Origin of the sequence: Oceanisphaera pacifica (genome assembly GCF_017498065.1) — a bacterium.
GTDB lineage: Bacteria > Pseudomonadota > Gammaproteobacteria > Enterobacterales > Aeromonadaceae > Oceanimonas > Oceanimonas pacifica.
In genome coordinates, this window is sequence record NZ_JAGDFX010000010.1 from 1 (window position 1) to 54,405 (window position 54,405).

66 protein-coding genes (1 of these 66 only partly in view) are annotated in these 54,405 nt (G+C 46.9%); 18 read left to right on the plus strand and 48 right to left on the minus strand.

From position 1 onward, the window contains the following. Positions 1–754: 754 nt before the first annotated feature. The 33 genes from rplQ to argC all read right to left on the minus strand — a co-directional run bounded on the left by rplQ (position 755) and on the right by argC (position 20,988). Positions 755–1,141, minus strand: a complete 387-nt coding sequence (gene rplQ, locus J3U76_RS09335; protein WP_208005709.1) for a 50S ribosomal protein L17 — start codon at positions 1,139–1,141, stop codon at positions 755–757. A gap of 44 nt (positions 1,142–1,185) precedes the next feature. Further along, positions 1,186–2,175: a DNA-directed RNA polymerase subunit alpha gene (locus J3U76_RS09340; RefSeq protein ID WP_208005710.1), complete on the minus strand. Its 990-nt coding sequence runs from the start codon at positions 2,173–2,175 to the stop codon at positions 1,186–1,188. Positions 2,176–2,200: 25 nt separating this feature from the next. Beyond that, positions 2,201–2,821 (minus strand): 30S ribosomal protein S4, encoded by a 621-nt coding sequence (gene rpsD, locus J3U76_RS09345; protein WP_208005711.1) that lies wholly within the window; start codon positions 2,819–2,821, stop codon positions 2,201–2,203. A gap of 30 nt (positions 2,822–2,851) precedes the next feature. Beyond that, positions 2,852–3,244, minus strand: a complete 393-nt coding sequence (gene rpsK, locus J3U76_RS09350; protein ID WP_208005712.1) for a 30S ribosomal protein S11 — start codon at positions 3,242–3,244, stop codon at positions 2,852–2,854. A 14-nt stretch (positions 3,245–3,258) separates the two neighbouring features. Then, positions 3,259–3,615: a 30S ribosomal protein S13 gene (rpsM, locus tag J3U76_RS09355; protein ID WP_208005713.1), complete on the minus strand. Its 357-nt coding sequence runs from the start codon at positions 3,613–3,615 to the stop codon at positions 3,259–3,261. A gap of 140 nt (positions 3,616–3,755) precedes the next feature. Next, positions 3,756–3,869, minus strand: coding sequence for a 50S ribosomal protein L36 (gene rpmJ / locus J3U76_RS09360; RefSeq protein WP_208005714.1), 114 nt, complete (start codon positions 3,867–3,869; stop codon positions 3,756–3,758). 26 nt (positions 3,870–3,895) lie between these two features. Then, a complete protein-coding gene (gene secY / locus J3U76_RS09365) occupies positions 3,896–5,227 on the minus strand; it encodes a preprotein translocase subunit SecY (protein ID WP_208005715.1) in 1,332 nt (443 codons plus the stop codon). An 8-nt stretch (positions 5,228–5,235) separates the two neighbouring features. Beyond that, positions 5,236–5,670, minus strand: a complete 435-nt coding sequence (gene rplO / locus J3U76_RS09370; RefSeq protein WP_208005716.1) for a 50S ribosomal protein L15 — start codon at positions 5,668–5,670, stop codon at positions 5,236–5,238. Between the two features lie 4 nt (positions 5,671–5,674). Continuing rightward, a complete protein-coding gene (gene rpmD / locus J3U76_RS09375; protein WP_208005717.1) occupies positions 5,675–5,857 on the minus strand; it encodes a 50S ribosomal protein L30 in 183 nt (60 codons plus the stop codon). 7 nt (positions 5,858–5,864) lie between these two features. Continuing rightward, positions 5,865–6,365, minus strand: a complete 501-nt coding sequence (gene rpsE / locus J3U76_RS09380) for a 30S ribosomal protein S5 (RefSeq protein ID WP_208005718.1) — start codon at positions 6,363–6,365, stop codon at positions 5,865–5,867. A 14-nt stretch (positions 6,366–6,379) separates the two neighbouring features. Further along, positions 6,380–6,733, minus strand: coding sequence for a 50S ribosomal protein L18 (gene rplR, locus J3U76_RS09385; RefSeq protein ID WP_208005719.1), 354 nt, complete (start codon positions 6,731–6,733; stop codon positions 6,380–6,382). A gap of 9 nt (positions 6,734–6,742) precedes the next feature. Continuing rightward, positions 6,743–7,276 (minus strand): 50S ribosomal protein L6, encoded by a 534-nt coding sequence (rplF, locus tag J3U76_RS09390; protein WP_208005720.1) that lies wholly within the window; start codon positions 7,274–7,276, stop codon positions 6,743–6,745. Positions 7,277–7,285: 9 nt separating this feature from the next. Next, entirely contained in the window at positions 7,286–7,678 is a 393-nt protein-coding gene (gene rpsH, locus J3U76_RS09395; RefSeq protein ID WP_208005721.1) for a 30S ribosomal protein S8, read from the minus strand. Positions 7,679–7,700: 22 nt separating this feature from the next. Further along, on the minus strand, positions 7,701–8,006 hold the full coding sequence (rpsN, locus tag J3U76_RS09400) for a 30S ribosomal protein S14 (protein WP_208005722.1): 306 nt from the start codon (positions 8,004–8,006) through the stop codon (positions 7,701–7,703). 10 nt (positions 8,007–8,016) lie between these two features. Next, positions 8,017–8,556: a 50S ribosomal protein L5 gene (gene rplE, locus J3U76_RS09405; protein ID WP_208005723.1), complete on the minus strand. Its 540-nt coding sequence runs from the start codon at positions 8,554–8,556 to the stop codon at positions 8,017–8,019. A 14-nt stretch (positions 8,557–8,570) separates the two neighbouring features. Then, on the minus strand, positions 8,571–8,888 hold the full coding sequence (gene rplX / locus J3U76_RS09410) for a 50S ribosomal protein L24 (protein ID WP_208005724.1): 318 nt from the start codon (positions 8,886–8,888) through the stop codon (positions 8,571–8,573). 10 nt (positions 8,889–8,898) lie between these two features. After that, entirely contained in the window at positions 8,899–9,267 is a 369-nt protein-coding gene (rplN, locus tag J3U76_RS09415) for a 50S ribosomal protein L14 (RefSeq protein WP_208005725.1), read from the minus strand. A 163-nt stretch (positions 9,268–9,430) separates the two neighbouring features. Beyond that, positions 9,431–9,691 carry a 30S ribosomal protein S17 gene (rpsQ, locus tag J3U76_RS09420; RefSeq protein ID WP_208005726.1) on the minus strand — a complete coding sequence of 87 codons (261 nt, stop codon included), beginning with the start codon at positions 9,689–9,691 and terminating at the stop codon, positions 9,431–9,433. A gap of 1 nt (position 9,692) precedes the next feature. Then, complete coding sequence (gene rpmC, locus J3U76_RS09425) at positions 9,693–9,884, minus strand: 50S ribosomal protein L29 (protein ID WP_208005727.1); 192 nt, start codon at positions 9,882–9,884, stop codon at positions 9,693–9,695. Continuing rightward, a complete protein-coding gene (rplP, locus tag J3U76_RS09430; protein WP_208005728.1) occupies positions 9,884–10,297 on the minus strand; it encodes a 50S ribosomal protein L16 in 414 nt (137 codons plus the stop codon). Before rplP ends, rpmC begins: the two co-directional genes overlap by 1 nt. A 12-nt stretch (positions 10,298–10,309) precedes the next feature. Continuing rightward, entirely contained in the window at positions 10,310–10,999 is a 690-nt protein-coding gene (rpsC, locus tag J3U76_RS09435) for a 30S ribosomal protein S3 (RefSeq protein ID WP_208005729.1), read from the minus strand. A gap of 18 nt (positions 11,000–11,017) precedes the next feature. Continuing rightward, a complete protein-coding gene (gene rplV, locus J3U76_RS09440) occupies positions 11,018–11,350 on the minus strand; it encodes a 50S ribosomal protein L22 (RefSeq protein WP_208005730.1) in 333 nt (110 codons plus the stop codon). A gap of 10 nt (positions 11,351–11,360) precedes the next feature. Beyond that, positions 11,361–11,639 carry a 30S ribosomal protein S19 gene (gene rpsS, locus J3U76_RS09445; RefSeq protein ID WP_086964532.1) on the minus strand — a complete coding sequence of 93 codons (279 nt, stop codon included), beginning with the start codon at positions 11,637–11,639 and terminating at the stop codon, positions 11,361–11,363. A gap of 21 nt (positions 11,640–11,660) precedes the next feature. Then, positions 11,661–12,485 (minus strand): 50S ribosomal protein L2, encoded by an 825-nt coding sequence (gene rplB / locus J3U76_RS09450; RefSeq protein ID WP_208005731.1) that lies wholly within the window; start codon positions 12,483–12,485, stop codon positions 11,661–11,663. Positions 12,486–12,503: 18 nt separating this feature from the next. Beyond that, positions 12,504–12,806, minus strand: coding sequence for a 50S ribosomal protein L23 (rplW, locus tag J3U76_RS09455; RefSeq protein ID WP_208005732.1), 303 nt, complete (start codon positions 12,804–12,806; stop codon positions 12,504–12,506). Next, positions 12,803–13,408, minus strand: coding sequence for a 50S ribosomal protein L4 (rplD, locus tag J3U76_RS09460; RefSeq protein WP_208005733.1), 606 nt, complete (start codon positions 13,406–13,408; stop codon positions 12,803–12,805). The genes rplW and rplD overlap by 4 nt, the downstream gene beginning before the upstream one ends. 17 nt (positions 13,409–13,425) lie before the next feature. Continuing rightward, complete coding sequence (gene rplC, locus J3U76_RS09465; RefSeq protein ID WP_208005734.1) at positions 13,426–14,064, minus strand: 50S ribosomal protein L3; 639 nt, start codon at positions 14,062–14,064, stop codon at positions 13,426–13,428. A gap of 18 nt (positions 14,065–14,082) precedes the next feature. Further along, positions 14,083–14,394, minus strand: a complete 312-nt coding sequence (gene rpsJ, locus J3U76_RS09470) for a 30S ribosomal protein S10 (RefSeq protein ID WP_208005735.1) — start codon at positions 14,392–14,394, stop codon at positions 14,083–14,085. A 446-nt stretch (positions 14,395–14,840) separates the two neighbouring features. Continuing rightward, positions 14,841–16,706 carry an argininosuccinate lyase gene (argH, locus tag J3U76_RS09475; RefSeq protein WP_208005736.1) on the minus strand — a complete coding sequence of 622 codons (1,866 nt, stop codon included), beginning with the start codon at positions 16,704–16,706 and terminating at the stop codon, positions 14,841–14,843. A 321-nt stretch (positions 16,707–17,027) separates the two neighbouring features. Continuing rightward, positions 17,028–18,239 carry an argininosuccinate synthase gene (locus tag J3U76_RS09480; protein ID WP_208005737.1) on the minus strand — a complete coding sequence of 404 codons (1,212 nt, stop codon included), beginning with the start codon at positions 18,237–18,239 and terminating at the stop codon, positions 17,028–17,030. After that, the gene (locus J3U76_RS09485) at positions 18,239–19,156 is read right to left on the minus strand and encodes an ornithine carbamoyltransferase (RefSeq protein ID WP_208005738.1); all 918 of its coding nucleotides are present in this window, start codon (positions 19,154–19,156) and stop codon (positions 18,239–18,241) included. The genes J3U76_RS09480 and J3U76_RS09485 overlap by 1 nt, the downstream gene beginning before the upstream one ends. 26 nt (positions 19,157–19,182) lie before the next feature. Beyond that, positions 19,183–19,968 carry an acetylglutamate kinase gene (gene argB, locus J3U76_RS09490; RefSeq protein ID WP_208005739.1) on the minus strand — a complete coding sequence of 262 codons (786 nt, stop codon included), beginning with the start codon at positions 19,966–19,968 and terminating at the stop codon, positions 19,183–19,185. A 6-nt stretch (positions 19,969–19,974) separates the two neighbouring features. After that, positions 19,975–20,988 carry an N-acetyl-gamma-glutamyl-phosphate reductase gene (gene argC, locus J3U76_RS09495; RefSeq protein WP_208005740.1) on the minus strand — a complete coding sequence of 338 codons (1,014 nt, stop codon included), beginning with the start codon at positions 20,986–20,988 and terminating at the stop codon, positions 19,975–19,977. A 293-nt stretch (positions 20,989–21,281) separates the two neighbouring features. Between argC and argE the strand changes: the two genes are divergently transcribed. Beyond that, the gene (gene argE / locus J3U76_RS09500) at positions 21,282–22,445 is read left to right on the plus strand and encodes an acetylornithine deacetylase (RefSeq protein WP_208005741.1); all 1,164 of its coding nucleotides are present in this window, start codon (positions 21,282–21,284) and stop codon (positions 22,443–22,445) included. Between the two features lie 448 nt (positions 22,446–22,893). Further along, complete coding sequence (gene ppc / locus J3U76_RS09505) at positions 22,894–25,554, plus strand: phosphoenolpyruvate carboxylase (RefSeq protein ID WP_208005742.1); 2,661 nt, start codon at positions 22,894–22,896, stop codon at positions 25,552–25,554. 257 nt (positions 25,555–25,811) lie between these two features. Here ppc and J3U76_RS09510 read toward each other — a convergent pair whose 3' ends face one another. Then, positions 25,812–26,771, minus strand: a complete 960-nt coding sequence (locus J3U76_RS09510; protein ID WP_208005743.1) for a bile acid:sodium symporter family protein — start codon at positions 26,769–26,771, stop codon at positions 25,812–25,814. A gap of 133 nt (positions 26,772–26,904) precedes the next feature. Here J3U76_RS09510 and ybaK point away from each other — a divergent pair, with 133 nt between their 5' ends. The 4 genes from ybaK to J3U76_RS09530 all read left to right on the plus strand — a co-directional run bounded on the left by ybaK (position 26,905) and on the right by J3U76_RS09530 (position 29,840). Beyond that, complete coding sequence (gene ybaK / locus J3U76_RS09515; protein WP_208005744.1) at positions 26,905–27,363, plus strand: Cys-tRNA(Pro) deacylase; 459 nt, start codon at positions 26,905–26,907, stop codon at positions 27,361–27,363. A 247-nt stretch (positions 27,364–27,610) separates the two neighbouring features. After that, complete coding sequence (locus tag J3U76_RS09520) at positions 27,611–28,384, plus strand: transporter substrate-binding domain-containing protein (RefSeq protein ID WP_208005745.1); 774 nt, start codon at positions 27,611–27,613, stop codon at positions 28,382–28,384. A gap of 86 nt (positions 28,385–28,470) precedes the next feature. Next, the gene (locus J3U76_RS09525; protein WP_208005746.1) at positions 28,471–29,115 is read left to right on the plus strand and encodes an amino acid ABC transporter permease; all 645 of its coding nucleotides are present in this window, start codon (positions 28,471–28,473) and stop codon (positions 29,113–29,115) included. A 2-nt stretch (positions 29,116–29,117) separates the two neighbouring features. Next, positions 29,118–29,840 carry an amino acid ABC transporter ATP-binding protein gene (locus J3U76_RS09530; protein WP_208005831.1) on the plus strand — a complete coding sequence of 241 codons (723 nt, stop codon included), beginning with the start codon at positions 29,118–29,120 and terminating at the stop codon, positions 29,838–29,840. 13 nt (positions 29,841–29,853) lie between these two features. On the opposite strand, the gene dinF is transcribed toward J3U76_RS09530, so the two are convergent. The 3 genes from dinF to lexA all read right to left on the minus strand — a co-directional run bounded on the left by dinF (position 29,854) and on the right by lexA (position 32,695). Next, positions 29,854–31,221, minus strand: coding sequence for an MATE family efflux transporter DinF (dinF, locus tag J3U76_RS09535; RefSeq protein WP_208005832.1), 1,368 nt, complete (start codon positions 31,219–31,221; stop codon positions 29,854–29,856). 7 nt (positions 31,222–31,228) lie between these two features. After that, a complete protein-coding gene (locus J3U76_RS09540; protein ID WP_243454182.1) occupies positions 31,229–31,879 on the minus strand; it encodes an SCO family protein in 651 nt (216 codons plus the stop codon). 201 nt (positions 31,880–32,080) lie between these two features. Beyond that, positions 32,081–32,695 (minus strand): transcriptional repressor LexA, encoded by a 615-nt coding sequence (gene lexA, locus J3U76_RS09545; protein WP_208005747.1) that lies wholly within the window; start codon positions 32,693–32,695, stop codon positions 32,081–32,083. 148 nt (positions 32,696–32,843) lie between these two features. Between lexA and plsB the strand changes: the two genes are divergently transcribed. Beyond that, positions 32,844–35,267, plus strand: coding sequence for a glycerol-3-phosphate 1-O-acyltransferase PlsB (plsB, locus tag J3U76_RS09550; protein WP_208005748.1), 2,424 nt, complete (start codon positions 32,844–32,846; stop codon positions 35,265–35,267). 131 nt (positions 35,268–35,398) lie between these two features. Here the strand turns inward: plsB and ubiA are convergent, their stop codons facing one another. Next, positions 35,399–36,271 carry a 4-hydroxybenzoate octaprenyltransferase gene (gene ubiA, locus J3U76_RS09555; RefSeq protein ID WP_208005749.1) on the minus strand — a complete coding sequence of 291 codons (873 nt, stop codon included), beginning with the start codon at positions 36,269–36,271 and terminating at the stop codon, positions 35,399–35,401. Between the two features lie 12 nt (positions 36,272–36,283). Continuing rightward, positions 36,284–36,913: a chorismate--pyruvate lyase family protein gene (locus J3U76_RS09560; RefSeq protein WP_243454183.1), complete on the minus strand. Its 630-nt coding sequence runs from the start codon at positions 36,911–36,913 to the stop codon at positions 36,284–36,286. Between the two features lie 135 nt (positions 36,914–37,048). On the opposite strand from J3U76_RS09560, the gene J3U76_RS09565 reads away from it, so the two are divergent. Next, the gene (locus J3U76_RS09565) at positions 37,049–37,441 is read left to right on the plus strand and encodes a flagellar basal body-associated FliL family protein (RefSeq protein WP_208005750.1); all 393 of its coding nucleotides are present in this window, start codon (positions 37,049–37,051) and stop codon (positions 37,439–37,441) included. A 25-nt stretch (positions 37,442–37,466) separates the two neighbouring features. Here J3U76_RS09565 and glpG read toward each other — a convergent pair whose 3' ends face one another. From glpG to J3U76_RS09590, 5 genes are all read right to left on the minus strand, one after another. Further along, complete coding sequence (gene glpG / locus J3U76_RS09570; RefSeq protein ID WP_208005751.1) at positions 37,467–38,300, minus strand: rhomboid family intramembrane serine protease GlpG; 834 nt, start codon at positions 38,298–38,300, stop codon at positions 37,467–37,469. Further along, positions 38,300–38,617 (minus strand): thiosulfate sulfurtransferase GlpE, encoded by a 318-nt coding sequence (glpE, locus tag J3U76_RS09575; protein ID WP_208005752.1) that lies wholly within the window; start codon positions 38,615–38,617, stop codon positions 38,300–38,302. The genes glpG and glpE overlap by 1 nt, the downstream gene beginning before the upstream one ends. A gap of 242 nt (positions 38,618–38,859) precedes the next feature. Continuing rightward, positions 38,860–39,885, minus strand: coding sequence for an L-threonine 3-dehydrogenase (tdh, locus tag J3U76_RS09580; RefSeq protein ID WP_208005753.1), 1,026 nt, complete (start codon positions 39,883–39,885; stop codon positions 38,860–38,862). An 11-nt stretch (positions 39,886–39,896) separates the two neighbouring features. After that, positions 39,897–41,087, minus strand: coding sequence for a glycine C-acetyltransferase (locus tag J3U76_RS09585; RefSeq protein WP_208005754.1), 1,191 nt, complete (start codon positions 41,085–41,087; stop codon positions 39,897–39,899). A 96-nt stretch (positions 41,088–41,183) separates the two neighbouring features. Further along, entirely contained in the window at positions 41,184–41,840 is a 657-nt protein-coding gene (locus J3U76_RS09590; protein ID WP_208005755.1) for a TetR/AcrR family transcriptional regulator, read from the minus strand. Between the two features lie 134 nt (positions 41,841–41,974). Between J3U76_RS09590 and rfaD the strand changes: the two genes are divergently transcribed. From rfaD to waaA, 5 genes are read left to right on the plus strand one after another with little or no spacing between them, the layout of a single operon-like run. After that, positions 41,975–42,931, plus strand: coding sequence for an ADP-glyceromanno-heptose 6-epimerase (rfaD, locus tag J3U76_RS09595; protein WP_208005756.1), 957 nt, complete (start codon positions 41,975–41,977; stop codon positions 42,929–42,931). A gap of 8 nt (positions 42,932–42,939) precedes the next feature. Then, on the plus strand, positions 42,940–44,061 hold the full coding sequence (locus J3U76_RS09600) for a glycosyltransferase family 4 protein (protein ID WP_208005757.1): 1,122 nt from the start codon (positions 42,940–42,942) through the stop codon (positions 44,059–44,061). 60 nt (positions 44,062–44,121) lie between these two features. After that, the gene (locus J3U76_RS09605; RefSeq protein WP_208005758.1) at positions 44,122–45,198 is read left to right on the plus strand and encodes a glycosyltransferase family 4 protein; all 1,077 of its coding nucleotides are present in this window, start codon (positions 44,122–44,124) and stop codon (positions 45,196–45,198) included. 50 nt (positions 45,199–45,248) lie between these two features. Continuing rightward, on the plus strand, positions 45,249–46,304 hold the full coding sequence (gene waaF / locus J3U76_RS09610) for a lipopolysaccharide heptosyltransferase II (protein WP_208005759.1): 1,056 nt from the start codon (positions 45,249–45,251) through the stop codon (positions 46,302–46,304). Between the two features lie 3 nt (positions 46,305–46,307). Next, complete coding sequence (gene waaA / locus J3U76_RS09615; RefSeq protein ID WP_208005760.1) at positions 46,308–47,576, plus strand: lipid IV(A) 3-deoxy-D-manno-octulosonic acid transferase; 1,269 nt, start codon at positions 46,308–46,310, stop codon at positions 47,574–47,576. A gap of 247 nt (positions 47,577–47,823) precedes the next feature. On the opposite strand, the gene J3U76_RS09620 is transcribed toward waaA, so the two are convergent. Then, positions 47,824–48,531, minus strand: coding sequence for a 3-deoxy-D-manno-octulosonic acid kinase (locus J3U76_RS09620; protein WP_208005761.1), 708 nt, complete (start codon positions 48,529–48,531; stop codon positions 47,824–47,826). Positions 48,532–48,620: 89 nt separating this feature from the next. Between J3U76_RS09620 and J3U76_RS09625 the strand changes: the two genes are divergently transcribed. Both J3U76_RS09625 and J3U76_RS09630 read left to right on the plus strand, forming a co-directional pair. After that, positions 48,621–49,685, plus strand: coding sequence for a glycosyltransferase family 9 protein (locus J3U76_RS09625; protein ID WP_208005762.1), 1,065 nt, complete (start codon positions 48,621–48,623; stop codon positions 49,683–49,685). Next, positions 49,682–50,461, plus strand: a complete 780-nt coding sequence (locus J3U76_RS09630; RefSeq protein WP_208005763.1) for a glycosyltransferase family 2 protein — start codon at positions 49,682–49,684, stop codon at positions 50,459–50,461. The genes J3U76_RS09625 and J3U76_RS09630 overlap by 4 nt, the downstream gene beginning before the upstream one ends. Here J3U76_RS09630 and J3U76_RS09635 read toward each other — a convergent pair. Next, the gene (locus tag J3U76_RS09635) at positions 50,430–51,449 is read right to left on the minus strand and encodes a glycosyltransferase family 9 protein (protein WP_208005835.1); all 1,020 of its coding nucleotides are present in this window, start codon (positions 51,447–51,449) and stop codon (positions 50,430–50,432) included. The genes J3U76_RS09630 and J3U76_RS09635 overlap by 32 nt on opposite strands. Before the next feature lie 80 nt (positions 51,450–51,529). Between J3U76_RS09635 and coaD the strand changes: the two genes are divergently transcribed. Further along, entirely contained in the window at positions 51,530–52,015 is a 486-nt protein-coding gene (gene coaD / locus J3U76_RS09640; RefSeq protein ID WP_208005764.1) for a pantetheine-phosphate adenylyltransferase, read from the plus strand. Positions 52,016–52,385: 370 nt separating this feature from the next. Here coaD and mutM read toward each other — a convergent pair whose 3' ends face one another. Then, entirely contained in the window at positions 52,386–53,210 is an 825-nt protein-coding gene (mutM, locus tag J3U76_RS09645) for a bifunctional DNA-formamidopyrimidine glycosylase/DNA-(apurinic or apyrimidinic site) lyase (protein WP_208005765.1), read from the minus strand. Positions 53,211–53,445: 235 nt separating this feature from the next. Here mutM and J3U76_RS14495 point away from each other — a divergent pair, with 235 nt between their 5' ends. Together J3U76_RS14495 and J3U76_RS14500 are read left to right on the plus strand one after the other, a co-directional pair. After that, complete coding sequence (locus J3U76_RS14495) at positions 53,446–53,733, plus strand: hypothetical protein (protein ID WP_243454184.1); 288 nt, start codon at positions 53,446–53,448, stop codon at positions 53,731–53,733. Beyond that, positions 53,699–53,998, plus strand: coding sequence for a rhodanese-like domain-containing protein (locus J3U76_RS14500; RefSeq protein WP_243454185.1), 300 nt, complete (start codon positions 53,699–53,701; stop codon positions 53,996–53,998). Before J3U76_RS14495 ends, J3U76_RS14500 begins: the two co-directional genes overlap by 35 nt. Positions 53,999–54,275: 277 nt before the next feature. On the opposite strand, the gene rpmG is transcribed toward J3U76_RS14500, so the two are convergent. After that, on the minus strand, positions 54,276–54,405 hold the 3' portion of the coding sequence (gene rpmG / locus J3U76_RS09655) for a 50S ribosomal protein L33 (RefSeq protein WP_208005766.1). Its footprint extends 38 nt past the window's final position; the window shows 130 of its 168 coding nt (coding positions 39–168); the start codon falls outside the window, past its right edge; its stop codon occupies positions 54,276–54,278.

The window sequence follows — 54,405 nt, forward strand, 5'->3', positions numbered from 1 at the left end:
GGCCTGCCGCCAGCGTTCAATCTGAGCCATGATCAAACTCTTCAATTAAAAGTTCTAGCTCAATGAATTACTGATGTACTGCTATTTCTAGTTGCACTTCACAAGACATTGAAAAACAATATTTTTTTGTTCTCAACGCTCTGCGAGTGCCCACACAGTTTGCTTGATAAATTGTTAAAGAGCATTTAATTCTTCCGAATCAGGAAGGCGCATTCTACGCATTCCTCAGTGTTCGTCAAGTGTTTGTTTCAAACTTTATTTTGTTGTCTGCAAACCCTTGTGACCGTGAGCGACTTGCCCCGTGTCAGTGGATGCGCATTATAGGGAAGCCGCGTTTAAGCGCAACCCCTAAAGTGACAAAAATAGGCATTTAGTGACTGAGTGGTCAAAATGCAGCCAAACGACATAGTTTATGTACAAAAACAGCGCCGAGCTAACAAAAAGCCATACGCTTTACGCAGACCGCCATGCCGGACTTGCTCCGCTATCTCGGTTTTATGTTTAACAACTAAAGACACACCAAGATCCTGAAAGTTCGTCATCCAGATCTGCGGTCAGTTTTTTGTTTGTCTGATAGCTTAAAGCTGATCGCTGCCCAGAGGGAGCTTTCGCAAGACTATATAAGGGTGAGGTTGGTCTTAACTTGAGGGGTACAACTTAAGGGAGAATTTAAGGTATACAGGATACAGTACAAAACTGCTTGTATATTGAATTCTGGACAAGAAAAAGCCGGGCGAACCCGGCTTTTGTATGCTTACTCTTCAGTAGCTGCTTCTGCTTCAAGATCACGTCCTACCAGCTCAATATAAGCCATAGGTGCGTTATCTCCAGCACGGAAACCACACTTCAGGATGCGGGTGTATCCACCCGGACGCTCCTGGTAGCGAGGTCCCAAATCGTTAAACAATATACCTACTACTTCGCTATCGCGAGTACGGGCAAATGCTAAACGACGGTTGGCAACTGTGTCGCTTTTAGCCAATGTAATTAAAGGCTCAACTACGCGACGTAGTTCTTTGGCCTTGGGTAAAGTCGTCTTAATAACTGCATGACGAACCAAGGAGCTAGCCATGTTGCGGAACATTGCCTGACGGTGGCTACTGTTCCGGTTAAGTTGACGACCACTCTTGCGATGGCGCATGACCTAATCCTTCCTAACTAAATCTGTAAAACCCGTGACCCGGCTTATTCATCAGCGATGCTGGCTGGCGGCCAATTCTCTAAGCGCATGCCTAAAGATAAACCACGAGACGCCAACACGTCTTTAATCTCGGTTAGAGATTTCTTACCTAGGTTAGGAGTCTTCAACAACTCCACCTCGGTACGCTGTACCAGATCACCAATGTAGTGGATCGCTTCAGCCTTTAGACAGTTCGCTGAACGAACTGTCAGTTCCAGATCGTCGACAGGACGCAGCAGTATCGGATCGAACTCAGGCTTGTCTTCTTTCTCTTCTGGTTCACTTACGTCACGTAAATCAACGAAGGCTTCTAGCTGCTCAGCCATAATAGTGGCTGCGCGGCGGATTGCTTCTTCGGGATCTAACGTACCGTTAGTCTCCATGTCGATAACCAGCTTATCCAAATCGGTACGCTGTTCAACACGGGCCGCATCAACATTGTAGGCGATACGAACCACTGGGCTATAAGCTGCATCTAGCAATAAACGACCAATTGGACGTTCGTCGTCTTCAGTGTGAGCGCGAGCAGAAGCTGGAATATAGCCTCGGCCACGTTGCACTTTTAGACGCATGCTGATGTCAGAGTCATCGCCCGTCAAATGACAGATAACATGCTCTGGGTTAACAATCTCAACGTCATCACCATGGGTGATGTCGCCTGCTGTTACGGGACCTGCACCAGTTTTGGTCAAGGTAAGGGTGACTTCATCCTTGCCTTCCAGTTTTACAGCAACTTCTTTTAAATTAAGTAAGATTTCCAGAATATCTTCCTGAACACCTTCTTTGCTGCTGTACTCGTGCAGAACACCGTCGACTTCGACTTCGGTAATAGCACAACCCGGCATAGATGAAAGCAAAATACGACGTAGCGTATTACCCAATGTATGACCAAAGCCACGCTCTAGCGGCTCGAGAGTCACCTTGGCATGAGTCGGGCTGAGTTGTTCAATATCAACCAGACGCGGCTTAAGAAAATCTGTTACAGAACCCTGCATTGTGTCCTCTCTCTAGAAGCTAGCTTTACTTAGAGTAAAGCTCGACGATCAGCTGTTCGTTGATTTCGGCAGACAGGTCGCTACGCTCAGGCAGACGCTTGTATACGCCTTGCATGTTAGTAACGTCAACTTCTACCCAAGTCGGCTTTTCACGTTGACCGGAAACCTCAAGAGCGGCTTTAATCCGGGCTTGTTTCTTCGCCTTCTCGCGAATGCTGATAACATCCTCGGGAGAAACTTGGAAGGAAGGAATGTTCACAACCTTACCGTTAACCAGAATCGCCTTGTGGCTGATCAACTGGCGTGCTTCAGCGCGTGTTGCACCAAAACCAATGCGGTAAACAACGTTGTCCAGACGACCTTCCAGCAGCTGCAACAGGTTCGCACCGGTATTGCCTTTCAAGCGAGCAGCTTCTTTATAATAATTACGGAATTGCTTTTCTAGTACGCCATACATACGACGAACTTTTTGCTTTTCACGTAGCTGTACACCGTAGTCTGACAAACGGCTCTTACGAGCGCCATGTTGACCAGGTGCAGTATCAATTTTACATTTAGAATCTATCGCACGAACACCTGACTTTAAGAAAAGGTCAGTTCCCTCGCGACGACTCAGTTTGAGCTTGGGGCCCAGATATCTTGCCATGTTCTTTCTCCAACTATCCTACAAGAAGTGTTATACGCGACGCTTCTTAGGAGGACGACAACCGTTGTGCGGAATCGGAGTCACATCCGTAATGTTGGTGATGCGGAATCCCGCAGCATTCAACGAACGAATTGATGACTCACGGCCCGGACCCGGACCTTTCACCATTACTTCTAGGTTTTTAACACCGTATTCTTTCGCAACTTCACCTGCGCGTTCTGCAGCTACCTGAGCGGCAAACGGGGTTGATTTGCGCGAACCACGGAAACCCGAACCACCAGCAGTTGCCCAAGAAAGAGCATTACCCTGACGGTCAGTAATCGTTACTATGGTGTTGTTGAAAGATGCATGAACGTGGGCAATCCCATCGCTCACCTGCTTTTTAACGCGCTTACGCGTGCTACGAGCCGGAGTTTTAGCCATAATCTACCTTCCCGTTATCTCTTGATCGGTTTACGAGGACCCTTGCGCGTACGCGCATTGGTCTTAGTGCGCTGACCACGGAGGGGTAGGCTGCGACGATGGCGCAATCCTCGGTTACAACCCAGGTCCATCAGACGCTTGATGTTCATGGAGATTTCACGACGCAAGTCGCCTTCTACAATGAACTTGGCTACTTGCTCACGCAGGGTTTCTACCTGAGCTTCATCCAATTCTTTAATCTTCACATTCTCAGCGATACCGGCTTGTGCACAAATAATTTGTGAGCGGGTACGGCCTATGCCATAAATCGCAGTTAACGCAATAACTGCATGTTTATGGTCAGGAATGTTAATGCCAGCGATACGGGCCACTATGCACTCCTACAAAGTAATTAATATTTTAGCCGTTGCAAAGCCCGTAAAGGATACGCAACGACTGTACAGACACCCTACAAGGGAGGGTGGCTACTTTAGCCACCTCGCCTTTAAATTACAAGTTAAACCGTAACTTTTTAGCCTTGACGCTGTTTATGTCTTGGCTCAGAGCAAAGAACACGTACTACGCCGTGGCGTTTAACGATTTTGCAGTTACGGCAAATTGCCTTAACGGAAGCGCGAACTTTCATTGCTTAACTCCGTAAATAACCGAATCTTAGCGGTTGTAACCTTTCAGATTCGCTTTTTTCATTACATCGCCATACTGATGAGACATCATGTGGGTTTGCACCTGAGCCATGAAATCCATGATGACGACCACAATAATCAACAGCGAAGTACCACCAAAATAGAACTGGACGTTCCACGCTGTCATCAAGAACTGTGGCACTAAACAAACAAAGGTAATATACAAAGCACCCACTAAAGTGAGGCGAGTCATTATCTTATCTATATAGCGCGCTGTTTGCTCACCCGGGCGTATGCCTGGAATGAAAGCACCGCTCTTCTTCAAGTTATCTGCTGTTTCGCGCGGGTTAAATACCAACGCAGTATAGAAGAAACAGAAGAAGATAATAGCAGCTGCATACAGTAATACATAGAGTGGTTGGCCAGGTTGCAAGGCAAGAGAAACCTCTTGTAATGCATTGGCAAACCATCCTTCACCTTGACCAAACCAAGAGGCTACGGTACCAGGAAAAAGAATAATACTGGATGCGAAAATTGCCGGAATAACCCCCGCCATATTCACTTTCAAGGGCAGGTGTGTACTTTGTGCTGCAAATACCTGACGGCCTTGTTGACGCTTGGCATAGTTCACCACAATGCGGCGCTGACCACGCTCAACAAACACCACGAAGTAAGTTACTGCAAACACAATCACGGCCAGTAGCAACAGCAACAGTACGTGCAGTTCCCCCTGACGCGCCTGCTCTGCCGTGGCACCAATGGCCGATGGCAGACCAGCAACAATACCCACGAAGATGATCAACGAGATACCGTTGCCAATGCCTCGTTCGGTCACTTGCTCACCTAACCACATTAAAAACATGGTACCGGTAACCAAGCTCACCACTGCTGTAAAATAGAAAGCCAAACCTGCGTTAACCACAAGTCCGGGCATCATATTTGGTAAGCCAGTAGCAATACCGATGGCCTGGATGGTGCCGAGCACGAGTGTTCCATACCGGGTGTACTGACTGATCTTTCGACGGCCAGATTCACCTTCTTTCTTTAGCTCAGCTAAAGCCGGATGAACCACAGTCAGTAACTGGATAATAATGGACGCAGAAATATACGGCATTATCCCCAGCGCCAATATGGACGCTCGTTCCAGAGCACCACCACTGAACATGTTAAACATCTCAATTATGGTGCCCTGCTGTTGTTTAAACAACTCGGCAAGTACGGCGGCGTCAATTCCAGGAATCGGCACATAGGAGCCGGCGCGAAAGACAACAATCGCGATAAGAACGAAGAGTAAACGACTCTTCAGTTCACCCAGCCCACCCTGTGCGCTTTTAGTTTCTGATCCTGGTTTCTTGGCCATAGTACTTTTTATTCCTCGATTTTACCGCCAGCAGTCTCGATGGCTGCGCGTGCACCTTTGGTGACGCCCAAACCAACCACAGTCACTTCACGGTCAATGCTGCCAGACAGAACAACTTTGGCAAACTGGATATTCTTGGTAACCAAGCCAGCTTGTTTTAGTGTATTCAAATCCACTACATTGCCTTCAACTTTAGCCAGTTCGCTCAAACGGATTTCAGCAGTAACTAGACCTTTGCGCGAAGTAAAACCAAACTTCGGCAAACGCTGTTTCAAAGGCATTTGACCGCCTTCAAAACCGTTACGAACCTTACCGCCAGAACGCGATTTCTGACCTTTGTGGCCGCGGCCACCGGTTTTGCCCACGCCTGAGCCGATACCACGACCAATACGCTTAGCGCTTGGCTTGGAACCGGCAGCTGGGGATAGAGTATTCAAACGCATGCGATTACTCCTCAACCTTAACCATGTAGTAAACCTGGTTGATCATACCACGTACACAGGCTGTATCTTCCAGCTCTACGGTGTGACCAATGCGACGTAACCCTAAGCCACGCAACGTTGCCTTATGCTTAGGCAAACGACCGATAGCGCTGCGAGTCTGTGTTACTTGTACAGTCTTGTTAGCCATTGGTGAATTACCCCAGAATTTCGTCAACGCTTAGACCACGCTTAGCGGCGATTTGTTCTGGCGACTTCATTTGAGCCAGAGCACCGATAGTAGCGCGAACTACGTTGTTTGGGTTGGTAGAACCGTACGTTTTAGCCAGTACGTTATGAACACCAGCAACTTCTAACACGGCGCGCATAGCACCACCGGCAATAATACCGGTACCGTCAGAAGCAGGCATCATAAATACGTTTGAACCAGAGTGACGACCTTTTACCGGATGGAATAAGGTGCCATTGTTCAGGCCAACTGTACGCATGTTACGACGAGCCTGTTCCATTGCTTTTTGAATAGCAGCAGGAACTTCACGGGCTTTACCGTAACCAAATCCGATGCGACCGTTACCATCGCCTACCACTGTCAATGCAGTGAAGGAGAAGATACGACCACCTTTTACAACTTTTGAAACACGGTTTACTGCAATAAGCTTTTCTTGCAGATCGCCGGCTTGAGCTTCGACTTTTGCCATTTTCGACTCCACCTTTAGAACTGAAGACCAGCTTCACGTGCAGCGCTTGCTAATGCAGCAACGCGACCGTGATATTGGAAACCGGAACGGTCAAAAGCAACTGCTGTTACGCCTTTTTCAAGAGCGCGCTCAGCAATAGTTTTACCAATGACTGCTGCGGCATCTTTATTGCCGGTTGATTTCACCTGTTCACGCAGTGATTTTTCTACGGTAGACGCAGAAGCCAACACGGCTGAACTACCTGGTGCAATAACCTGGGCATAAATGTGACGCGGAGTACGGTGAACAACAAGGCGTGTCGCACCCAGTTCCAGCATCTTAGCACGTGCTTTAGTAGCACGGCGGATACGAGCTGATTTTTTGAGCATAGTGTTACCTTACTTCTTCTTGGCCTCTTTACTGCGCACTTGCTCGCCGAAATAGCGAACGCCTTTACCTTTGTAAGGCTCTGGCTTGCGGTACGCACGAATATTGGCAGCGACCTGACCGATCTGCTGTTTGTCGGCTGACTTAAGAACAATCTCAGTAGCAGTCGGACATTCAGCTGATACGCCTTCAGGAAGCGCATACTCAACCGGGTGAGAGAAACCCAGAGATAAAGCAATAGTATTGCCTTTGATCTGGGCGCGATAGCCAACACCAACCAGCTGAAGCTTACGCTCAAAGCCTTCGGTAACACCGACAACCATGTTATTGACCAAAGAACGGGCAGTACCCGCTTGGGCATCAGCATTTGCCATATCTTCACGAGGGGCAAATGTCAGCACGTTATCATTCTGGCTGATTTCAACAGCGGCGTTTACAGTACGGTTTAAGGTACCTTTGCCACCCTTGACAGTAACTTCCTGACCATTCAACGTCACTTCTACGCCAGCAGGAATGTTGATAGGTGCCTTTGCAATACGGGACATATCGACTCCTTAAGCTACGTAACAGATGATCTCACCGCCCATACCGGCTTTACGCGCGGCACGGTCAGTCATCACACCTTTAGACGTGGAAATGATAGCTACACCCATACCTGCCATTACTTTAGGCAGTGCGTCATGCTTCTTATAGATGCGTAGACTTGGGCGGCTAACACGTTGGATTAGTTCAACTACAGCTTCACCTTGGAAGTACTTTAACGTTACTTCTAGCTCAGGCTTAGTGTCACCAACCACATTATAGTCAGCAATATAACCTTCTTCTTTCAGTACTTGGGCAATTGCCTTTTTTACTTTAGAAGAAGGCATGGTCACAGCCACTTTATTGGCTGCTTGACCGTTGCGGATGCGGGTTAGCATATCCGCGATCGGATCTTGCATGCTCATTCTGTATTACTCCCGTGTTCGCTTACCAAGAAGCCTTCTTCAGGCCTGGAATTTCACCCTTCATCATCAGTTCACGCACTTTAATGCGGCTCAGACCAAATTTACGCAAGAAACCATGCGGACGGCCTGTGATGTTACAGCGGTTACGCTGACGAGAGGGACTTGCGTCACGGGGCAATTGCTGCAGCTTAAGCACGGCATCCCAACGTTCTTCATCAGAAGATTTAACGTCAGAGATGATTGTTTTCAGTGCTTGGCGCTTAGCTGAGTATTTGTCAGCAAGCTTTGCGCGCTTGACTTCGCGAGCTTTCATTGATTTTTTTGCCATAACCCTACCCTTACTTACGGAATGGGAAGTTAAAGGCAGCCAATAAAGCACGCCCTTCTTCGTCTGAGTCAGCAGATGTAGTAATGGTAATATCCATACCACGTACACGATCTACTTTGTCATAGTCGATTTCAGGAAAGATGATTTGCTCTTTCACACCCATCGAGTAGTTACCACGACCGTCGAACGATTTGTTGTTCAGGCCACGGAAATCTCGAATACGAGGGATTGAAATAGAAATCAAACGCTCCAGAAACTCCCACATACGCTCGCCGCGTAGAGTTACTTTACAACCAATTGGGTAGCCTTCACGGATCTTAAAGCCAGCAACGGATTTGCGAGCTAGTGTTACTAATGGCTTTTGACCAGAAATGGCGGCCATATCGGCAGCAGCATTATCTAGGATCTTTTTATCGGCCAGAGCTTCACCTACACCCATGTTCAGGGTGATTTTCTCAATCCGAGGGACTTGCATGATAGACTTATACCCGAACTGACTTGTCAGCTCTTTTACTACAGTTTCTTTGTAGTAACCATGCAGTTTCGCCATCGTATAAACTCCAATTACTTCACAAGTTCGCCGGTAGACTTGAAGAAACGAACTTTTTTGTCGTCTTCAAACCGGAAACCAACGCGATCAGCTTTGCCAGTGGCAGAGTTGAACAGCGCTACATTTGATACGTCGAGAGGTGCTTCCTGCTCAATAATACCGCCAGCTTGGCCCAGTTGTGGGTTTGGCTTTTGGTGTTTCTTGTTCAGGTTAATACCTGCGACTACTACTTTACCAGCTTCAACTAGGACTTTGGTGACTTTGCCACGCTTGCCTTTGTCTTTACCGGTAAGAATGATGACTTCATCATCACGACGGATTTTAGCTGCCATCGTTGACTCCTTACAGTACTTCAGGTGCCAGTGAAACAATCTTCATGAACTTGTCATTACGAAGCTCACGCGTCACAGGCCCAAAAATACGAGTTCCGATCGGCTGTTGATTGCTATTTAAAATCACGGCCGCGTTGCGGTCGAAACGGATGACAGAGCCGTCCGGACGACGAACGCCTTTCCGAGTGCGTACGACCACCGCGTCAATTACATCACCTTTTTTTACTTTACCGCGAGGAATTGCTTCCTTAACAGTAACTTTGATGATGTCGCCGATTCCGGCGTAGCGGCGGTGCGAGCCACCCAGGACCTTAATACACATTACGCTACGCGCGCCAGAGTTGTCGGCCACGTCCAGCATACTTTGCATTTGGATCATGTTAGTGCTCCGCTAAAGTGATTACTTTATTAAAACCCTTTCGGGATATTGGCTGCCCTTTGAAGGCGCGGCATTATAGCACTGCCAAATCTCAAAAAGAAAGCATAAAAAACAAACGGCCCTAAATAAGAGCCGTTTGACCAGTAAAACTATCTAAACAACCTTAGGCTTTAACCGGGCGCTCGATAATTTTAACTAACGTCCAAGACTTAGTCTTAGACAGTGGACGGCATTCGCGAACAGTCACGACGTCGCCACTTTTACATTCATTATTCTCATCATGCACGTGCAGCTTAGTAGTGCGCTTCATGTATTTCCCATAGATTGGGTGTTTTACGAAACGGTTAATAGCTACTGTGATGGACTTGTCCATCTTGTCGCTAACTACACTGCCCTGCAGAGTTCGAACGTTAGTTTCGCTCATCTTACGCCCCTGCCTTTTCATTCAAAACAGTTTTTACACGTGCGATATCGCGACGTACAACTTTGATGTTGTGAGTCTGTTCCAGCTGTCCTGTGCTTGCTTGAATGCGCATTTTAAATTGCGCCTGTAGCAAGTCCAGCAGTTCTTGGTTCAGTTCCTCAACACTTTTTTCACGCAGATCTTTAGCTTTCATCACATCACCGTCCGAGTTACGAAAGTGGTCCTAACTGGCAATTTAGCAGCTGCCAGTGCAAAGGCTTCACGAGCCAGAGCCTCAGGTACACCGTCCATCTCATACAGAACACGACCTGGCTGGATCTGGGCTACCCAATATTCCACGTTACCTTTACCTTTACCCATACGAACTTCTAAGGGCTTTTCAGTAATAGGTTTGTCTGGGAAAATTCGGATCCAGATTTTACCTTGACGCTTAACGTGACGAGTCATAGCACGTCGTGCCGCTTCAATCTGGCGAGCAGTAATACGTCCGCGCGTAGTCGCCTTAAGACCAAAGGTACCAAAAGAAATCAGGTTACCAGTGGTTGCCACGCCGCGGTTGCGGCCTTTGTGGACTTTGCGGAATTTCGTACGTTTTGGTTGCAACATTTCCGAGTCTCCTTACTTACCGCGGCCTTTGCGCTTTGGCTTGGATGGAGCTGGTTCTTCAACGACTGGTAGGCCGCCTAGAACTTCACCTTTAAATATCCAAACCTTTACGCCGATGATGCCGTAAGTGGTGGCTGCTTCAGAAGTTGCATAATCGATGTCGGCACGCAGGGTGTGCAATGGCACACGACCTTCACGGTACCATTCGGTACGCGCGATTTCTGCGCCGCCTAGACGACCGCTAACTTCTACCTTGATGCCCTTAGAGCCGATACGCATAGCGTTTTGTACGGCGCGCTTCATAGCACGACGGAACATAACACGGCGCTCTAACTGAGAAGCGATTGAATCCGCAACCAGCTTGGCATCTAGCTCAGGTTTACGCACTTCGGAAATATTGATCTGTGCAGGTACGCCAGCCAATTTGGCTACGTGCTTGCGCAGTTTTTCAACGTCTTCGCCTTTCTTACCAATAACAACGCCTGGGCGTGCAGTGTGAATCGTCACGCGAACACTTTTCGCAGGACGTTCGATCACAATGCGTGATACCGACGCGTTCTTCAGTTCCTCATTGAGGTACTGACGCACTTGGAAATCGCTGTGTAAAAAGTCAGCAAAATCTTCGGCACTCGCAAACCAGGTCGAGTTAAAAGGCTTGGTAATCCCTAAGCGGATACCATTCGGGTGTACTTTCTGGCCCATTGCTTATCTCCTAGCCTCTTAGCGGTCGGACACAACCACAGTAATGTGGCTGGTACGCTTCATGATACGGTCCGCGCTGCCTTTGGCTCGTGGACGAATACGCTTCATGGTAGGACCTTCGTCAACGAAGATCTTAGCCACTTTAAGCTCATCTATATCCGCACCTTCATTGTGCTCGGCATTGGCAATGGCAGACTCAAGTACTTTCTTAACCAAAACGGCAGATTTCTTTGGGCTGAACGTTAAAATGTTCAGTGCTTTGTCTACGCTTAGACCTCGAACTTGATCGGCTACCAAGCGCGCCTTCTGGGCAGAAGAGCGAGCAAAGCGGTGTTTAGCTATAGCTTCCATCTGTTACCCCTTAACGCTTCTTGGCCTTCTTATCAGCGACATGGCCGCGATAAGTACGAGTCGGTGCAAATTCGCCTAACTTGTGGCCGATCATTTCTTCAGAAACGAATACAGGCACATGTTGGCGACCATTATGGACAGCGATGGTCAAACCGATCATGTTCGGAATGATCATTGAACGACGGGACCAAGTCTTAATTGGTTTCTTTTCCCCGCTTTCCACCGCTTTCTCTACCTTCTTCAGCAAGTGCAGGTCAATAAATGGACCTTTCTTGAGAGAACGTGGCATGGCGATACCTCTAAAAAACGATTACTTGTTACGATGACGTACTATTAATGCTTCAGTACGCTTGTTTTTACGCGTCTTACCACCCTTAGTCGGCTTACCCCAAGGAGTAACCGGATGACGACCGCCAGAACTGCGACCTTCACCACCACCGTGCGGGTGATCAATTGGGTTCATCGCCACACCACGGGTCTGAGGACGAACACCACGCCAGCGCGAAGCACCAGCTTTACCCAGTTGACGCAGCATATGCTCTGAGTTACCTACTTCACCCAAGGTTGCACGGCACTCAGACAGTACTTTACGTACTTCACCTGAACGCAGACGCAGGGTAACGTAGTTGCCTTCACGCGCCAAAATTTGGGCGTAGGCACCAGCAGAACGTGCAATTTGCGCGCCCTTACCTGGCTTCATTTCAATCGCATGCACTGTGCTACCTACTGGGATGTTACGCATCGGCAAGCAGTTACCTGCTTTAATTGGTGCGGCATCGCCAGACAGGATTTGATCGCCTGCATGAACACCCTTAGGTGCCAAGATGTAACGACGCTCACCATCGGCAAACAACAATAGGGCAATGTTAGCAGAACGGTTAGGATCATACTCTAAACGTTCAACTTTAGCCGGAATACCGTCTTTGTTGCGTTTAAAGTCAACTAAACGATAGTGCTGCTTGTGACCACCGCCGATATGACGAGAGGTCGTACGACCGTGGTTATTCCGTCCACCTGACTTGGATTTTTTCTCCAATAGGGCTTCGAACGGCTTACCTTTGTACAGTTCCGGGTTGCTGATCTGAACTACATGACGGCGACCCGGAGAAGTAGGCTTACATTTTACAATTGCCATTTAGAATTGCTCCTCTTCTTACTCGGCACCGCCGATGAAGTCGATGTCTTGACCTTCTTTCAAGGTCACGTAGGCTTTCTTCCAATCGGAACGACGGCCATTGCGGTTACCGGTGCGCTTGGTTTTACCCTTCACCACTAACGTGCAAACATCTTTAACTTCAACTTCGAACAGCTTCTCGACCGCAGCTTTAACTTCAGCTTTTGTAGCGTCCGTAGCTACTTTAAAAACGATAGTGTTCGTTTTTTCGGCAACCATGGTGCTTTTTTCAGAGACATGCGGCGCCTTCAGAACTTTTAAAATACGCTCTTCACGGATCATGCCAGCATCTCCTCGATTTGCTTAACTGCGTCGGCAGTTACCAATACTTTGTCAAACGCGATCAAAGAAACTGGGTCGATACCGTTCACGTCACGCACGTCTACCTTGTATAGGTTACGCGCAGCAAGGAACAAGTTCTCGTCTACTTCAGCAGTCACGATCAGAACGTCGTTCAGATCCCATTGCTTCAGCTTGGTCAGCAGTTCTTTAGTCTTAGGTGCTTCCACACCAAACTTCTCAACCACGATCAAACGCTCTTGACGTACCAGCTCAGACAGAATGCTTCTGATTGCGCCGCGGTACATCTTTTTGTTAACTTTTTGGCTGTGATCTTGCGGCTTAGCAGCAAAAGTCACACCACCACCGCGCCATATTGGCGAACGGATGGTACCGGCACGGGCGCGGCCAGTGCCTTTTTGACGCCACGGCTTTTTGCCGCCGCCAGACACTTCGGAACGTGTCTTCTGAGCACGAGTACCTTGACGAGCACCAGCGGCATAGGCTACAACAACCTGATGCACTAGCGCTTCGTTGAACTCACGCCCGAAGGTAGTTTCGGAAACTTCAAGAGCGGCTTGCGCGTCTTTCATTACCAATTCCATTACTATCTCCTCAGACGTTACGCTTTAACGGCAGGTTTAACGATCACATTGCCGTTAGTCGCACCCGGTACTGCACCTTTAATGAGCAGCAGGTTACGATCAACATCAACACGAACCACTTCTAGGTTTTGCGTAGTAACACGCTCTGCACCCATGTGTCCGGCCATTTTCTTGCCTTTGAACACTTTACCTGGTGATTGGTTTTGACCAATTGAACCAGGCACACGGTGTGACAGCGAGTTACCATGAGTAGCGTCCTGCATGCTGAAGTTCCAGCGCTTAACAGTACCTGCAAAACCCTTACCTTTAGAAGTACCGGTAACGTCTACTTTTTTAACATCATTGAAGATGTCAACATTCAGCTGAGCACCTACTTCGATGCCTTCGCCTTCACCTGAACCCAGGCGGAATTCCCACAGACCGCGGCCCGCTTCAACGCCAGCTTTAGCGAAAATACCCGCTTGAGCTTTATTGGTGCGAATCGCTTTCTTAGTGCCAGTTGTCACCTGAACAGCTTGATAGCCGTCCGTTTCCAGTGTTTTCACCTGGGTAACACGGTTGGCATCTACTTCGATAACGGTGACTGGGATTGATACCCCATCTTCGGTGAAGACACGGGTCATACCCAGCTTACGACCTACTAGACCGATTGCCATTGATATACCTCTCCGTTATTAGCCCAAGCTGATCTGGACATCGACACCAGCAGCCAAATCAAGACGCATTAGAGCATCAACTGTTTTATCAGTTGGCTCAACAATGTCGACTAGGCGCTTGTGAGTACGAATTTCATACTGATCACGTGCATCTTTGTTCACGTGTGGAGATGTCAGTACAGTGTAACGCTCTTTGCGTGTTGGCAGTGGAATAGGACCACGAACCTGTGCGCCAGTGCGTTTGGCAGTTTCTACGATTTCCGCAGTAGACAAATCGATCAGACGGTGATCGAACGCCTTCAGGCGGATACGAATTCTTTGGTTCTGCATTACCAGAGCTCCAATTGGATAAAGAACATAAATTACACCGCCTACTCTTCCTTATGAAAGAGGGAGTGCAATTTAACAACGGTGCCACCCAAATCGGGGGCCTGTGTGATTAAATGCCTTAGTGCGCATTTAACTGAGCCTTATCGGCTCGCTTAAATCTATCAAGCGAGCGCTATTATACGTATTTGCAGAGCAGGCACAAGAGACAATGAGCTTTTTTTCACCAGTATCTTTAGGGCAGTGAAGACTGAGACGGTAATAAACTGTAGGGTCGAATTTATTCGACCGTTTTTAAGGGCGTCATGGTTTTTGGTCGAATAAATTCGACCCTACGCTCAAGGCGTATCTTTAGTTTTTTGTAGTCATATTTCAGGCAAAAAAATACCAGGCAAGCCCGGTATTTTCACTGTTTATCTTTAGCTGATAGCTTACGGCTGCCCGAAAGACTATTTGCGTAAGCTCGCTTTATCTTTTAGCACAATTTCTAATGCCACTTCATCACAGGCGTGTTGACGTGGACAAAGGTCACAGTCTTTCATCACTTTTTCTGGCAGTAATGACTTGCTGGTTAAGCTAAAGCCTTGCTTAATAAAGAACTCAGGCACGCGCGTTAATACAAACACTTTATCAATCGACATATCTTCGGCTTTTTGTAGCACTTTATCGACTAATGCACTGCCCTGACCTTGATTTTGAAAGCCGGGCTCTACGCCCAAAGAGCGTACTTCGGCAAGACCGGTATCATACACATAAAGTGACGCACAACCACTGACTTGGCCTTGCACTTCAGTAACCGCAAACTCCCCTACCGCTTTCACTAAGTCTTTGCGGTCACGAGGCAGGTTTTCACCAATATTGGCCCAGTAGTTCACTAAGCGCTCAATGGCGTCTAAATCGGTTAAACGCGCACTGCGCACCGCAATGCCTGAACTATCACGCTTGGTTAAGCGACGCTCGGCACTGGTAAGGGCAAATTCCACCTGATCCGGTGCCACGCCCCCTAATGCACAGCGGCTCGCTAAGCTCGACTCCAGTGACAACTTCTCAAATACATCATCTTCAATTAATGGGCTGAACTCTTTAAAGTCTGCCAGCGGTAAGTCTTCCATAGGGAGCTTTTTACTGATGGCATGTACCACAATCGCACCCACAATATGGTGCGCCTCGCGGAAAGGAACACCTTTATTAACCAAATAATCCGCCATTTCGGTGGCGTTAGAATAACCGCCCTGCGCCGCTTCACGAGTTTTATCTTCGTTAAGCTTAATGTCGTGCAGCACCATTTCGGCCATTTCTAAACAATCATGCCAAGTATCAAGGGCGTCAAATAAGCCTTCTTTATCTTCTTGCATGTCTTTGTTATACGCCAAGGGCAGCGCTTTAAGGGTCATCATCATGCCGGCATAGGCACCAAATACACGGCCGGTCTTACCACGAATAAGCTCTAATGCATCGGGATTTTTCTTTTGCGGCATTAATGAAGAGCCAGAGGTGACCTTGTCTGATAACTCCAAAAAGCCCGATTCGCCTGAGTTATAGAAGATTAAATCTTCAGCAAAGCGCGATAAGTGCATCATGGAGTTAACCGCACAGTTCATCAGCTCTAACACATGGTCACGATCCGATACTGAGTCTAGGCTGTTGCGCGTGGGAGATGAAAAACCCAATGAGTGAGCCAATTCATGACGGTTAACAGGAAACCCCGTACCCGCCAGCGCGCCACTGCCTAGCGGGCAAGTATCCATACGCTTTTGTGCATCTTGCAAGCGCGTAAAGTCTCGCTCTAGCATTTCAACATACGCGAGGCACCAATGGGCAAAGGTGACAGGCTGAGCACGTTGCAAGTGAGTGTAACCAGGCAAAACGGTCGCTTGTTGTTGGCGGGCTACCATAGCTAATTGTTTCTGTAGCTCATCTATTCTTTGTAGCAAAGGTGGCACTTGCTGCTTGCACCACAATTTAAGATCGGTGGCCACTTGGTCGTTACGGCTACGGCCTGTGTGTAGCTTTTTACCTAAATCGCCCACTACACTAATTAACTGCCCTTCTACCCAAGAGTGAATATCTTCGGCATCAGATTGTAAAATTTGGCTCGGATCTTCCATGACCTTTAATTTAAGGTCATTCAGTGCCGACTCAATTTTTTGCTGCTCATCGGTCGTTAATACACCGGCTTTGCATAAGGCATTAGACCAGGCGATTGAGCCGACTATATCTTGCTCTGCCAAGCGGTAATCGAAACGCAGTGAATCATTAAACTGCTGAAATTTGGCATCCGCCGCCTGACTAAAACGCCCACCCCAAAGTGCCATAACTGCTGTACTCCTAAACGACATTGCTAAAATGTTATGAAAGCCAAACCTCATAAACGGGCAGGCTGAAAATTATATTTTAAGCTGAAAATACAGCTTAAAATATAGCTGTAAGCGATCAGCTTTAAGCTGTCAGTTAAAGATAAATACGAAAACCAAGCGTAAAGACTCTATTGCACGTCAATATGTTGCTTCCGTCATTGCGAGCGTAGCGCGGCAATCCATGATGTTTAGCTTTTTAACTTACGGCTGACAGCTTAAAGCTGCACTGTACGGCTGATGGCTTAAAAAAGGGGCTTTAAGCCCCTTTTGTTGCGACGCTTATTTTTTAAGGCTGTTCAGCGCTTTAATGCGGCTGGCCAATGAATATAAGCGAATAAAGCCTTCGGCGTGGCTTTGGTCGTAAACTTCGTCTTCACCAAAGGTGGCAAACTCTTCTGAGTATAAGCTGTTAGGTGATGACTTTTGAATCGCCGTCACTTGGCCTTTGTACATCTTCAGTACCACTTCACCGGATACGTCTTCGGCAATGGCATCCGCAGAAGCAATCAGCGCTTTGCACAAAGGTGTAAACCAGCGGCCGTCGTATACTAAGTGAGAGAACTCAGCACCCACTTGCTCACGCCACGCGCGCGTTGGTTTGTCTAATACTAGCTCTTCAATAGCACGCAACCCGGCCATCATCACGGTACCACCTGGGGTTTCGTAGCAACCGCGAGACTTCATGCCCACCAAACGGTTCTCTACTATATCTACTCGACCCACGCCGTGCTTGGCAGCACGCTCGTTAAGGTTAGTGAGCACCTCAAATGGGCTTAACTGCTTACCATCAACGGCAACAATGCGACCTTGCTCTATGGTCAAAGACAAAGTTTCTGCTTTATCTGGGGCTTGCTCAGGAGAAACAGTCCAAGTCCAAGCTTGCTCAGATGGCTCATTCCAAGTGCTTTCTAGCTCACCGCCTTCGGTCGAGATATGCCAAGCGTTGGCATCACGAGAATAAATCTTAGTGGCGCTGGCTGTGGTCTCAATTTTACGCTCAGCCAAGTAATCCAGTAAGTCTTCGCGGCTGCGCATATCCCAAATGCGCCACGGGGCAATAATGGCAATTTGTGGGGCAATGGCGGCAATGGCACCTTCAAAGCGCACTTGGTCGTTACCTTTACCAGTACAACCATGAGCAATCGCCTCGGCACCTTCGGCTAGTGCAGCTTCAGCCATGGCTTTAGCAATAATCGGACGCGCCATAGAAGTACCTAGCAAATAAGTACCTTCGTAAATCGCGCCAGTTTTTAAGGTTGGATAAACGTAGTCATTAACAAACTCGTCTTTTAAATCTGCAACAATGCACTTAACGGCGCCAGATGCTAACGCTTTTTCTTCAATGCCTTCTAGCTCTTCGTCGCCTTGGCCTACATCACCCACAAAGGCGATAATTTCGCAGCCTTCGTAGTTTTCTTTTAGCCATGGAATAATGGCAGAAGTGTCTAAACCGCCAGAGTAGGCCAGTAGAATTTTTTTAAATTGGCTCATTAGTGCATGTCCCTGTTAATCAATGTCAGCAGCACGGCGTTTTGCACATGCATGCGATTTTCAGCTTGGTCGAGAATAAAGGAGGACGGACCATCCATTACCTCAGAAGTAATTTCCAGCTCTCGGTGGGCTGGTTGGCAATGTAATACCTGTTTAGCACCGGTATTGTCGAGCATTTTTTGATTGATTTGATACGGCATAAACAACTCAGTCACTTGCTCCATTGGGGTATTATCACCCATAGAGACCCAAGTGTCAGTGTAAAGTACGTCGACATCGGTCAATCCATCTAAGCTATCCGCCACCTGCACTTTACCACCACTCATGGCCGCCAGCGCTTCAGCTTCTTTTAATATTTGCGCATCAACGTTACGGCCACGAGGGCAAACTGAGGTCACGGTGGCACCTAAAATGGCACCCGCTAGCAAAAGTGAGTTAGTCACATTATTGCCATCGCCCACATAGGCCAAGTGTACCTTGCTCAAATCATCATGTTGCTCGGCAATGGTCATATAATCGGCCAGCGCCTGACACGGATGATACAGGTTACACAAAGAGTTGATCACCGGCACTGTGGCATGCTCGGTTAATTCTACCAAGGTTTTATGCTCAAACACGCGCGCCACTATGGCATCGGACCAACGAGATAAGTTAGCGGCAAAGTCTTGTACAGTTTCGCGACTGCCCATGGCACCATTTTGGCTATCGAGATAAACCGCATGCCCGCCTAAACGATTAATGCCAATATCGAAGGTGACGCGGGTGCGCAATGACGGCTTTTCATAAAGCGTAATCACACTTTTGCCTTTTAGCGCATCAGCGTATTTAGCAGGGTTGGCTTTAAGATCCATCGCCAACTTCAGAATTTGTTCAATTTGCTGCTTGCTGTAATCTTTTAAGCTTAATAAATGCTGCATCTTCTCTCCTTAGTATGGATAGCTCCTTAGTGTGAAATCCGAGTCCCAAACTCAGACTCACCCGCCAGCAGCGATAATAACTGTTCAGGGTTACGCCAGCTTCCTACCGCCACCGGCTTGCCCAGTTTTTTGGTCGCTTGTAGCGCCGCTTTTACCTTAACGGCCATGCCATCAGTGATCACCCCTTGCTCCATAAGCGTTAGGGCGCGATCTTCGGTTAACTCATTAATTAACGCACGCTCACCGTCAAGAATACCGCTCACATCCGACAACATGACTAAGTCTGCATTCAGCACTTCTGCAATCGCGGTGCCAGCTTGGTCGGCATTCACGTTCATTAACTGGCCGTCAAAGGTAATACCAATGGAGCTAACAATCGGCATAAAGCCGCCGCTTAATAAGCTGCTAATTAAGGTTGCATCGCCACCTTCAATTTGCCCCACTGAACCCAGTTCTGGATCCAGCTGACTCACGCGGCACAAACCGCCATCGCCAAGGCATAAACCAACCGAGCTAACACCATGAGTAATGGCTTGCGCCAGCAACAGCTTATTAGCAGTACCAGCCAGTGCGCCTGTGATCACGCCAATATGCTCGGGTGGCGTAACACGCAAGCCGTCTTTTTTAGTTGAGGTTAACCCCATGGCCTTAAGCTGATTATCCACCAAAACGCCACCACCGTGTACTAATACCAGTGGCCGCTTAACCTCGTTAATAAAGGTATTGAGGGTGGTAAACAAAGCGGCTAAATCTTGATTGCTTTCTAATAAAGCGCCGCCCAACTTAATCACCAGCGGTGTGTGCTGCGTCATCCTTGCTTACTCCTGAACCAAGCCCGCTAATGGCGAGAATCCTTGGTTAATATTAATACATTGAATGGCTTGGCTGGCCGCGCCTTTTAATAGGTTGTCGATGGCCGACACTATAATAAGCTGGTTGCCGTCTCGCGCCCAATGCAGGTCGCAAAAAGGGGTGCCCGCCACATCATTTATCTGTGGCCACTGACCGGTTAAACGTACAATTTTTTGACCGTCATAAGCCTGATGATACGCTTGGGCAATCTGCTCATCGGTAACATCGTCATTAAGCTGTACATAGATAGTGGCCAAAATGCCGCGAATAAAATTACCTAAGTGCGGCTGAAACACCACTTGATTATCAAGGTGGTGGCTAATTTCTGGCTGGTGACGATGATTAAGCACCCCATAAGGCTTAAAGCTAATTTCGCTAAAGCTGGTGGCCAGGCTGGCTTTACGCCCCGCCCCCGTCACACCCGATACCGCACTAATAATCGGCTTATTATTATCAGCAATGAAACCGGCGTTTTGCAATGGTTTTAAGGCCGTTAATGCTGCTGTGGGGTAACAACCGGCCACAGCAATCAGTTTGGCTTTTTGAATGGCAGCTTGATTCCATTCTGCCAAGCCATAGGCCGCTTGAGCTAACCAGTCGCTATGCTGATGCGCAAAGCCATAAAAACGCTCATAAAAGCCTTCACCCGGCACCCTAAAGGCACCAGATAAATCAAACACTTTAATACCCTTAGCCAAAAAGCCAGGGGCTAAGTCGTGGCTCACTTCATGGGCGGTGGCCAGCAGCACAATATCTGCCTCGGTATGAATGCGGCTTAATGCTTCATCGTCTAAGGGTAAAAGTGGCTCGTCAATCAATCCGCGCCAGCGTGGGTGTAAACTAGAAAATGCTTTATGGCCGTCTAAACTTCCTTCTGACACATACAGGCCAGCTAAAGAGAGTTCGGGGTGGACTTTAACTAAGCCAGCCAGCTCGGCTCCGGTGTAACCACTGGCACCAATAATTGCAGCTTTTAACATGGGCGTATCCGTTAATTTGAAGTTAGCTTGGTGAAGATGCAGGCATCAGCCTAGCGTGTTTTCTGGGCTTATGTCACCCTAGAGCCTAATGCAATGGCCCTTAAACATAATGGCTAAGCGAGCGGTCGTCGTCGCAGTAATAAAGAAAGGAAAATCATGGCCATTTGCTACGCTAGTTACCCGAATAATAATGAGGGTTTAGACTAGCAATGTACAAATAGTTATGCAACATTATTGAATATAAATTTAAGCTTTTTACGGATAATGTCTGTTCTCAATTCTACGGAGAGTCTATGTCAGCTACCCCTTTTAAATTGATGGATATGTATCGCGATTTAATCGCCATTCCTTCTATTAGCAGCACAGAGCCAAGCTGGGATCAAAGTAACGAAAAAATCATTCGTCTATTGGCCGATTGGTTTAGCCAACTGGGCTTTGCGGTTGAGGTTACAGAGTTAGAAGATGCTCCGGGTAAGTTTAATATGGTGGCCACTCATGGTGAGGGCGATGGTGGCCTACTGTTAGCCGGTCACACCGATACCGTGCCTTATGACGAAGGCCGCTGGACCAAAGACCCCTTTACACTGACCGAAGAAGATGGTCGCCTCTATGGCTTAGGTGTTATTGATATGAAAGGTTTTTTTGCCTTTATTATTGAAGCACTTAAAGATATGGACTTAAGTAAGTTCACTAAGCCGATCCGCATTTTGGCCACCGCCGATGAAGAAACCAGCATGGCCGGTGCTCGTGCCATTGCCAGCGCCATGGCCATTAAACCCGATTATGCTGTTATTGGTGAACCCACCGGATTAGTGCCGGTGATGATGCATAAAGGTCATATGTCTGAGGGGATCCGCATTACCGGTAAAAGTGGTCACAGCTCTGATCCAGCCAACGGCGTGAATGCGCTAGAGATCATGCATAAAGTCATGGGCCGCTTGTTAGACTTACAAGGCCAACTCAAAAAGAAATATCATAACCCTCACTTTAATGTGCCATATCCGACATTAAACCTAGGTCATATTAGCGGTGGTGATAGCCCTAACCGTATTTGTGCCTGCTGCGAGTTAAGCTTTGATATGCGCCCCATTCCTGGCGTACCGCCTGAAGAGCTAATGGGTCTATTACATCACGCGCTCGAGCCCATTAAGCAAGAACATCCAAACACCATGAATATTTTTCATTTGCATGAGCCTAACCCGCCGTTTAGCACAGACACAGACGGTGAGTTAGTTAAGGCCGCAGCAGATATTTCGGGCAACCCTGCGCAAGCTGTCAACTACAGTACAGAAGCGCCCTACATTAACCAGCTTGGTTGCCAAACCATAGTGCTAGGCCCAGGCAGCATTGCCCAAGCTCACCAACCCGACGAGTACTTAGATTTATCCTTTGTAAAACCTACTTTGGATATCATACAAGGTCTAGTTAGTCGCTTTTGTTTGGCTGAGACAAAGTAAAGCGCCCGGCGCCCAGCGCACAACTAAAGACAGACAACCCACACCACCATCGTCATACCGGGCTAGCCCCGGTATCTCGCTGTTAGCCCTAGAACTAACCCCTATTTGCCACGGAACAACACTGAACAATAGTGATAAGGCCTGAAAGTGACGATTAATAGTAGGGGTCAAGTATTAGATCATCAGGAACCGAGCTCTTACAATTAAAGTTCTCTTATCACTTTTTGCTCTTATCCCATGTTAATTTTTCCGTGGATTCCGTGGGTTCCGTGGCAAAAAGTCTTTAGCTCTTTGTTTTGCCTGGTGCTTGACGCTCGGCGCTGCCCTTAATATTCGAACTCGATCGCAAATCCTTTGTTTACTCGGCCTGCAAAATTGACCGCTCAGCAACAAGCTGGCTATATAAGTACTCGCAGACATAACAATAACGTAAACAGACGAGGCTAATATGGATAATCATGCACCACTCAGGGCCAATGTAGGTCTGCTGGGGCAATTGCTCGGGGACACCATTAAGGATCACCACGGTCAGGCATTTCTCGACAAAGTAGAAACCATACGTCAATTAGCCAAGTCGGCGCGTCAAGGTAACGGTGACGACCAACAACGCCTAATCGACACCTTAAAACAACTGAGTGACGACGAACTCTTGCCAGTGGCGCGGGCTTTTAATCAGTTTTTAAACTTGGCCAACGTTGCCGAACAGTTTCACACAGTGTCACGCCATACCCAGCAAGCAGCCGGTGCGGGCCCTATTCATCAAGTGTTTGAGCATTTAAAAGATGCCCAAGTGTGCGAGGAGCAAATCAAAGCCGCCGTGGCTGACCTCGATATCGACTTGGTGTTAACCGCGCACCCCACCGAAGTCACCCGCCGTACCTTTATTCATAAGCATGTGCAGCTTAACGACTGCTTAGCGGCCCTAGAACTGGACTTACCTGACGCTGAAAAAGCCAACTTACTCACCCGCGTTGAGCAACTCATTACCCAGGCCTGGCACAGTAATGAAATTCGCACCCAGCGCCCTACTCCGGTCGACGAAGCACGCTGGGGGTTTGCGGTCATCGAAAATAGCCTCTGGCCCGCATTACCGCAATTTATGCGCCAGTTCGATCAACAATTACAAGCACAACTCGGTGTCAATCTGCCCCTAGATGCGGCTCCGGTGCGTTTTACTTCTTGGATGGGCGGCGATCGTGACGGCAACCCTTTTGTTACCGCTAAAGTGACCCAAGAAGTGTTACTTTTGGGCCGTTGGATGGCCAGTTCGCTGTTTTTGACCGATATTCAAGAGCTAGTATCTGAGCTGTCGATGTCACAAGCTACCGACGAATTACACCAAGCCATTCAAAACTTGCCCAAGATGCGCGGCGAAAGCAATGAACCTTATCGCGCCATATTACGTAAGCTACGCGAAGACCTACGCGAAACCCTGACCCATCTCAATGCCCAAGTACAAGGCCAACGTACCGACGCCCAAGACTTAATTACCACCACGGAACAATTACGCCAACCTCTCGAATTGTGCTACCGCTCATTACAAGCCTGCGGTTTAACAAAAATTGCCGACGGCTTATTGCTGGATGTGATCCGTAAAGTCGCCTGCTTTGGTATTCATTTACTCAAGCTCGATATCCGCCAAGATGGCGAGCGCCACACACAAGCGTTAAGCGAAATAACAGACTACCTAGGCTTGGGCCATTACGGCGATTGGAGTGAAGCTGATAAGCAGCAATTTTTGCTTAATGAACTGCAATCACGCCGCCCGCTCTTACCCAGACACAGCGCCATCAGCCACTGGCAACCCAGCGCCGACACCCAAGAAGTATTAGATACCTGCTGCGTGATTGCCAAGCACCCCGCTGATGCCTTCGGTATTTATACCATTTCGATGGCCGGCGCCCCCTCAGATGTATTGGCAGTACAGCTATTACTCAAAGAGTGTGGCGTTAACTTCCCCATGCCAGTAGCACCGCTATTTGAAACCTTAGAAGATCTTAATAACGGGGCCGAGGTTATAGAGCAGTTGTATGCCCTACCCTGGTATCGTAATTATATGCAGGGTCGCCAGTATGTGATGATTGGCTATTCTGACTCCTCCAAAGATGCCGGTATGATGGCCGCAGGCTGGGCGCAATACAGCGCTATGGAAAAATTAGTCGCTATTAGTGACCGAGAGCACATCAAGCTCACCTTATTTCATGGCCGAGGCGGTAGCTTAGGTCGCGGTGGCGGCCCTGCTCGCGAGGCAATTTTAGCACAACCCCCAGGCTCAACCCTTGGCGGCTTACGGGTAACAGAGCAAGGCGAGATGATCCGCTTTAAATTTGGCCTACCTAAAGTCGCCATCGACAGCTTAGCGCTGTATGCCAGTGCCGTATTAGAAGCCAACTTATTACCACCACCCGAGCCTGAGCCCGAGTGGCGCGCCTTAATGGATACCATGAGTGATGTTTCCTGTACCCACTATCGCTCACTTATTCGCGAAGAGCCGGATTTTGTTCCCTACTTTAGGGCCGCCACTCCCGAGCTTGAGCTGGGTAAGTTGCCACTGGGTTCACGCCCTGCGAAACGCAACCCCAATGGCGGCGTTGAAAGCTTGCGTGCTATTCCATGGATTTTTGCCTGGACACAAAACCGCTTAATGCTGCCTGCTTGGCTAGGGGCACATAAGGGATTAGAGGCAGTCATTAACGCAGGCGACAAAGAAACGCTTATGGCCATGAATGAAGGCTGGCCGTTTTTTAGAGCCCGGCTCGATATGCTAGAAATGGTGTTTTTAAAAGCCGACATTAGTCTTGCCGCCTATTACGACAGCTTGTTAGTGAGCAATGAACTTAAGCCTTTAGGCAAGCGCTTGCGTGATGAGTTGCGCGATAGCATGACGCTAATCTTACAACTCAAAGAAGAAGCCGAACTGCTCTCTAATGAACCTTGGATCAAAGAGTCAATTAAGTTGCGCAACCCTTATACAGACCCACTCAACGTATTACAGGCTGAACTACTCAACCGCTCACGCCAACATGAAGGCGAGCTACACCCGCTATTAGACCAAGCACTAATGGTGACCATAGCCGGTATTGCTGCCGGCATGCGTAATACGGGTTAACCCCTAGCGGTCAGCTGTCAGCTGTCAGAAAACACATAAAAAAGCCCCTAAGCCTGACGGCACTGGGGCTTTTTGGCGCTTTGCTATTGGGCTAATCCAAGATCCTGACATTCGTCAGGAAGACGGCTGAGACATCGATATACGCTCTACGCCGTAAGTTAACGACAAACACCGGTAGCAAGCTAACAGCTTACGGCTCTGTGTTAAACCACACCTTACCGGGCTTGCCCCGGCATCTCGCATTGATGTTTCACCGCCTATCCATTACTTGCCACTTCATTTTCTCCTTCGGCCGAAGTAGCTGGCTCGTCGAGGGGCTTTTTCGCCCAATAGCCGGCCAACAACGATCCAGAAATGTTATGCCATACGCTGAACAGTGTGCCGGGTAACGCAGCAGCGGGAGTAAAGAATTTCATAGCCAAGGCGGTGGCTAGCCCAGAGTTTTGTAACCCCACTTCAAAGGCAATGGTGCGGCAGATTTTTTTGTCGAATCCCATCAAGGCAGTAATACCGTATCCCAGCAGTAAGCCACAGCTGTTATGTAGCACCACGGCCAAAGCGACTACTCCACCAATATGAACGATATTATCGGCATTTAAGGCCACAACAATGGCGATAATCAAAACGATAGCAGCCATAGAGAATAGCGGTAATACTGGCTCTAGTCGTTTCACAAAACTACTCAGCGCATAATTTAATACCACGCCTAGCAACACTGGAGCCACAACGACCTGCAATAAGCTAATTAGCATCGACTGCACCGGCACATCGATATTTCTCCCCACTAGCATTGCTACTAGTAATGGTGTTAACAATACACCTAGTAAAGTAGAAATCGCTGTCATCGAGATAGATAAAGCGGTATCTCCTTTGGCCAGGTAGCACATCACATTAGACGAAGTACCACCCGCCACACTGCCTACTAACAACATGCCCACCGTTAGCTCGGTATCAAAACCAAATAACATGGCGATCAATAAGGCGACTACTGGCATCACGCTAAACTGCAGTATTACTCCTACAACTAAGGCTTTTTTGCTGGCCATAACATTGCGAAAGTCATTGAAGCTCAGCGTTAAACCCATGCACAGCATGGTAATGGTCAGTAGAGGTATAATTTGGCTTTTGATGCCGATAAATAGCTCAGGCTGAAAAAAAGCCAGCGCCGATAATAACAAAGCCCACAACGGGAATAACTGAGTGATCAGGGCTAACATGGTGTTTCTCTCTAATTAAAGGTGATGTCACCCTGTACGGATAACGAAAGCATAATTGTTAGCACAGATTACAAGTAAAAAGCGAGTCTATATAATAAAGCTTGTTTGTACTCTCTTTACTTTGGACATAGCTATGACCCCTGCCATTTTGTTTTTAGAAAAACAAAAAGCGGCTTTTACGCTGCATCAGTATGACTGTACCGCCCATGATGATTTTGGTGCTCATGCTGCTACCCAATTACAAATACCCTTAGAGCAGGTGTTTAAAACGCTGCTCACCGAAGGCGAACAAGGTGCTGTCGTCGCATTAGTGCCGTCGTCTAGCAAAGTAAACTTAAAACGCTTAGCCAAGGCCGCAGGTGTAAAGAAGCTAGAGATGATGCCGCCCACCAAAGCCGAGCGCTTAACGGGTTATAAGATAGGTGGCATTAGTCCGTTTGCGCAAAAGAAACGGCTCACCACTGTCGTAGATGCCTCGGCGCAATTACATGCTGAGATCTTGGTTTCTGGGGGTAAACGTGGTTTATCTTTAGGGGTAACGGCTGACTTGCTACACAGCTTACTCAATGCGGCAATAGCTGATATCACTTAACACAGTCAGCAAGCACAGCCTAACAGCCCTACTTTGTTACTCAGCTCAATCGTGGGTGCTAACCCCCACTTTCAGCCTATATTGTTAACAATAAATTGACAGTTATCAGCTTTTCTAATAGCTTGAAATGGTGAAATAAAACGTTTATTTACCGTTACTTACATAGTAACTTCGTATAAAAGCAACACTTCTTTGGCCTCGAGTGTAAGAGAGGTGTTAACTAACCTTATGGAAGGGGTAAGTCAGTATGAAAAAGAATATGGCCTTATTAAGCTTGGTTGCGGCTCTGGGTTTAACTGCTTGTGACAAGCCAGAGAACCAAACGGCTGGCAGCACGGCAGATGCAGAAAATAAAGTATATAACGTAGGGGTAGATAATACCTATCCACCGTTTGAATTTACCCAAGAAGGGCAGCTGGTCGGTATCGACGTTGACTTGATTAACGCCATTGCTAAAGACCAAGGCTTTAATATTAATATCGAGCAAATGGACTTTTCTGGCATCATTCCTGCTATGCAGGCCGGTATGTTAGATATAGGTATGGGTGGTATGAGTATTACGGATAAACGTAAAGAAACCGTAGATTTCTCAGATCCTTACTTTGCAGCTGGCGTGTCACTCGTAGTCGCAGATGATAACCAAAACATTACAAGTTTGAGCGATCTATCAGATAAAAAAGTCGTCGTTAAAAACGGGACTGTCGGTGCCTCTTTTGCCGATAAAAATACCGAAGAGTACGGTTATAGTATTATTCAGGTAAGCGATAGTGCTTCTATGTTTCAGGAAGTCACTAATGGTACCGCCGATGCGCTAATGGAAGATTACCCAGTGATCAGTTACGCCATTGCCACTGGTGGACTAGAGCTTAAAACCGTAGGTGAGCGACTCACGGGTGATGACTACGGCATTTCAGTATTAAAAGATAAAAATGACGAACTGTTAAACATGATTAATGATGGCTTAGCCAACTTAAAAGAAAGTGGCGAATACGATAAAATCATGAATACTTATTTAGATTAAGCAGTCACTAGAAGTCGTTAACTATTAAGTGAAATTTATACTTCTAGTTAACGACTTTTTATAAAAATCTTTTTAAGGACTTAAATATGGATGTCGTCATTGAAGCTCTGCCCTACCTATGGCAAGGGCTACTTGTTACTCTTAAAGTGTTCCTTATTGCTATTATTCTTGGGTTTGGCATTGGACTCATACTCGCTTTATTGCGCCTCTCCCCATTAAAACCTTTAACTTGGATTGCTAAAATATTTGTCGACATCATCCGTGGTACGCCTATTTTAGTACAATTATTCTTTATTTATTTTGGTTTAAACTCATTAGATTTTATCAACCTCAATCGTGAAGCTGCGGGTATTTTTACCGTTGCTATTAATGCCGGAGCTTATTATTCTGAAATAATTAGGGCTGGTATCCAATCTCTAGATAAAGGTCAAAATGAAGCGGGCCGATCACTTGGCTTAACCAGTGGTCAAAGTATGCGCTATATCATTTTGCCTCAGTCTTTTCGCCGTATGCTGCCTGCGTTTACCAATCAGGCTATTATTAGTTTAAAAGATACTTCTTTGTTATCCGTTATTGGTATCGCCGACCTTACTCAAAAAGGGCAAGTACAAATTGCAGCCTCCTTTAAAGCGTTTGAGATTTGGATTGCGGTGGGAGCCATATATTTTATAATTATTTACTTACTCTCTTTATTATCTAGCTACCTAGAGCGGAGATGTCAGCTGCCATGAGCATGATTAAAGTTAACAATTTAAGAAAGTCCTTTGGAGATAACAAAGTCCTAAAGGGCATATCAATTGATATTTCTGAAAAAGAAGTCGTCTGTGTTATTGGTGCATCAGGCTCAGGGAAAAGTACCTTTTTACGCTGTTTGAACAACCTAGATGAGATCACTTCTGGCCAAGTTATTATTGATGGAAAAAACATTACCGACAAAGACACTGACATCAACAAAGTACGTCAAGAAGTGGGTATGGTATTTCAGCACTTTAATTTATTTCCTCATAAAACCGTACTGGGTAATATTACCTTGGCTCCTATTAAAGCGAGAGGGACTTCTAAAGCCGCGGCTAAAAAAGTAGCACTCGCGTTATTAGCCAAGGTCGGTCTTTCTGACAAAGCCAATTCGTACCCAGGAGAGTTGTCTGGTGGGCAAAAACAACGGGTAGCGATTGCTCGCGCCTTAGCTATGAGTCCAAAAATTATGCTATTTGATGAGCCCACCTCGGCACTAGATCCAGAGATGGTGGGTGAGGTGTTAGCTGTTATGAAACAACTTGCACAAGAAGGGATGACCATGGTGGTGGTCACTCATGAAATGGGGTTTGCGCGTGAAGTGAGCGATCGTGTTGTGTTTATCCATCAAGGTCACATCCTCGAAGAAAATACGCCAGATGCCTTATTCAATCACCCTGCAGAGCCCAGAACTCAGGAATTTTTAAGCAAAGTACTCTAAGGTAAGGTGGCTATCACATGACAATATCGTGATGGCTGCTACCTGCAACAAACCCTTGGCGACTTTCTATACGCCACCACGCCCAAGCCAGCGTAATACCTCGCGCTAACATAAAGCAGCTCATGGCTAGCCACAGACCATGGTTACCCAGAGATTGAGCAATAAACCACACCGGAAAAAACACGCCAAAGGTCGAGGCCAACATCATATCGCGCATATCAGCCCCTCGGGTAGTGCCGATAAAAATACCGTCTAAAATAAAGCACCAGCAAGCCGCCACTGGCATCAGCATAAGCCAAGGAAGATACAGCAGAGCCTGTTCTTGCACCTCGGGAATACTGGTAATAAGCTGGATCAGTGTCGAGCCAAATACGCTAAAGATCAGCACAAACACCAGCGCCACTATCAAGCCCCAAAACACGTTAAGGGCACAGGCGAGGCGAAACTCTGCGCGATTACGCGCTCCCACCGCTTTACCTACCATGGCTTCTACCGCATAGGCAAAGCCATCTAGGCCAAACGAAATAAACATTAAAAAGTTCATTAGTACCGCATTCGCCGCTAGCACTTCATCCCCTAGGCGTGCGCCCTGAAAGGTTATAAACGCAAAGGTCAGCTGCAAGCAGAGTGCCCGAATAAAAATATCTCGATTAAGGCCTAACAACTTTTTAAAAGCGGAGAGCTGTAAAGTTCGCTGCCAAAAACCTGCTTGGGGCCAACACGCTCGTTGTTGTAAGGTGCGCCATACTAACCAAGCTCCCAGTGCCGTGGCTAAGTAATCCGCCAACACAGAGGCCGCCGCAGCGCCTTGTACCTGCCAGCCAAGCCCCAATACAAACCAGATATCGAGTAAGATATTGGCGCCATTGCCTAAAATAAGCAGCAACATAGGGGCACGGGCATTTTGATTACCCAACAACCAGCCAAGCAACACTAAATTAGTTAACGCCGCCGGTGCACTCCAAATTCTGACCGAAACATATTCACGACCATATATTTGCACTTCATTACTGCCCCCCACTAGCCAAAAGGCCAAGTCGGTGATGGGTGTTTGCAGTAATAAAATGGCCAACGCCAGTATCGCGGCTAGTAAGCAGCCGCGCACCAGCACTTGCAATAATCGCTCATTATCTTTTGCGCCTACTGCTTGGGCAGCAAGACCGGTAGTCGACATTCGCAAAAAGCCCAATAACCAAAAGATAAGGCTAATAATGGTGGCCCCAACGGCGACCCCCCCTAAATAATAGGCATGTTCTAAGTGACCAATAACAACCGTATCAACCAAGCCAAGCAAGGGCACGGTAATATTAGACAACACCATAGGCATGGCCAGTGCAAACACCTGACGGTGGCGACTGGCATTAAAAAAGGAGGACCACATCATGAGTTTAATCGCGCCAGCGCGCCACTATGGCGGAGAAATTTTTGACCAACTCAGGGCCATTTACTAATGGCATTTCACTGGCTTCATCAAAATCGGGCCTAAAAGAAGCATGTAGCTGCCCTTTCGGGTTAACCAAAGCGATAGAGGCTGAGTGGTCTACTAAATAATTAGTCGCCTCACGGTCGAAAATACCGTAGATCAGTCCTAACTGTTGTACTGCCGGCATAAGCTGTTCATGCTCTGCAGTAACCGCAATAAAATTAGGGTTAAAATATTCAGTATAGGTTTTAAGCCGCTCGGGCGTATCTCGGGCAGGATCGGCAGACACAAACACCACCTGTGTTTTATCGCTGATGGCAATAAGCTCAGGATAAATCTGTGCTAGATCTGACAAGGTGGTAGGACAAATATCTGGGCAAAAAGTATAGCCAACAAACACTAGGCTCCATTTATCTTTAAAGTCTTGCTCGCTAAAGGGCTGTTTACTCGCGTTAACAAGTGTAAACCCTTCAAGCCCTTGAGGCTCGGCATACACCACCACCGCATCGGTTAGATTATTCTTTTTATCTGAATACCAAAAACCACCACTCACCGAGCCTAGCACCACCAAGGCAATGGCCAGCCCCCAAATCCATTTGCTTGTTTTCGTCATCATTTACCTCAACTATCACAAATAGCAATACCCGCTGCTATATACAGTGCGCTAACTTACAGTAACCGCATTGTAGAGTGCTTTATGCAGAAGATCTAAACTTACCGTGACAGTACGGGTGGTGGATAGCCATATTAACGATGTAGGCAATTGATTAAGATAAACCAACAGGCAGCTGTGCCACCGCCTTTAACTGCAGGCAGCTTAAAAATCGGCGTTGCGGATCACGCCCACCGCCAAACCTTCAATAATCAATTCTTGATGGCGCAAGTCAACTTCAATAGGCGATAACTCTTCGTTTTCTGGCAACAGGCTGACTTTGCTACCTTTGCGCTGAAAACGCTTAACCGTGACTTCATCGTCTAAACGAGCAATCACCACTTGGCCATTACGCACTTCTTGGGTTTTATGTACCGCCAATAAGTCGCCATCCATAATGCCAATATTTTTCATACTCATACCCTGCACGCGCAGCAAAAAGTCGGCCGCAGGATGAAACAAGCTAGGATCAAGCTGATAGTGACTTTCTATATGCTGCTGCGCCAAAATAGGCTCGCCCGCAGCAACACGGCCAATTAGGGGTAAGCCGTCTTCTTCTTGCTCTACTTCTTCAACTAATCGAATACCGCGAGACGTGCCTGGCATAATAGTGATCACGCCCTTTTTAGCTAAGGCTTTTAAGTGCTCTTCAGCGGCATTGGCCGATTTGAAACCTAGAGTACGCGCAATTTCAGCTCGAGTGGGGGGCATACCGGTTTGCTGGATATGCTCTTTCACAATATCCAAAACCTGTGACTGACGTGGAGTAAGGGCTTTCATAACACACCTGTTTATTTATACAGCTAACTGTCAGTATATCCAGTAAATTCAACAGAGCAAGCACAAAATGTGGCGTTAAGGTGGGTCAAGACAGCAGAGGTCGGATCTGATAATCTTGCCGCCGCATTAATATTGGGGTTTTCGCTGTATGATTTTCGGTTCTTCTTTTGCTCGCCGCCTACTGCGGCCAATGATGTCTGTGTTAGTCAACCATAAAAGCTTGCCTGCGGATCCTGTAGCAGAGTTGACGATAAACCTTGACCAACCCATGGTTTATATCTTAAAAACCGCTTCTATTTCAGACTTACTCACTTTAGAGCTTTGTTGTGCAAAGTTAAAGCTGCCTAGCCCCTTTTCGCCTTTAATCATCAACAACACCGCACAACCTAGAGTGATCTGTTTAGATAAGCCAGCAAGCTTAGCTCGCCGAACGCGCAGCGCCACGCCTTATTTAGCTGAATTTAATCAGTTATTAGCTGCCCAAGAGCAAAGCACACCCCCCATTCAGCTGATACCCGTAAGCTTGTTCTGGGGCCGAGCGCCGGGTCGGGAAGGCGACGCTGCTTCATCACTCAGCATTACCCGCAGTCGCTCCCCTAACGCCTTGCGCAAAGCATGCATTGTGCTGTTAAAAGGCCGAGAAAACCGAGTTCGTTTTAGTGCGCCCCTATTACTGCCCGAACTAAAAGAGCGCTCGGCGACCGATCCTAAACTTGCCCATAAACTGGCTCGCATTGCCCGCATTCATTTTAGCCGCCAACGACTCGCGGCAACGGGCCCTAAATTGCCCAATAGAGAATTATTGCTCAAGCAATTATTAGCAACCGAGGGAGTCGTGAATGCCATTGCCCAACATAGCGAGCAGCAACAACAAGATATAGCCCTGTCGCGACGCAAGGCACAGGCATATATGAACGAAATTGCCTCTAATTTCTCTTATCCACTGATTCGTTTTGGCGACCGACTGTTGGGCTGGCTATGGAACAAGTTATATCGGGGCTTATCAGTGACCGGTGCCGAGCGCGTGCGCCAGCTGGCACAAGATGGTCATGAATTAGTTTACTTACCTTGTCACCGTAGCCACATGGACTATTTGCTATTGTCTTATGTGATTTATCATCAAGGTATGGTGCCCCCCCATATTGCTGCTGGCATCAATTTAAACTTTTTTCCAGCAGGTCCTATATTTCGCCGTGGTGGGGCGTTTTTTATTCGCCGCACCTTTAAAGACAACAAGCTGTATGCCACCGTTTTTAAAGAGTACCTCAATTTATTATTTCAACGGGGCTATGCACTGGAGTATTTTGCCGAAGGCGGCCGTTCGCGTTCGGGGCGCTTATTACCGGCCAAGCCCGGCATGCTCTCTATGACACTAGATGCTGCCATGCACCATACCAAGCGCCCGATCACACTTATTCCGGTGTATTTAGGTTATGAGCATGTAATGGAAGTGAGCAGCTATCATAAAGAGCTGCAAGGGGGCAGTAAGCAAAAAGAAAACGCTTGGCAGTTATTCGGCATTATTCGTAAGTTACGTAATTTTGGCCGAGGCTTTGTTAACTTTGGCGAGCCTTTGCCCCTAGCCGACTGGCTAACCCAAGAAGACAATGCAAATCGTAGTGCTCGCGAATTAACGCCAACTCTTGCGCGAGAAGTCATGACCCGCATTAATGCCGCCGCCGCTGTTAATGGTTTAACACTCAGTGCAACCGCCCTGCTGACTTCAGACCGACAAGCACTAACGCGCCAGCAGCTACAACAACAAATACAGCTGTATTTAGATTACCTGCGCCGGTGCCCTTATAGCGCGCAGGTTATTATTCCGAGCCAAAACAGTGAGCAATTACTAGAGCAAGCACTAGAGTTAGGAAAATTTGAACAAGAAACCAATTCGTTAAGTGAAATCATTTACCTTAATCGACGACAATCTGTGCTGTTAAGCTATTATCGCAACAATATACTGCATTTATTTGCACTCCCTGCGCTAATTGCAACCTTAATAGAGCGCCACGAAGGCATAGTGAGCAGCGAGTTATTACGCCGCCTACAGCGTTTATACCCACTATTAAAAGCCGAGCTGTTTTTAAATGTGTCTATCGCAGAGCTACCTGCACAACTAGACACCCAACTGGCGGCTTTGTCGCAGTTAGGGTTAATTCAATTTCATCAGCAAGGCTGGTGGCTGGTGCCACAACAACAACTGCAACTGCTGTTATTAGCCCGCATTATTCGGCCCTCGCTACAGCGTTACAGTGTGGTGGTGGCATGTTTGGCCAATACAGAACAGACGGCATTAAGCTCACCAGAAACCTCAGACCAAGAGCCCGAGGTGCAAAGCTCTCGCCAGCAATTACAAACGCGCAGTCAGCAGCTGGCCGAGCACTTAGCCATGTTACATGGCATTCAAGCGCCCGAGCTATTTGATAAGACCTTGTTTAATATGTTAGCCAACGCATTGGCAGATGCCGGTTATGGGTATGAAACTCAAACTGAACAAGAGGAGCTAGCACAGCTTGGCTGCGCCCTATATCCGCTACTTCCCAGCGCCGTCCGCCGAAGTTTGCAGGGCTAAGAGAATGGCACCGGCCGGTGTTTAGCTTTCTCTTAACGCAAAAAAGGGGTCGGAGTCATTTTCCCGTAGAGAAAATGACTCCGACCCCTTTTTACAATCTTAAGCTGGGCGCTTGGCGCTGTTCCTCAGCCTTACAATAAAGTCAGCACTATGCCGATAAATACCAACATGCCAACGAAGTTGTTATTTAAAAAAGCGCTAAAGCATGGCATGCGCTCTCGGTCACGAATAAGGCGTTGCTGATAAACAAACAAGCCCGCACACGCCAGCAAGCTCCAGTAAAACAAAGAGCCCAATGCAAAGGTTACTCCTGCAGCCACTAATAATACTAACGTGGCTAACTGCAACAACCCCACCACTAATTTATCTCGCTGACCAAATAAAATGGCAGTCGACTTCACGCCAATACGCAAATCATCATCACGATCGACCATGGCATACATAGTATCGTAAGCAATGGTCCAGGTTAAATTGGCGGCAAATAACAGCCATAATCCTGGTGGCAAACTATTACTTTGTGCAGCAAACGCCATAGGAATCGCCCAAGAAAAGGCAATCCCTAAAAATAATTGCGGCAAGTGGGTGTAACGCTTCATAAATGGATATAAGGCCGCCCAACCTAATCCCGCCACAGATAACTTAATAGTCAGACTGTTCGTTGTTAATACCAATAAAAAAGAGATAAGTACTAATAGCGCAAAAAAGCCCAGCGCTTGACGCTCGGTAAGCTCCCCTGTAGGTAAAGGGCGTGCCACAGTACGCTTAACGTGACCATCAATATGGCGGTCAGCATAGTCATTAATCACACAACCAGCGGAGCGCATCGCAAAGACACCCACCACAAACACCAGCAATATCCATAGCGATGGCTGGCCATTACCCGCTATCCATACTGCCCATAAGGTTGGCCATAATAACAATAAGGTACCAATAGGTTTGTCGAGTCTGGCTAGCGCCATATACGCACGCCAACGTGGGCGAGTTACAGTCGGTGTACTGGTCATAAGAATCTCTACTTATTCTTTATTGAGTGATGTATATAAAGCGTGGTTGGGGTTAGCTGAAGGCAAAAATAATTCACTCACAAGCACAGCCGCCTCAGGCGTCGCTAATACTGAGCGCCTGGCCCAAGGTAAGCCAGTCACATTGCCGGCTAATAACTGAGATAACAATACGTGTAGCTCGGCTGTGGGCTGTGCGCCTGATGTAAGACGCTGGTTGAGTTGTTGGCACTGCCCTACAGTCAGCCTGGCAAACTCAAACTCACTACGCGTAAGCAAAGGATGCTCAAACAGTAACTCCCCTAAGGCGCTATCTCCAAGCCCCCCCAAGGCGGGCACGGCACTAAGGGCTGCCGGTGAATATAAAGAGTTGGCGTATACCCAAGGCTGCTCATCACAAAGTAATAACACTTCTCTACAATACGCACGCTCAACACCTAACCAAGCCGCTTGATCTGCGGTTAACTTAACTTGTGCTGTATTAAGTAGCTGCACGCGAAAATGCTGGCAGTATTGACGTAAACGCTCGGTTAATGAGCCTCTATCTTGCAACCAATGATATAAGTGGGTTTTGGATTGTGCTTCCCCCTCCAAATCTGGCAAGCTAGTAGCCCAGCTCCAGTGAGCATCAGCTGGATAACTCATAGGGATGGCACACTATCAATCTGGATATATTGACCGTTTAATTGCCAGTTTGCTCTAAAAAAACACATATTCACTTGACCAACCCGCTGTTTGTTTAAACAATACCCACTCTTATTTTGCTAGCAAGGCTTATTCATGTTTCGCTTACTCGCTCTGTGCCTCTTATTGGCTGTTGGAACGCTCCATGCACAAGAAGAAGAGCCCCAAGGGCCTTTATATTACACCATAGAGCCAGACATTATTACCAACTATCAAAACTCAGGGCAATCCTTAGGGTATGTTCGGGTATCTATCGATTTAATGCTAGAAAGTGCTGATAAAATGCCTCTGGTCGAGCAACATATTCCACTGCTGCGTGATGCGATAAACAACTTATTAGCAGAGCAAAATAGACAGGAAATTCGTTCACTAGCGGTGCGTAACCAAATAGCAAAATTAGGGCTAGAAAGGTTGAATGACTTATTACTCAAAGAAACCGGTGACACACCCATTCGCCGTTTAATGTTCACCAAGTTTCTGTATCAATAAGCATTATATTATCGGGTAAATGCTGTTAGCGAACCGCTTTAGTGCGGTCTAACCACGCCTGTATTAAGCCAATCACACCCCCACCTAAATGGGCCAAGTTAGCCACAGGCCCTAATACACCCGCAAAGCCTAACACTAGCCATACCACCATGATCACCGCCATGCCGTCGGGTAAGCTAATACCGCCCGCAGGATTCAGCCGGCCAGATAACCACACATAGGCCAGCAGGGCATATACCACGCCAGACAAGCCGCCAAAGTAAGGCCCACTAACTAAAAACTGCATAATATTGGGCAGTAATGACGCCACTAAAAGCAACAAGAGCAATTTACCATGCCCTCGCTGACGCTCCACCATGCTGGCCAAGTACCACCACCAAAACAGATTAAAGACCAAGTGCATCAGCGAAAAATGCAATAAGGCAGGCGTAAAGCCGCGCCAAATATCAGCGCCTAATAACAAAGAAAGCTGTGGTACAAACGACAACCACTGAACTACCGGAAGATCGACTTGGCTTAAGCCATAAATCAGCAAACAGGCCACCAATATCAGCATATTGACGGGGCCCGTGCGCGCCAGAAAATTACTCAGCAAGCCTGATGGTGAGGCCCCCTTAGTAAACTGCACATCAGTATTACCTTGTCGCCATGCAGCGGCTTGATAGCGAGGGTGCAAAGGCTCGGCAATAAAGCGCTTTATCTCGGGCTCGGCCTTTGGCCACTGCGCCTCATCCACCAGCCAAACCGTCACATTGTGTTGGTCATCTAAGGTTAGCTCACACTTTAACCCCAGATCCGTCAGGTAGTCGACCAACGACTGAGCACGGCGCGGATCATCGAGCACCAGCAGCCGTTTCATTACTGACTCACCACAGGCTGAGTACGACGCCAAGCTTCAAAGCCACCGTCTAGGCTATACACTTCTTCAAAGCCCTGATTAATCAGATATTGGGCCGCACCTTGGCTACTTACCCCGTGATAGCACATCACAATAATCGGCGTGTCGTATTCCACCTCATTGGTAAACTCAACTAGGGTGTCGTTGGTTAAGTGAAATGAGTGCTCAACGCGCGCTTGGGCAAAAGATTGTGGGTCTCGAGTATCCACTAACCGAGCCTGACCTTCAGCCAACAAAGCATCGGCATCGGCCACAGAAATATGGGCAAACTGTTCCATGAGTGACTCCTTACATATATTTAGGGCAGTTTAAACATAAAAGGGGTCGGAGTCATTTAACGTAAAGCACAAAAATGGCTCCGACCCCATTTTATGGGTACTGCGCTCGGTGACTCTCCACAAAGCCAGTAATAGCGCCATTACCCCCTTACTGCACACCGGCGTGCACTGCGCAAAGCAGAAAGGGGTCGGAGACATTTAATGTAAAGTGCTAAAATGACTCCGACCCCTTTTTATATATGTTAGGTCCAATCGAGGATGACTTTGCCCGATTGGCCCGAGCGCATGGTGTCGAAACCTTGTTGAAAGTCATCTACCTTGAAGTGATGCGTCACCATGGGGCTTAAGTCGAGGCCAGATTGAATTAGGCTGGCCATTTTGTACCAGGTTTCAAACATTTCTCGACCATACACGCCCTTGATTACCAAGCCTTTAAAGATCACCTGCGTCCAATCCATCGCCATATCTGCCGGCGGAATACCCAACATCGCCACTTTACCGCCGTGATTCATATTAATCAGCATGTCATTAAAGGCCGCGGGTACACCAGACATCTCTAGCCCCACATCAAAGCCCTCTGTCATGCCAAGCTCAGTCATCACCTCAGTCAGTGACTGTTCAGCCACATTAACTGCACGCGTAACCCCCATTTGCCGTGCCAGATCGAGGCGGTATTCGTTTACATCGGTGATCACCACGTGGCGTGCCCCCACATGGCGAGCCACGGCGGCGGCCATAATACCAATCGGACCCGCCCCCGTTATAAGTACATCTTCGCCCACTAAATCAAACGACAGTGCGGTGTGCACCGCATTACCAAAGGGGTCAAAAATAGCCGCTAAATCGTCGGTGACTTCATCGGGCAACTTAAAAGCATTAAAAGCGGGGATCACCAAATACTCGGCAAAAGCACCAGCGCGATTTACACCCACGCCCACAGTATTACGGCATAAATGGGTACGACCCGCGCGACAGTTACGACAATGACCACAGGTAATATGCCCCTCGCCCGAAACGCGATCGCCAATGGTAAAGCCACGCACTTCTTGGCCTACGGCAACCACTTCCCCCACATATTCGTGGCCCACCACCATAGGCACCGGAATGGTATTTTGTGACCACTCATCCCAGTTATAAATATGAATATCGGTACCACAAATAGCGGTTTTACGAATTTTAATTAATAAATCATTATGGCCAAGCTCCGGCTCAGGCACATCTGTCATCCAAATGCCGGGTTCTGCTTTTAATTTCGCTAATGCTTTCATTATTCTGCTCCTTAAATGACACCCAGCTCTTTGCCCACAGCAGTAAAGGCAGCAATGGCTTTATCTAATTGCTCACGGCTGTGTGCCGCCGACATTTGGGTACGAATACGCGCCTGATCTTTAGGCACCACCGGAAAAGAAAAACCAATCACATAAATACCGCGTTCTAACAGCTTATCGGACATTTGTGCCGCCAAGGCTGCATCACCCAACATCACCGGAATAATGGCATGATCTGCACCACCTAAAGTAAAACCAGCCGCGCTCATTTGCTCACGGAAATAGCGGCTGTTTTCCCGCACTTTTTCTCGTAAATCGCTGCCATTTTTCAGCATTTCAAGCACTTTAATAGAAGCCGAGACAATGGCCGGCGCCAGTGAATTAGAAAACAAGTAAGGCCGTGAGCGTTGGCGTAACCAGTCAATAATTTCTTTTTTGCCCGAGGTATAACCCCCAGACGCCCCGCCTAAGGCTTTACCCAGAGTGCCGGTAATAATATCCACCCTGTCCATAACACCACAAAACTCAGGCGTGCCGCGCCCTTGCTCGCCCACAAAGCCTACGGCATGAGAGTCATCCACCATCACCATGGCGTCATAACGATCAGCTAAATCACAAATTGCGCTTAAGTTAGCAATTACGCCATCCATCGAAAACACACCGTCGGTGGCAATCAATTTAAAACGGGCGCCGTCTGCTTCTGCTTGCTGTAACTGCGCCTCTAACTCGGCCATATCATTATTGGCATAGCGATAGCGCTTCGCCTTACACAAACGTACGCCATCAATAATAGAGGCATGGTTTAATGCATCAGAAATAATGGCATCTTCTGGGCCTAACAGGGTTTCAAATAAACCGGTATTAGCATCAAAGCAAGAGGTATAAAGGATGGTGTCTTCCATCCCTAAAAAGGAGGATAAGTCAGCTTCTAAGCGCTTATGTAAGTCTTGGGTGCCGCAAATAAAGCGCACCGAAGCCACGCCAAAGCCATGGCTATTTAGCCCATCTTGCGCCGCTTGTATCAGTGTAGGGTGATTAGCCAGCCCTAAGTAGTTGTTGGCACAAAAGTTAATCACTTCGTGCTCGCCAACCGTAATTGCCGCACTTTGTGCCGAGCTAATAATGCGCTCTTGCTTAAAGAGCCCTTGTGCTTTGGTTTGTGCTAATTGTTCGGATAAATAAGCATAAAATGCCGCTGACATAGTGAACTCCCGTGACCAATCTGGCTAAATGAGCATTAACCAGTTCATTTTACTTACTTATAACGGGAAATTCACATTATATTCCACTATCAGCTGCTATTTGTGAAAGGGATCACTAGGTGTGGCCGCCAGCGCCTGATAATGTGCCATCAAATTAGCCAGCTCGCTCCCATGCTCTAAGTGAAAATACGGCTTAAGAACCAATAATACACGGGACACTCCTTTATAGAGTACCGACTGACTAATTTTTGGATTAAGCGATTGTGCTGACTGATAGCTTACCCAAAATGACACCAGCATCTTCAACACTTCGGTAAGATCATCAACTTCATCATCTGGGATCATCAATACTTGCTGCCGATTAAGCTCTCGTAACAATAACTGCAAGTTAATGGTCAGCTCTTGTTGCACTTCAAGGTATTGACGATGTAGTTCGCTGTCGCGTTGCAAAATATCGTTTAAATTGGCATAAAAGAAGCGAAACTCCCACATTACGTAGAAAATGGCATCTAAATAATGGATCCACACTGCTGAGCTAGCAGGCCCCTCAATAGGAGTAAAGCTCTGACGTAAATGGTCGCGATATTGCAAAAAAATGCAGTGAATAATGTCGTTTTTATTACGAAAATGATAATAGAGATTACCAGGGCTAATCCCTAAGTTAGCAGCAATATGATTAGTGGTCACATTGGCTTCACCCTGTTCATTAAAAAGTAACAGAGCAGCAGAGATGATACGTTCCTTCGTTTTCATCGGCATCACCAAATACGCTAAGTAATTTGTTGAGCATAACACAGCCTGCGGGATTAGTTTTCTCACGATTAAACATGGTAAACTAGCATTCATTATTTGCCGGAGCAGGTCCGGCCCACAAGAGGCATACAGCAATGATCATTGTAACTGGCGGCGCCGGCTTTATCGGCAGCAACATAGTCAAAACCCTCAACGACCAAGGGCGCACCGACGTAGTCGTAGTGGATGACCTTACCGATGGCACTAAGTTTGTGAACATAGCTGATCTCACCATTGCCGATTACCTCGACAAAGACGAGTTTTTACAACGCGTTTATTCTGGTGACGAGTTTGAAGAATGGGAAAGCGGCATAGAGGTGATTTTTCATGAAGGTGCTTGCTCATCCACCACAGAGTGGGATGGCAAGTTTATGATGGAAAATAACTACCAATATTCAAAAGACCTGCTGCACTACTGCATTGAGCGTGAAATTCCCTTTATCTATGCCTCTTCTGCCGCCACTTATGGCGGACGTAACGACAACTTTATTGAAGAGCCACAATATGAGCAGCCACTTAACGTGTACGGCTACTCTAAGCAACTGTTCGACCAATATGTGCGCCGTTTAATGCCCGAGATTAACTCACAAGTTGTTGGCTTAAAATACTTCAACGTATACGGCCCGCGTGAGCAACACAAAGGCGGCATGTCGAGCGTGGCCTATCACTTGAATACGCAGCTGCATAAAGGCGAAAACCCCAAATTGTTCGCCGGTTGCGACGGCTTTCCCGATGGCGGCCAAATGCGCGACTTCATCTATGTAGCCGATGTGTGCAAGGTCAACTTATGGTTTTGGGAAAATCCCGACGTTAGCGGTATTTTCAACTGCGGTACCGGCAATGCCGAACCTTTCCAAAACGTGGCCGAAGCCGTAATCAAACACCACAACAAAGGTGAAGTGGAATACATCCCCTTCCCTGAGCAGTTAAAAGGTCGCTACCAAAGCTTCACTCAAGCCGATTTAACCAAACTGCGCGCCGCCGGTTATCCCCACGAGTTTAAAACCGTGGCCGAAGGCACAGCAGAATATATGGCTTGGTTGAATAAATAAGGTTATATATGAATAATAATAGCCACTGTGTTGCCCATATCTGTCTTTCTAAAGGTTGGGGCGGCTTAGAAATGTATCCGGCTCGTGTAAGCAAGTATTTACCCGAACAAGGCTGGCAAGCGGTGGCTATCTGTCTGAAAGGCGGCAAAGTAGCACAATCTTTTCACAACGTAGAGTGTGATGTTTTTGAAGTCACTAGTCAGGCAAGTGCTTTTTTTAAGATCCGAAAACTCGTTAATTGGCTTAAAAATAACAATGTATCTGTGCTCCATTGCCACAAGTCAAGCGACTTACGGTTGGCAGCAATACTAAAAAAGTTAACAAATTGTCGCGTTATTTTTACTGAACATATGGGTGTAACTCGCCCGAAAAAAGATTTACTACACCGCTGGATATACAGTCATGTCGATCAAGTGCTGTCTATTAGCGATATAACCTTAGCTCGCAATATTAAAGCGCTTCCTGTCAAACCCGAAAAAATTAAACGTCTTTGGCTAGGAACAGAATTTAAAAAACCAGATCGATCTGTCAGCGATATCAAACAAGAACTTGAAATAGACCAACAACAACTAATTATTGGTTTACCTGGTCGACTCTGCCCAGGAAAAGGACATCAGGTGCTACTTGATGCCTTTAAATTATTACAAGATGATGATGACTTCAAAGATGCAAAGCTACTGATCGTTGGTGGACTAAGTGCAGAAGACGGCGCAGATGAAGCTTTTGTTAAAGAGCTAAAAAATAAAGTCGACGACTATCAGTTAAATGAAAAAGTTGTTTTTTCTGGCTTTCGTAATGATATGCCTAACCTGTTGGCGATCATGGATATTGTATGTATCCCTTCAAAAAATGAAGCTTTTGGTTTGACCGCTATTGAAGCAATGGCAGCAGGAAAGAAAATTGTGGTTGCTAACTCAGGAGCCTTACCAGAAATCATTGCTGATACGGGCTTGCTAGCATCTCCTGATTCTGCTGAAAGCTTCTCTCGTGCTATAAATAAAATCCAACAAGAGCATTATTATAATATAGCGAATTTAGCTCAGGAGAGAGCAAAAAAAACATTTACTATACATGTACATGTTAAAAAAATATCTGAGTTTTACAATAATACGCTTACCTCTGACACATAAATAATTTCATAATATAATTATTCGATCAGAAAAAATTAAACAACTCATGGTTACTTCAATATGATTGACAACTCTAATATGATTAAAAGTGAATATGATGTCATGGTATTATGCCTATCTCATTTTTCTGGTGGAATGGAGTTGGATGCAATTAAAATGGCCAAAGGGTTAATTAATGAAAACATCCCAACATTATTAGTTTGTAAACAAAATAGTTCTATTTCCTACAATGCAAATCAGTCTAACATTAGCTATCAAGACGTTAGCTTCAAGACAAAGTTCAGTTTTAGCCTCATATCACAACTACGAAAAATAATAATAAAAAACAACATTAAGAATATTATATTCTTCGGAACATCAGAAATAAAATCTATTTATTTCTCATTAATAGGGCTAACAAATGTAAAGCTAATAGTAAGATATGGGACCACGAGATCCAGTAGTAAAAAAAACTTACTACACCGTTGGTTTTATAGTAGAGTAAACTATCACTTATGCATTAGTGAACATCTATTAAAAAATGTAGAAGAAATAATACCTATAAGCCATAGATCTAATTTAGGCGTAATATATACAAGTACTCATTTTATTTCACCTCTACTAAAAAAGCCCCTCAAAAAAGCTATAGCTATACATGTAGGTAGAGTAGCAGATGGAAAAGGACAGCTGGATGCTTTACAAGCTATTAATAATAAAGATATTTCATTGAAGTTAGTAGGTGCGACAGATGACGAGGATTATCTATTAAAGCTGAAAAATGAAATAAAAGATAAAGAGCTAGAAAGTCAAGTCGAATTCATAGGCTATCATTCACAACCTCAATCACTATTTTACGACGTTTCTATATTTCTTTTCCCTAGTCACGGTGAAGGCTTATCTAATGCTCTTGTAGAGGCTTTAGGCAATGGACTAATATGTATTACATACGATAATACAGTCTTCCCAGAATTTAAAAAGTTAGGGTTTCATATACATTTGGTAAGGGACCGGGATATCCATCATCTTCAAGAAACAATTGATATGGTAATAAAAAACCTCAACCAAGAGATTGAGTTATCCCATCGAAATATTTTATTAGCTAGAACTATTTTTTCTCAAGAAAATGAAATAAAACACCTTTTAGATATTATTAGGTAATAGTAGTTTTTCTATGCTTTATTATATTTTTAACATAATACTGGTGCCGCATGAAAATATTTATCGTAGGTCCATCTTGGGTGGGCGACATGGTGATGTCACAAAGCTTGTACATCAGCCTTAAGCAACAGCATCCTAATGCAGAGCTACATGTGATGGCACCAGCTTGGTGCTGTGCTTTGCTAGAGCGGATGCCGCAAGTCGATAAAGCGATTGTAATGCCGCTGGGTCATGGCGACTTTAAGCTGGGCGAGCGATTTCGTCTCGGGCGCTCACTGGCAAGCGAGGGCTATGATTGGGCAATTATTCAGCCTAACTCCTTAAAATCCGCACTGATCCCGCTGTTTGCGGGCATTAAAAAGCGTACCGGCTGGAAAGGTGAATCGCGCTATGGCTTGCTGAATGACTTGCGCAGCAATAAAACGGACTTTCCGTTAATGGTGGAGCGCTATGCAGCACTGGCTTATCCTAAAGCCCTGATGAAAGATCATCACTGTATATCAGAGATACCTTGGCCAGCCTTGCGCATTGATCAAGATGATCAGCAACAAGCCTTAGTTGAGCTAAAGCTCGACCAAACACGGCCAATCGTTAGTTTATGCCCAGGCGCAGAGTTTGGCCCCTCTAAACGCTGGCCCGAGCAACATTATGCAGACGTGGCGAAACACCAGATTGAGCAAGGTAAACAGGTATGGATTTTTGGCTCGGCCAAAGACATTCCGGTAGCAGAAGCGATCCGTGCTTATCTACCTGCACCATTACAAGCACACTGCCATATTTTAGCGGGCAAAACGTCGCTGCACCAAGCCATTGATTTAATGGCGCTGAGTGCCGTGGTGGTTTCTAACGATTCAGGTTTAATGCATATTGCGGCTGCGGTTAACTGCCCTCTAGTGGCTATTTATGGCTCAACTTCGCCTAAGTACACACCACCGTTAGCAGAAAAGGTGGCTATTGTGCATACCGATATTGAATGTCGGCCCTGCTTTAAACGTGAATGTCCACTTGGGCATTTAAAGTGCCTAAAAGAGCTACCAGCAGAAAAAGTACTAACCGCCATCAAGCAATTGATAACCTCAGAACACCTGATCGCGACTTCTCGGTAGCCCATGATGTATCGCCTGCTTTATAATTTGCTTATTCATCTGTTCAGCCCATTATTGCTTGGGCTTTTGTATTGGCCGAAAAAGGGCAAGCCCGGTTTTGGCAAACGCTGGCCCGAACATTTAGGGCTAGTGCCAGCATCTCAGCAAAAGCGTCCCGTTTGGCTACATGCAGTGAGTGTGGGCGAAATGGTGGCCGCCACTCCCTTAATTAAGACGCTAAAAGCCGAGCAGCCAGACTTGCCAATATTAGTCACCACCACCACTCGCACTGGGGCTGACTTAGCAGCAAAATTAGGTAACTTAGTAGAGCACCGCTATGCGCCACTAGATTTTCCGTGGGCGGTAACCTTATTTTTACGCCGTATTCGCCCCCGCGCATTGCTGATTATGGAAACCGAGCTGTGGCCAAACTGGCTATCGGCCTGCGCTAAACGGGCATTACCCGTGATGGTATTGAATGCGCGATTGTCAGCAAGGTCGGCGGCACGCTATCGTAAATTTCATGGTGTTTTTAACCTCTTATCGACGAATATCAGTCATCTTTGTTGCCAACACCAAGATGATGCCGACCGTTTTGCTGAGCTCGGTTTAGCCAAAGATAAACTGAGCATTACCGGCTCTATTAAGTTTGATATTGAGTATGATGATCAAGTCTTTCAGCAAGGGCAGCAACTACGCGAACAGCTCGGCACTAACCGGCCGGTATGGATTGCGGCTTCTACTCACGAAGGTGAAGATGAGCAAATATTAGCAGCTCATCAACAGCTGTTAGCGCAAAAACCTAACGCATTGTTAATTCTGGTACCTCGCCATCCCCAACGCTTTGATCAGGTTGCAGATTTAGTGACACAACAGGGCTTAACGCTTAGTCGTCGTACTCAGTTGATAAGTGTTGATACTCAAGTATACCTTGGCGATACCATGGGCGAATTGCCGATTATGTTGGCCGCCGCCGATATTGCATTTGTGGGAGGCAGTTTAATTGAGCGTGGTGGTCATAACTTATTAGAGCCAGCAGCACTGGGTAAACCGGTATTAACTGGGCCGTCAGTTTTTAATTTTAATGATATTTATCAACGCCTTTCACAAAACGAAGGGCTTATTACCGTGCAAGATAGCCATGCGTTAGCTGGCTCGTTACATCTTCTATTTAAAGACGAAGCATACCGGTTACAAGTGGGGCAACATGCTTTGCATGTTGTGAAAAATAACAAAGGAGCGATTGCTAACACGCTCCTTTGTTTGGTAAAAACGGTAGAGAGGACTGGCTAAGCAACGTCCGTAAGGAGTAAGGCGGACGAGATTAAACCAAAACCGGATATTTCATTGCCCCACTCCCCGCTGAGGGGGCCTGTCTTGTAGTCCCACATTTCAGCTGCGAATTTCCGGTTTAGGTAACGCTTAACTGGGCGCTATGTTTTGACCTTACCCATAAAGTCTCTTTCAGATCTGATCCCTATTTTTTCGTGGGTTTAGCGGGTTTCGTTGCAAAAAGTGGTTTAGATACAGCTTCCAGCTTTTATTTCGCTTTATAACTATTAAGCAAAATACGCCAATCGGACTCTTGCCAGTGAAACTCGCTATTAATGTCTTTTTCTTTACGAAATGAACGTAACAATCGCTCCATATTCTCGCGAGTCCAGGTATTGGGCTGGCGAAAATGGCACTTATCAAAATCAATGAGCCACGCCTTGCCATCATCATCTAGCAAAATATTGTGACTGTTTAAATCGGCATGATATAAACCGGCATCGTGAAATTGACGGATCATCTTACCCACAGTTTGCCATTCTTCTTGATTAAGCGCGCGCTCTTTTAAGATGCCCACCAAATCAGCGGAGTTGTTGATACGTTCTAACATAATGTCGGCACGATAAACGAGATTAGAGCGCACCATACGTGCAGCACAGGGCCTAGGCACGGGCAGGCCTCGGCGATAGAGTTTAGTCAGTACGGTAAATTCGCTCATGGCACGGCTTTTCGATTCGGCAACATGCAAGAAGGTATCTTCCATCACCCGCCCAATCATGCCGCCGCGGTAGTAATGGCGCAGCACTTTATGACTTACGCCATCTTCTACAAACCAAGTAGTATTTCGACCAATGGCTTTGCCTCGAATAGCATCTTGCTCGCGCCAGTAGTCAATTTCAAAGAAATCACGATGAAATGAGTCAAAACACTCTGGGTCATACCAGATGATTTCAGAGCCATGCTCTATGCGTTCCATTACCGTCCCCCACCCGTTCGATAAAACATAGATTTTACATGGCTTGTCAGCCTTTGCATAATGCTGCTCTCAGATCTTGGAGATTTAATATGGCATTGCTTAGTTCGCCCCCTGCTAGCTTGTGTTTATTGCGCTTATCCGCCATTGGCGACTGTTGTCATGCCATTGCGTTGGTACAGGCTATACAGCGCCAATGGCCCGAGACGAAAATTACTTGGATAACCGGTAAAATTGAGGCCAAGTTGCTGGAGTTAGTGCCGAACGTAGAAATTATCGTATTTGATAAATCTGCCGGTATGAGCGCTTACCGTACGCTTTGGCGTCAACTTAAAGGGCGGAAGTTCGATGTCTTGCTGCACATGCAAGCAGCACTCAGGGCCAGCATAGCAAGCCTTGGCATTCGCGCTAAACACAAATTAGGCTTTGATCGTCAACGGGCAAAAGACGGCCAGTGGTTATTTACCAATTATAAAGTGAGTGCTACGGCTGAGCATGTCGCCGACGGCTTTATGGCATTTGGCCAAGCGCTAGGCTTAACCCAAGCCAAGCCAGAATGGTCACTAACAGTGCCAGACGCAGCACGCCAATGGGCCAGCAGTTATACGCACATCCAACCGCTGTTGTTAATCTGTCCTGCTGCCAGTAAAGCCTATAAAAACTGGACTGCCGAGGGCTATGCCGCCTTGGCTGATTATGCAAACAGTAAGGGCATGCAGGTGATGCTGATTGGCAGCCCAGCCGAACAAGAGAAAAAGTTGGCGGCGGATATAGCAGCATTAACGCCTCATATCACAGAAAACTTAGTGGGCAAAACCAGCTTGCCGCAGCTATTGGCGTTAATTGATAAGGCGCGATTAGTGGTTGCTCCCGACACAGGCCCCACCCACATGGCAACTTTAATGGGTACGCCTGTGCTGGGGTTATATGCCCACCACAACCCTGCGCGTACTGGTCCCTATTATTGCCGCGATTATGCCGTAAACGTGTACGATGAAGCTTTGTTAGCCGAAACAGGTAAAACCGCTAAGCAATTACCTTGGCGCACCCGAGTAAAAGATGCCAATGCCATGCAACGCATAACACTTGACCAAGTAACAGTGCAGTTTGACCGTATGATCACCGATTTTAACTTATTGCAGGATCCCAATTCATGAGTACTCGCCCCACCCTAGCCGCAGTATTAATTGTTAAAAATGAAGCAGATAACTTAGCGGATTGCTTAGCAACCCTAGATTGGGTAGATGAAATTGTAGTGCTAGATTCTGGCAGTACCGATGCCACTCAAGCGGTGGCAGAAGCCGCAGGGGCACGTTTTTTTGTTAATAGTGAATGGCCAGGCTTTGGCAAGCAGCGCCAAATTGCCCAAGCACATGTACAGTCAGATTGGATTTTATGGGTGGATGCCGACGAGCGAGTGACGCCTGAGCTGAAAACCAGTATTGAAGCCGTACTTGCCAAGCCAACCACTAATGCGGTGTATTCCATTCCTCGTTTATCTTGGGTATTTGGTCGCTTTATTCGCCATTGTGGTTGGTATCCAGACCGAGTATTACGCTTATACCCTAAAGCGCTCACCGGCTATAACGACGCCTTAGTGCATGAAAAAGTCATTACTAAAAAGGGCATTAAAACGAAAAAACTCAAAGGCGACTTGTTGCATTATACCTATCGCGATTTAGAACATTACTTAGTTAAATCAGCAGGCTATGCCGCTGCCTGGGCTGAGCAGCGCCAGCAAAAAGGAAAGACATCGTCCATAAGTAAAGGTATGTTGCACGCGCTGGGCTGCTTTACGAAGATGTATATCTTAAAGGCAGGGTTCTTAGATGGTAAACAAGGCTTTTTACTGAGCGTATTATCGGCACATTCCACCTTTGTGAAATATGCCGACTTGTGGATTAAGGCCAGTACGCTTGGGCCCAAGGAATAACCGCGCTCGCCACTGCTGTCATGTCTACTTGGCTCATGTTTTCTACTTCGGCGTTAGCCGGTGGGTGAAAGGCTAAGTGGCGGCCTTCGCTGTTAAGTGGTCGCCAGCGCAGTGGCGTGGCCGAACGGCGCAGCGGGAAAAAGCCCACTGTGGGTACATCTAGCGCCGCGGCAATATGCAAAGGTCCGGTACTACCGGCCACAAAGACACTGCCACAGGCTAATAACCGGCAAAAATCGGGCAATGCTAAGTCCTGAGCCATCACGGCGCCCTCGCCTAGCGTATCCACCAGCTGTTGCGCCAATCCCTGTTCACCAGGCCCTGCGGTCAGCACTACTTCAAGCAGGGGCTGGGCTTGGCGCAACTGGCTCGTTAAATCGGCATATTGTTCAATCGATAGATTATTAGCCGAGCCGCCACTGCCCGCATGTATTAATAGCCAAGGTGCCGCCGCTTTTATTCCTAAAAGGCGCGATTGCTGTTGCTTAAACGCCGCTAGCTCAGCATCATCAAAGCTCAAATAAGGGGTGCTCGGCTCGACAGGAGTAAAGTGATTATGTGCTAAAAAAGCCCGCAACAAATCTAGGTTATATTCATATTCTGGTTTAGCGGATTGCGAACGACGCTGCTTCACTTTATGGTTATAAAGCAATTGTGCCAGCTTAGTTGCGGGTGCCCAGCGCTGTTTAATACCCGCCTGCCACATAAGCTTGGCGTTGCGAAAATTAGAAAATAAACAGACAGCTGCGTCGAAAGATCCTGATTTAAGCTTAATTAATAAATCTTGCTGGGCACTAGAGTCCGCTTCTTTACCGGGGTCGATAATCACCTCATCGATAGAGGGGCACAACTCGGCCAAAGGCTGAGTATAGCCGGGCACTAGTGCAGTAATGTGGCACTGGGTAGTGGCTTTAAGCATGGCAAAAGCCGGCCATGCCAGCATAAAGTCACCAATTTTATCGTTTCGCACTACCAAGACTCGTTTTATCACTTCGCTCTCCCACAGGCTATTATGCGGTGCTATTCTATCTTAAAATTTGATTGTCGTTTGTTAATAAGGAAGCAATTATGAGCACTAGGGTTATTTATCCCGGCACTTTCGATCCCATTACCCATGGCCATTTAGATTTAATAACCCGAGCTGCCCAATTATTCGACGAGGTGATAGTCGCTGTGGCCACCAGCTCCAGTAAGCAACCTATGTTTAACTTGGATGAGCGTGAAGCGCTAATTAAGCAAACCACCTGTAATTTAGCTAACGTGCACGTGATGGGGTTTTCTGGCTTGTTAGTCGACTTTGCCAAGCAACAGCAGGCAAATGTGTTAATTCGTGGCTTGCGCACCGTGTCTGACTTTGAGTATGAATTTCAGCTATCAAATATGAATCGCCACTTAATGCCAGATTTAGAAACGGTGTTTTTAACGCCATCCCCTGCATATTCTTTTGTGTCTTCTAGTCTTATTAAAGACGTGGTACGCCACGGTGGCGATATCAGCCAGTTTGTACCTGAGGCGGTCGCGAGTGCGATTACTTTGAAGTTGGTTAAAGACTAAAAAATTTCGCCACGGAATCCACAGAACCCACGGAAAAATAGGGATCAGATCTGAAAGGGACTTTATGGGTAAGGTCAAAACATAGCGCCGAGCTAAAACAGCAAACCCCAAAAACCATTTTTTGCAACGGAACCCGTGAAGGGCAGTGTTGAATGCTTAATTTTGAATGTTGAATTAACAGCTAAAAACTCAACATTAATCTTCTCGCAACGAAACCCGCTAAATCCGCGAAAAAGTAGGGATTGGGGATTGGAAGTTACAAATCCCTGTTCACCAGCCCCTACTCCCTTTTACATTCAAGTACCTTTTAAGTCTCATGGATTGCCGCGTCGTTACACTCCTCGCAATGACCCATTTGTGTTGGCGTTAGCTAGGCGCTGCGTTTAGGCTGGCATAGTGGGCAAAATACGGTGCTGCGCCCACCCATGCGCACTTCTTGCAGCAAACCACCGCAGGCGGAGCAAGGCAGTCCGGCTTTGCCGTAAACTTGCAGCTCTTGTACAAAGTAGCCAGGTTTACCATCGCTGCCGGTAAAGTCTTTTAAGGTAGTACCGCCTTGAGTAATAGCTCGCGCCAATACTGTTTTGATCTCACTAGCCAATGCGGCATAACGGGCGTTATCTATGTCATTCGCCGGCTGTTGCGGGTGAATGCCAGCACTAAATAATGCTTCATTGGCATAAATATTACCCACACCCACCACCACATGGTTATCCATAATAAACTGCTTAACGGCGATTTTACGCTTACGGCTACGCTCATAGAGAGAATCACCACTAAAGGCATCCGTTAATGGCTCGGGTCCGAGCTTGGCGAGTAGCTTATGTTGCTCTGCAGGTTCACGGGTCCAGAGTAGGCAGCCAAAACGACGTGGATCGTTCAAACGCAGCAGCTTGCCATTGCTTAGTTCAATATCTACATGATCGTGTTTGCCGGCCACAGTACCGTGCGGCAACACTTTTAAGTTACCCGACATGCCAAGATGTAAGATAGCCGTGCCCCAGTCGGTTTCTAGCAGCAAGTATTTTGCGCGCCGGCGAATACCGGTAATGGTTAAGCCCACCATGTCTTGGATCTCGCTGGGCACCGGCCAACGCAGGCTGGCATTACGCACCACCACGCGCATTACGGTTTCGCCAACCATAAAGGGACTAATACCTTGGCGACTGACTTCTACTTCGGGTAACTCTGGCATGCCTATTCTCCTATTAATGCCGCGCAGTATACCCTGTCTGTAAGCTGTACGGCATCTCCCTGTGCAATAACTACTTGGCGAGCCACAAACATTAGACTGTGCTAATCAATGAATTCATCATTTATTAAGGATAGCCATAATGACCAAGAAAAAACTCGCATCTCTTGCACTGGGTACCGCCATGCTAGCCGGTGGTGTACAAGCACTCGCGTATTTAATTTTTAAGAGGTAAACCATGAAAAAACTACTGTCTTCTGTACTCATTTCTGCCGCTTTGTTGGGCACCAGTACTTATGCATTGGCTAGCGAAATTGAAATTACTCCTCAAGCAACCTATGCGCTAACACAGCAACAAGGCAACGACATGCTGTTTATTGATGTGCGCGATCCAGTCGAGATTATGTTTATTGGCTTTACCGATCAGGTAGACCAGAACATTCCTTATTTGATGGTCAACAGAAATAACTGGCGTGACGATCAGCAGCGCTTTGAGATGCAACCCAAACTTTGTAAAAGAAGTTGAGCAGGCGCTGGCTGCTAAAGGGCTAGATAAAGATGCCACTATTATCACTATGTGTCGTTCTGGCAGTGAGCGCGGTTTACCCAGTGCCGAGTTCTTACGAGAAAATGGCTTTAAAAATGCTCGTTATGTGGTTAACGGCTTTCAGGGTGGCAGTGTAAAAGAGGGAGAACACAAAGGTTTTCGTGTTAAAAACGGTTGGCAAAACGCTAATCTGCCTTGGCAAAGCAAAGCTAACTCAGACAAAATTTATCGTAACGAAAAATAAAGCTGGAAGCTCGAAGCTCTGGCTTTGTCGTAGGGGCGAATTTATTCGCACAAAAACAGTGGCTCCTGACCTAAAACCGGTCGAATGAATTCGACCCTACAAAATACAAAATAGAATTAGTCTGTTTTGGTTTTTACGTAAAGCGGTCAGCGTATAACGTACAGCTGTCTTTATATGGTTCACTTACCGCTGACCGCTTAAGGCTGACAGCTCCCCAAAGGGGCTAGGCATAAAAAAACCCGGCTTAAGCCGGGTTTTTTTGTAAGAGAGCAAAATCTTATTTGATTTTGCCTTCTTTATACATCACATGCTGACGTGCAACGGGATCAAACTTTTTGATCTCCATTTTTTCAGGCATGTTGCGCTTGTTTTTGGTCGTGGTGTAGAAGTGACCAGTACCAGCGCTT

What these genes read in the sequence shown, in the direction of transcription:
- rplW (WP_208005732.1), bottom strand. Translation starts at nt 12,806, where the DNA reads ATGATCCGTGAAGAGCGTATTTTAAAAGTTCTGAAGGCGCCGCATGTC.
- rplC (WP_208005734.1), bottom strand. Translation starts at nt 14,064, where the DNA reads ATGGCAATCGGTCTAGTAGGTCGTAAGCTGGGTATGACCCGTGTCTTC.
- ybaK (WP_208005744.1), top strand. Translation starts at nt 26,905, where the DNA reads ATGACCCCTGCCATTTTGTTTTTAGAAAAACAAAAAGCGGCTTTTACG.
- coaD (WP_208005764.1), top strand. Translation starts at nt 51,530, where the DNA reads ATGAGCACTAGGGTTATTTATCCCGGCACTTTCGATCCCATTACCCAT.
- rpsQ (WP_208005726.1), bottom strand. Translation starts at nt 9,691, where the DNA reads ATGAGCGAAACTAACGTTCGAACTCTGCAGGGCAGTGTAGTTAGCGAC.
- J3U76_RS09560 (WP_243454183.1), bottom strand. Translation starts at nt 36,913, where the DNA reads ATGAGTTATCCAGCTGATGCTCACTGGAGCTGGGCTACTAGCTTGCCA.
- glpG (WP_208005751.1), bottom strand. Translation starts at nt 38,300, where the DNA reads ATGAAACGGCTGCTGGTGCTCGATGATCCGCGCCGTGCTCAGTCGTTG.
- rplB (WP_208005731.1), bottom strand. Translation starts at nt 12,485, where the DNA reads ATGGCAATTGTAAAATGTAAGCCTACTTCTCCGGGTCGCCGTCATGTA.
- J3U76_RS09510 (WP_208005743.1), bottom strand. Translation starts at nt 26,771, where the DNA reads ATGTTAGCCCTGATCACTCAGTTATTCCCGTTGTGGGCTTTGTTATTA.
- J3U76_RS09630 (WP_208005763.1), top strand. Translation starts at nt 49,682, where the DNA reads ATGAGTACTCGCCCCACCCTAGCCGCAGTATTAATTGTTAAAAATGAA.
- rplP (WP_208005728.1), bottom strand. Translation starts at nt 10,297, where the DNA reads ATGTTGCAACCAAAACGTACGAAATTCCGCAAAGTCCACAAAGGCCGC.
- rplQ (WP_208005709.1), bottom strand. Translation starts at nt 1,141, where the DNA reads ATGCGCCATCGCAAGAGTGGTCGTCAACTTAACCGGAACAGTAGCCAC.
- J3U76_RS14495 (WP_243454184.1), top strand. Translation starts at nt 53,446, where the DNA reads ATGAAAAAACTACTGTCTTCTGTACTCATTTCTGCCGCTTTGTTGGGC.
- lexA (WP_208005747.1), bottom strand. Translation starts at nt 32,695, where the DNA reads ATGAAAGCCCTTACTCCACGTCAGTCACAGGTTTTGGATATTGTGAAA.
- J3U76_RS09480 (WP_208005737.1), bottom strand. Translation starts at nt 18,239, where the DNA reads ATGAGCCAATTTAAAAAAATTCTACTGGCCTACTCTGGCGGTTTAGAC.
- rplR (WP_208005719.1), bottom strand. Translation starts at nt 6,733, where the DNA reads ATGCTCAAAAAATCAGCTCGTATCCGCCGTGCTACTAAAGCACGTGCT.
- rplO (WP_208005716.1), bottom strand. Translation starts at nt 5,670, where the DNA reads ATGCGTTTGAATACTCTATCCCCAGCTGCCGGTTCCAAGCCAAGCGCT.
- argB (WP_208005739.1), bottom strand. Translation starts at nt 19,968, where the DNA reads ATGACGCAGCACACACCGCTGGTGATTAAGTTGGGCGGCGCTTTATTA.
- waaA (WP_208005760.1), top strand. Translation starts at nt 46,308, where the DNA reads ATGATGTATCGCCTGCTTTATAATTTGCTTATTCATCTGTTCAGCCCA.
- rpmC (WP_208005727.1), bottom strand. Translation starts at nt 9,884, where the DNA reads ATGAAAGCTAAAGATCTGCGTGAAAAAAGTGTTGAGGAACTGAACCAA.
- rfaD (WP_208005756.1), top strand. Translation starts at nt 41,975, where the DNA reads ATGATCATTGTAACTGGCGGCGCCGGCTTTATCGGCAGCAACATAGTC.
- J3U76_RS09600 (WP_208005757.1), top strand. Translation starts at nt 42,940, where the DNA reads ATGAATAATAATAGCCACTGTGTTGCCCATATCTGTCTTTCTAAAGGT.
- J3U76_RS09525 (WP_208005746.1), top strand. Translation starts at nt 28,471, where the DNA reads ATGGATGTCGTCATTGAAGCTCTGCCCTACCTATGGCAAGGGCTACTT.
- J3U76_RS09530 (WP_208005831.1), top strand. Translation starts at nt 29,118, where the DNA reads ATGATTAAAGTTAACAATTTAAGAAAGTCCTTTGGAGATAACAAAGTC.
- J3U76_RS09340 (WP_208005710.1), bottom strand. Translation starts at nt 2,175, where the DNA reads ATGCAGGGTTCTGTAACAGATTTTCTTAAGCCGCGTCTGGTTGATATT.
- dinF (WP_208005832.1), bottom strand. Translation starts at nt 31,221, where the DNA reads ATGTGGTCCTCCTTTTTTAATGCCAGTCGCCACCGTCAGGTGTTTGCA.
- rpmJ (WP_208005714.1), bottom strand. Translation starts at nt 3,869, where the DNA reads ATGAAAGTTCGCGCTTCCGTTAAGGCAATTTGCCGTAACTGCAAAATC.
- rpsC (WP_208005729.1), bottom strand. Translation starts at nt 10,999, where the DNA reads ATGGGCCAGAAAGTACACCCGAATGGTATCCGCTTAGGGATTACCAAG.
- argE (WP_208005741.1), top strand. Translation starts at nt 21,282, where the DNA reads ATGTCAGCTACCCCTTTTAAATTGATGGATATGTATCGCGATTTAATC.
- tdh (WP_208005753.1), bottom strand. Translation starts at nt 39,885, where the DNA reads ATGAAAGCATTAGCGAAATTAAAAGCAGAACCCGGCATTTGGATGACA.
- rpsE (WP_208005718.1), bottom strand. Translation starts at nt 6,365, where the DNA reads ATGGCAAAAGTCGAAGCTCAAGCCGGCGATCTGCAAGAAAAGCTTATT.
- J3U76_RS09620 (WP_208005761.1), bottom strand. Translation starts at nt 48,531, where the DNA reads ATGGAACGCATAGAGCATGGCTCTGAAATCATCTGGTATGACCCAGAG.
- rplD (WP_208005733.1), bottom strand. Translation starts at nt 13,408, where the DNA reads ATGGAATTGGTAATGAAAGACGCGCAAGCCGCTCTTGAAGTTTCCGAA.
- rplE (WP_208005723.1), bottom strand. Translation starts at nt 8,556, where the DNA reads ATGGCGAAACTGCATGGTTACTACAAAGAAACTGTAGTAAAAGAGCTG.
- J3U76_RS09565 (WP_208005750.1), top strand. Translation starts at nt 37,049, where the DNA reads ATGTTTCGCTTACTCGCTCTGTGCCTCTTATTGGCTGTTGGAACGCTC.
- rplX (WP_208005724.1), bottom strand. Translation starts at nt 8,888, where the DNA reads ATGGCAGCTAAAATCCGTCGTGATGATGAAGTCATCATTCTTACCGGT.
- rpsK (WP_208005712.1), bottom strand. Translation starts at nt 3,244, where the DNA reads ATGGCTAAAACTCCGGCTCGTAGCACGCGTAAGCGCGTTAAAAAGCAG.
- J3U76_RS09520 (WP_208005745.1), top strand. Translation starts at nt 27,611, where the DNA reads ATGAAAAAGAATATGGCCTTATTAAGCTTGGTTGCGGCTCTGGGTTTA.
- J3U76_RS09485 (WP_208005738.1), bottom strand. Translation starts at nt 19,156, where the DNA reads ATGCAGCATTTATTAAGCTTAAAAGATTACAGCAAGCAGCAAATTGAA.
- rpsN (WP_208005722.1), bottom strand. Translation starts at nt 8,006, where the DNA reads ATGGCAAAAAAATCAATGAAAGCTCGCGAAGTCAAGCGCGCAAAGCTT.
- mutM (WP_208005765.1), bottom strand. Translation starts at nt 53,210, where the DNA reads ATGCCAGAGTTACCCGAAGTAGAAGTCAGTCGCCAAGGTATTAGTCCC.
- waaF (WP_208005759.1), top strand. Translation starts at nt 45,249, where the DNA reads ATGAAAATATTTATCGTAGGTCCATCTTGGGTGGGCGACATGGTGATG.
- J3U76_RS09625 (WP_208005762.1), top strand. Translation starts at nt 48,621, where the DNA reads ATGGCATTGCTTAGTTCGCCCCCTGCTAGCTTGTGTTTATTGCGCTTA.
- J3U76_RS09585 (WP_208005754.1), bottom strand. Translation starts at nt 41,087, where the DNA reads ATGTCAGCGGCATTTTATGCTTATTTATCCGAACAATTAGCACAAACC.
- plsB (WP_208005748.1), top strand. Translation starts at nt 32,844, where the DNA reads ATGATTTTCGGTTCTTCTTTTGCTCGCCGCCTACTGCGGCCAATGATG.
- rpsS (WP_086964532.1), bottom strand. Translation starts at nt 11,639, where the DNA reads ATGCCACGTTCTCTCAAGAAAGGTCCATTTATTGACCTGCACTTGCTG.
- rplV (WP_208005730.1), bottom strand. Translation starts at nt 11,350, where the DNA reads ATGGAAGCTATAGCTAAACACCGCTTTGCTCGCTCTTCTGCCCAGAAG.
- ppc (WP_208005742.1), top strand. Translation starts at nt 22,894, where the DNA reads ATGGATAATCATGCACCACTCAGGGCCAATGTAGGTCTGCTGGGGCAA.
- rpsD (WP_208005711.1), bottom strand. Translation starts at nt 2,821, where the DNA reads ATGGCAAGATATCTGGGCCCCAAGCTCAAACTGAGTCGTCGCGAGGGA.
- rpsH (WP_208005721.1), bottom strand. Translation starts at nt 7,678, where the DNA reads ATGAGCATGCAAGATCCGATCGCGGATATGCTAACCCGCATCCGCAAC.
- glpE (WP_208005752.1), bottom strand. Translation starts at nt 38,617, where the DNA reads ATGGAACAGTTTGCCCATATTTCTGTGGCCGATGCCGATGCTTTGTTG.
- J3U76_RS09540 (WP_243454182.1), bottom strand. Translation starts at nt 31,879, where the DNA reads ATGATGACGAAAACAAGCAAATGGATTTGGGGGCTGGCCATTGCCTTG.
- argH (WP_208005736.1), bottom strand. Translation starts at nt 16,706, where the DNA reads ATGGCACTTTGGGGTGGGCGTTTTAGTCAGGCGGCGGATGCCAAATTT.
- rplF (WP_208005720.1), bottom strand. Translation starts at nt 7,276, where the DNA reads ATGTCCCGTATTGCAAAGGCACCTATCAACATTCCTGCTGGCGTAGAA.
- J3U76_RS09605 (WP_208005758.1), top strand. Translation starts at nt 44,122, where the DNA reads ATGATTGACAACTCTAATATGATTAAAAGTGAATATGATGTCATGGTA.
- J3U76_RS09590 (WP_208005755.1), bottom strand. Translation starts at nt 41,840, where the DNA reads ATGAAAACGAAGGAACGTATCATCTCTGCTGCTCTGTTACTTTTTAAT.
- ubiA (WP_208005749.1), bottom strand. Translation starts at nt 36,271, where the DNA reads ATGACCAGTACACCGACTGTAACTCGCCCACGTTGGCGTGCGTATATG.
- rplN (WP_208005725.1), bottom strand. Translation starts at nt 9,267, where the DNA reads ATGATCCAAATGCAAAGTATGCTGGACGTGGCCGACAACTCTGGCGCG.
- rpmD (WP_208005717.1), bottom strand. Translation starts at nt 5,857, where the DNA reads ATGGCTAACAAGACTGTACAAGTAACACAGACTCGCAGCGCTATCGGT.
- secY (WP_208005715.1), bottom strand. Translation starts at nt 5,227, where the DNA reads ATGGCCAAGAAACCAGGATCAGAAACTAAAAGCGCACAGGGTGGGCTG.
- rpsJ (WP_208005735.1), bottom strand. Translation starts at nt 14,394, where the DNA reads ATGCAGAACCAAAGAATTCGTATCCGCCTGAAGGCGTTCGATCACCGT.
- argC (WP_208005740.1), bottom strand. Translation starts at nt 20,988, where the DNA reads ATGTTAAAAGCTGCAATTATTGGTGCCAGTGGTTACACCGGAGCCGAG.